General features: G+C 61.6%; 55 protein-coding genes (2 of these 55 cut by a window edge). 25 read left to right on the top strand and 30 right to left on the bottom strand.

The window, feature by feature from the left end; all coding sequences use genetic code 11:
- A protein-coding gene (locus AC07OP_RS17425) for a choline ABC transporter substrate-binding protein (RefSeq protein WP_092490303.1) crosses the window boundary here: on the bottom strand, positions 1 to 402 show its beginning. 543 nt of this gene lie to the left of the window's left edge; 402 of the gene's 945 nt are visible here — the first part of the coding sequence; it begins with the start codon at positions 400 to 402; its stop codon lies off the left edge, out of view.
- A gap of 193 nt (positions 403 to 595) precedes the next feature.
- Between AC07OP_RS17425 and AC07OP_RS17430 the strand changes: the two genes are divergently transcribed.
- From AC07OP_RS17430 to AC07OP_RS17440, 3 genes are all read left to right on the top strand, one after another.
- Positions 596 to 1,540 (top strand): GlxA family transcriptional regulator, encoded by a 945-nt coding sequence (locus tag AC07OP_RS17430; RefSeq protein WP_193603513.1) that lies wholly within the window; start codon positions 596 to 598, stop codon positions 1,538 to 1,540.
- A gap of 68 nt (positions 1,541 to 1,608) precedes the next feature.
- Positions 1,609 to 2,784: an AAA family ATPase gene (locus AC07OP_RS17435; protein ID WP_495102004.1), complete on the top strand. Its 1,176-nt coding sequence runs from the start codon at positions 1,609 to 1,611 to the stop codon at positions 2,782 to 2,784.
- Positions 2,785 to 3,014: 230 nt separating this feature from the next.
- On the top strand, positions 3,015 to 3,443 hold the full coding sequence (locus tag AC07OP_RS17440) for a hypothetical protein (protein WP_065925461.1): 429 nt from the start codon (positions 3,015 to 3,017) through the stop codon (positions 3,441 to 3,443).
- A gap of 6 nt (positions 3,444 to 3,449) precedes the next feature.
- On the opposite strand, the gene AC07OP_RS17445 is transcribed toward AC07OP_RS17440, so the two are convergent.
- The 3 genes from AC07OP_RS17445 to AC07OP_RS17455 are packed head-to-tail and all read right to left on the bottom strand — an operon-like array spanning position 3,450 to position 4,831.
- A complete protein-coding gene (locus AC07OP_RS17445; protein ID WP_115485625.1) occupies positions 3,450 to 3,866 on the bottom strand; it encodes a DUF3010 family protein in 417 nt (138 codons plus the stop codon).
- Positions 3,867 to 3,906: 40 nt separating this feature from the next.
- The gene (locus tag AC07OP_RS17450) at positions 3,907 to 4,389 is read right to left on the bottom strand and encodes a hypothetical protein (protein ID WP_115485626.1); all 483 of its coding nucleotides are present in this window, start codon (positions 4,387 to 4,389) and stop codon (positions 3,907 to 3,909) included.
- A gap of 40 nt (positions 4,390 to 4,429) precedes the next feature.
- On the bottom strand, positions 4,430 to 4,831 hold the full coding sequence (locus AC07OP_RS17455) for a lysozyme inhibitor LprI family protein (protein ID WP_027606004.1): 402 nt from the start codon (positions 4,829 to 4,831) through the stop codon (positions 4,430 to 4,432).
- Positions 4,832 to 5,052: 221 nt separating this feature from the next.
- Between AC07OP_RS17455 and AC07OP_RS17460 the strand changes: the two genes are divergently transcribed.
- The 6 genes from AC07OP_RS17460 to etfB all read left to right on the top strand — a co-directional run bounded on the left by AC07OP_RS17460 (position 5,053) and on the right by etfB (position 12,790).
- Complete coding sequence (locus tag AC07OP_RS17460) at positions 5,053 to 6,030, top strand: dipeptidase (RefSeq protein WP_010207105.1); 978 nt, start codon at positions 5,053 to 5,055, stop codon at positions 6,028 to 6,030.
- Between the two features lie 52 nt (positions 6,031 to 6,082).
- Entirely contained in the window at positions 6,083 to 6,613 is a 531-nt protein-coding gene (locus AC07OP_RS17465; protein WP_178920183.1) for a DUF5943 domain-containing protein, read from the top strand.
- 15 nt (positions 6,614 to 6,628) lie between these two features.
- On the top strand, positions 6,629 to 8,689 hold the full coding sequence (dgcA, locus tag AC07OP_RS17470; RefSeq protein ID WP_098480801.1) for a dimethylglycine demethylation protein DgcA: 2,061 nt from the start codon (positions 6,629 to 6,631) through the stop codon (positions 8,687 to 8,689).
- A 156-nt stretch (positions 8,690 to 8,845) separates the two neighbouring features.
- The gene (dgcB, locus tag AC07OP_RS17475; protein ID WP_495102003.1) at positions 8,846 to 10,789 is read left to right on the top strand and encodes a dimethylglycine demethylation protein DgcB; all 1,944 of its coding nucleotides are present in this window, start codon (positions 8,846 to 8,848) and stop codon (positions 10,787 to 10,789) included.
- The gene (etfA, locus tag AC07OP_RS17480; protein WP_281113781.1) at positions 10,789 to 12,009 is read left to right on the top strand and encodes an electron transfer flavoprotein subunit alpha; all 1,221 of its coding nucleotides are present in this window, start codon (positions 10,789 to 10,791) and stop codon (positions 12,007 to 12,009) included. The genes dgcB and etfA overlap by 1 nt, the downstream gene beginning before the upstream one ends.
- 10 nt (positions 12,010 to 12,019) lie before the next feature.
- A complete protein-coding gene (etfB, locus tag AC07OP_RS17485; protein ID WP_495102002.1) occupies positions 12,020 to 12,790 on the top strand; it encodes an electron transfer flavoprotein subunit beta in 771 nt (256 codons plus the stop codon).
- Positions 12,791 to 12,909: 119 nt separating this feature from the next.
- Here etfB and AC07OP_RS17490 read toward each other — a convergent pair whose 3' ends face one another.
- From AC07OP_RS17490 to gbca, 14 genes are all read right to left on the bottom strand, one after another.
- The gene (locus AC07OP_RS17490) at positions 12,910 to 14,835 is read right to left on the bottom strand and encodes a secretin GspD/PilQ domain-containing protein (protein WP_092490309.1); all 1,926 of its coding nucleotides are present in this window, start codon (positions 14,833 to 14,835) and stop codon (positions 12,910 to 12,912) included.
- 18 nt (positions 14,836 to 14,853) lie between these two features.
- A complete protein-coding gene (locus AC07OP_RS17495; protein WP_092355601.1) occupies positions 14,854 to 15,345 on the bottom strand; it encodes a hypothetical protein in 492 nt (163 codons plus the stop codon).
- Positions 15,342 to 15,878, bottom strand: a complete 537-nt coding sequence (locus AC07OP_RS17500) for a hypothetical protein (RefSeq protein ID WP_092355598.1) — start codon at positions 15,876 to 15,878, stop codon at positions 15,342 to 15,344. Before AC07OP_RS17500 ends, AC07OP_RS17495 begins: the two co-directional genes overlap by 4 nt.
- 6 nt (positions 15,879 to 15,884) lie before the next feature.
- Entirely contained in the window at positions 15,885 to 16,442 is a 558-nt protein-coding gene (locus AC07OP_RS17505; protein ID WP_193603508.1) for a hypothetical protein, read from the bottom strand.
- Positions 16,439 to 17,164, bottom strand: a complete 726-nt coding sequence (locus AC07OP_RS17510; RefSeq protein ID WP_495102001.1) for a hypothetical protein — start codon at positions 17,162 to 17,164, stop codon at positions 16,439 to 16,441. Before AC07OP_RS17510 ends, AC07OP_RS17505 begins: the two co-directional genes overlap by 4 nt.
- Positions 17,145 to 18,782, bottom strand: a complete 1,638-nt coding sequence (locus AC07OP_RS17515) for a GspE/PulE family protein (RefSeq protein WP_495102000.1) — start codon at positions 18,780 to 18,782, stop codon at positions 17,145 to 17,147. The genes AC07OP_RS17510 and AC07OP_RS17515 overlap by 20 nt, the downstream gene beginning before the upstream one ends.
- Positions 18,783 to 18,786: 4 nt before the next feature.
- Entirely contained in the window at positions 18,787 to 19,971 is a 1,185-nt protein-coding gene (locus AC07OP_RS17520; protein ID WP_495101999.1) for a type II secretion system F family protein, read from the bottom strand.
- On the bottom strand, positions 19,968 to 20,432 hold the full coding sequence (locus tag AC07OP_RS17525) for a transglycosylase SLT domain-containing protein (RefSeq protein ID WP_098480807.1): 465 nt from the start codon (positions 20,430 to 20,432) through the stop codon (positions 19,968 to 19,970). The genes AC07OP_RS17520 and AC07OP_RS17525 overlap by 4 nt, the downstream gene beginning before the upstream one ends.
- 1 nt (position 20,433) lies before the next feature.
- Positions 20,434 to 20,865 (bottom strand): type II secretion system major pseudopilin GspG, encoded by a 432-nt coding sequence (gene gspG / locus AC07OP_RS17530; protein WP_027605989.1) that lies wholly within the window; start codon positions 20,863 to 20,865, stop codon positions 20,434 to 20,436.
- A 212-nt stretch (positions 20,866 to 21,077) separates the two neighbouring features.
- A complete protein-coding gene (locus AC07OP_RS17535; RefSeq protein ID WP_495101998.1) occupies positions 21,078 to 22,622 on the bottom strand; it encodes a lytic polysaccharide monooxygenase in 1,545 nt (514 codons plus the stop codon).
- 73 nt (positions 22,623 to 22,695) lie between these two features.
- A complete protein-coding gene (locus tag AC07OP_RS17540) occupies positions 22,696 to 23,202 on the bottom strand; it encodes a type II secretion system protein (protein ID WP_495101997.1) in 507 nt (168 codons plus the stop codon).
- Positions 23,189 to 23,569 (bottom strand): type II secretion system protein, encoded by a 381-nt coding sequence (locus tag AC07OP_RS17545; RefSeq protein ID WP_115485634.1) that lies wholly within the window; start codon positions 23,567 to 23,569, stop codon positions 23,189 to 23,191. The genes AC07OP_RS17540 and AC07OP_RS17545 overlap by 14 nt, the downstream gene beginning before the upstream one ends.
- Positions 23,544 to 24,038: a prepilin-type N-terminal cleavage/methylation domain-containing protein gene (locus AC07OP_RS17550; RefSeq protein ID WP_027605985.1), complete on the bottom strand. Its 495-nt coding sequence runs from the start codon at positions 24,036 to 24,038 to the stop codon at positions 23,544 to 23,546. Before AC07OP_RS17550 ends, AC07OP_RS17545 begins: the two co-directional genes overlap by 26 nt.
- Positions 24,039 to 24,830: 792 nt before the next feature.
- Complete coding sequence (gene gbca, locus AC07OP_RS17555; RefSeq protein ID WP_495101996.1) at positions 24,831 to 26,126, bottom strand: glycine betaine monooxygenase oxygenase subunit; 1,296 nt, start codon at positions 26,124 to 26,126, stop codon at positions 24,831 to 24,833.
- Between the two features lie 281 nt (positions 26,127 to 26,407).
- Here gbca and gbcB point away from each other — a divergent pair, with 281 nt between their 5' ends.
- The gene (gene gbcB, locus AC07OP_RS17560) at positions 26,408 to 27,508 is read left to right on the top strand and encodes a glycine betaine monooxygenase reductase subunit (RefSeq protein WP_027605983.1); all 1,101 of its coding nucleotides are present in this window, start codon (positions 26,408 to 26,410) and stop codon (positions 27,506 to 27,508) included.
- A gap of 83 nt (positions 27,509 to 27,591) precedes the next feature.
- Here gbcB and AC07OP_RS17565 read toward each other — a convergent pair whose 3' ends face one another.
- Together AC07OP_RS17565 and AC07OP_RS17570 are read right to left on the bottom strand one after the other, a co-directional pair.
- Positions 27,592 to 27,792 (bottom strand): hypothetical protein, encoded by a 201-nt coding sequence (locus AC07OP_RS17565; RefSeq protein ID WP_115485636.1) that lies wholly within the window; start codon positions 27,790 to 27,792, stop codon positions 27,592 to 27,594.
- 183 nt (positions 27,793 to 27,975) lie between these two features.
- Complete coding sequence (locus AC07OP_RS17570; protein ID WP_065938192.1) at positions 27,976 to 29,016, bottom strand: threonine aldolase family protein; 1,041 nt, start codon at positions 29,014 to 29,016, stop codon at positions 27,976 to 27,978.
- 90 nt (positions 29,017 to 29,106) lie between these two features.
- Here AC07OP_RS17570 and AC07OP_RS17575 point away from each other — a divergent pair, with 90 nt between their 5' ends.
- The 9 genes from AC07OP_RS17575 to AC07OP_RS17615 all read left to right on the top strand — a co-directional run bounded on the left by AC07OP_RS17575 (position 29,107) and on the right by AC07OP_RS17615 (position 39,775).
- The gene (locus AC07OP_RS17575; protein WP_495101995.1) at positions 29,107 to 29,835 is read left to right on the top strand and encodes a TraX family protein; all 729 of its coding nucleotides are present in this window, start codon (positions 29,107 to 29,109) and stop codon (positions 29,833 to 29,835) included.
- 175 nt (positions 29,836 to 30,010) lie between these two features.
- A complete protein-coding gene (gene glyA / locus AC07OP_RS17580; protein ID WP_027605980.1) occupies positions 30,011 to 31,264 on the top strand; it encodes a serine hydroxymethyltransferase in 1,254 nt (417 codons plus the stop codon).
- Positions 31,265 to 31,286: 22 nt separating this feature from the next.
- Positions 31,287 to 32,537 (top strand): sarcosine oxidase subunit beta, encoded by a 1,251-nt coding sequence (locus AC07OP_RS17585; protein WP_176996671.1) that lies wholly within the window; start codon positions 31,287 to 31,289, stop codon positions 32,535 to 32,537.
- A gap of 15 nt (positions 32,538 to 32,552) precedes the next feature.
- Positions 32,553 to 32,855: a sarcosine oxidase subunit delta gene (locus AC07OP_RS17590; protein ID WP_027605979.1), complete on the top strand. Its 303-nt coding sequence runs from the start codon at positions 32,553 to 32,555 to the stop codon at positions 32,853 to 32,855.
- Positions 32,852 to 35,869: a sarcosine oxidase subunit alpha gene (locus tag AC07OP_RS17595; RefSeq protein WP_027605978.1), complete on the top strand. Its 3,018-nt coding sequence runs from the start codon at positions 32,852 to 32,854 to the stop codon at positions 35,867 to 35,869. Before AC07OP_RS17590 ends, AC07OP_RS17595 begins: the two co-directional genes overlap by 4 nt.
- 78 nt (positions 35,870 to 35,947) lie before the next feature.
- On the top strand, positions 35,948 to 36,580 hold the full coding sequence (locus AC07OP_RS17600; protein ID WP_027605977.1) for a sarcosine oxidase subunit gamma: 633 nt from the start codon (positions 35,948 to 35,950) through the stop codon (positions 36,578 to 36,580).
- Positions 36,581 to 36,722: 142 nt separating this feature from the next.
- Positions 36,723 to 37,580, top strand: coding sequence for a formyltetrahydrofolate deformylase (purU, locus tag AC07OP_RS17605; protein ID WP_065925438.1), 858 nt, complete (start codon positions 36,723 to 36,725; stop codon positions 37,578 to 37,580).
- A gap of 119 nt (positions 37,581 to 37,699) precedes the next feature.
- The gene (gene fdhA, locus AC07OP_RS17610; protein ID WP_005792122.1) at positions 37,700 to 38,899 is read left to right on the top strand and encodes a formaldehyde dehydrogenase, glutathione-independent; all 1,200 of its coding nucleotides are present in this window, start codon (positions 37,700 to 37,702) and stop codon (positions 38,897 to 38,899) included.
- Between the two features lie 303 nt (positions 38,900 to 39,202).
- Positions 39,203 to 39,775: a DUF2780 domain-containing protein gene (locus AC07OP_RS17615; RefSeq protein ID WP_092489546.1), complete on the top strand. Its 573-nt coding sequence runs from the start codon at positions 39,203 to 39,205 to the stop codon at positions 39,773 to 39,775.
- On the opposite strand, the gene yihG is transcribed toward AC07OP_RS17615, so the two are convergent.
- Positions 39,772 to 40,659 (bottom strand): 1-acylglycerol-3-phosphate O-acyltransferase, YihG family, encoded by an 888-nt coding sequence (yihG, locus tag AC07OP_RS17620; RefSeq protein ID WP_495101994.1) that lies wholly within the window; start codon positions 40,657 to 40,659, stop codon positions 39,772 to 39,774. The genes AC07OP_RS17615 and yihG overlap by 4 nt on opposite strands.
- A gap of 173 nt (positions 40,660 to 40,832) precedes the next feature.
- Between yihG and rloA2 the strand changes: the two genes are divergently transcribed.
- The 4 genes from rloA2 to creD are packed head-to-tail and all read left to right on the top strand — an operon-like array spanning position 40,833 to position 44,875.
- Positions 40,833 to 41,333 carry a retropepsin-like aspartic peptidase RloA2 gene (rloA2, locus tag AC07OP_RS17625; RefSeq protein ID WP_027605972.1) on the top strand — a complete coding sequence of 167 codons (501 nt, stop codon included), beginning with the start codon at positions 40,833 to 40,835 and terminating at the stop codon, positions 41,331 to 41,333.
- Between the two features lie 9 nt (positions 41,334 to 41,342).
- On the top strand, positions 41,343 to 42,011 hold the full coding sequence (creB, locus tag AC07OP_RS17630; protein ID WP_495101993.1) for a two-component system response regulator CreB: 669 nt from the start codon (positions 41,343 to 41,345) through the stop codon (positions 42,009 to 42,011).
- Positions 42,011 to 43,450, top strand: a complete 1,440-nt coding sequence (gene creC / locus AC07OP_RS17635; protein ID WP_495101992.1) for a two-component system sensor histidine kinase CreC — start codon at positions 42,011 to 42,013, stop codon at positions 43,448 to 43,450. Before creB ends, creC begins: the two co-directional genes overlap by 1 nt.
- Positions 43,451 to 43,501: 51 nt before the next feature.
- On the top strand, positions 43,502 to 44,875 hold the full coding sequence (gene creD, locus AC07OP_RS17640; protein WP_495101991.1) for a cell envelope integrity protein CreD: 1,374 nt from the start codon (positions 43,502 to 43,504) through the stop codon (positions 44,873 to 44,875).
- A 186-nt stretch (positions 44,876 to 45,061) separates the two neighbouring features.
- Here creD and AC07OP_RS17645 read toward each other — a convergent pair whose 3' ends face one another.
- From AC07OP_RS17645 to AC07OP_RS17680, 8 genes are all read right to left on the bottom strand, one after another.
- Positions 45,062 to 45,691: a glutathione S-transferase family protein gene (locus AC07OP_RS17645; protein ID WP_495101990.1), complete on the bottom strand. Its 630-nt coding sequence runs from the start codon at positions 45,689 to 45,691 to the stop codon at positions 45,062 to 45,064.
- Positions 45,692 to 45,797: 106 nt separating this feature from the next.
- The gene (locus AC07OP_RS17650; RefSeq protein ID WP_141696504.1) at positions 45,798 to 45,968 is read right to left on the bottom strand and encodes a DUF4175 domain-containing protein; all 171 of its coding nucleotides are present in this window, start codon (positions 45,966 to 45,968) and stop codon (positions 45,798 to 45,800) included.
- Positions 45,965 to 47,068 (bottom strand): PepSY-associated TM helix domain-containing protein, encoded by a 1,104-nt coding sequence (locus tag AC07OP_RS17655; protein ID WP_495101989.1) that lies wholly within the window; start codon positions 47,066 to 47,068, stop codon positions 45,965 to 45,967. Before AC07OP_RS17655 ends, AC07OP_RS17650 begins: the two co-directional genes overlap by 4 nt.
- A 62-nt stretch (positions 47,069 to 47,130) precedes the next feature.
- Positions 47,131 to 49,563, bottom strand: a complete 2,433-nt coding sequence (locus AC07OP_RS17660; RefSeq protein ID WP_027605965.1) for a TonB-dependent siderophore receptor — start codon at positions 49,561 to 49,563, stop codon at positions 47,131 to 47,133.
- A gap of 86 nt (positions 49,564 to 49,649) precedes the next feature.
- Positions 49,650 to 50,630, bottom strand: a complete 981-nt coding sequence (locus AC07OP_RS17665; protein WP_495101988.1) for a FecR domain-containing protein — start codon at positions 50,628 to 50,630, stop codon at positions 49,650 to 49,652.
- Positions 50,627 to 51,145, bottom strand: a complete 519-nt coding sequence (locus AC07OP_RS17670; RefSeq protein ID WP_027605963.1) for an RNA polymerase sigma factor — start codon at positions 51,143 to 51,145, stop codon at positions 50,627 to 50,629. The genes AC07OP_RS17665 and AC07OP_RS17670 overlap by 4 nt, the downstream gene beginning before the upstream one ends.
- Before the next feature lie 100 nt (positions 51,146 to 51,245).
- Positions 51,246 to 51,953, bottom strand: coding sequence for a 3'-5' exonuclease (locus AC07OP_RS17675; protein WP_495101987.1), 708 nt, complete (start codon positions 51,951 to 51,953; stop codon positions 51,246 to 51,248).
- Positions 51,950 to 53,872 (bottom strand): putative nucleotidyltransferase substrate binding domain-containing protein, encoded by a 1,923-nt coding sequence (locus AC07OP_RS17680; protein ID WP_495101986.1) that lies wholly within the window; start codon positions 53,870 to 53,872, stop codon positions 51,950 to 51,952. The genes AC07OP_RS17675 and AC07OP_RS17680 overlap by 4 nt, the downstream gene beginning before the upstream one ends.
- Positions 53,873 to 54,118: 246 nt before the next feature.
- Here AC07OP_RS17680 and AC07OP_RS17685 point away from each other — a divergent pair, with 246 nt between their 5' ends.
- Together AC07OP_RS17685 and AC07OP_RS17690 are read left to right on the top strand one after the other, a co-directional pair.
- Positions 54,119 to 54,565 (top strand): response regulator, encoded by a 447-nt coding sequence (locus AC07OP_RS17685; protein ID WP_495101985.1) that lies wholly within the window; start codon positions 54,119 to 54,121, stop codon positions 54,563 to 54,565.
- A 118-nt stretch (positions 54,566 to 54,683) separates the two neighbouring features.
- Positions 54,684 to 55,115: a hypothetical protein gene (locus AC07OP_RS17690; RefSeq protein ID WP_495101984.1), complete on the top strand. Its 432-nt coding sequence runs from the start codon at positions 54,684 to 54,686 to the stop codon at positions 55,113 to 55,115.
- Between the two features lie 69 nt (positions 55,116 to 55,184).
- Here AC07OP_RS17690 and AC07OP_RS17695 read toward each other — a convergent pair whose 3' ends face one another.
- Positions 55,185 to 56,268 carry the 3' end of a malate synthase G gene (locus AC07OP_RS17695; RefSeq protein ID WP_495101983.1) on the bottom strand. 1,094 nt of this gene lie beyond the right edge of the window, so only the last 1,084 of its 2,178 coding nucleotides appear in the window; the start codon falls outside the window, past its right edge; its stop codon occupies positions 55,185 to 55,187.

The following is a 56,268-nucleotide window of genomic DNA, read 5'->3' on the forward strand; positions in this document are numbered from 1 at the left end:
GGCAAAGGTCTTCAGGCCTTTGTCCGCCAGGTAAGTCGGCACCGCGAGGGTCGCGCGGGCGTCTTCCAGGCTGGGTTTGTCGAGGACTTTGATTTGCTTGGCGTCGACGAACGGCGTGATGGTCTGGGTCATCAGCGGGTTCCAGTAGCCGAGGAACAGGTCCAGGCGCTGGTCACGGATACCGGCGAAGATGATTTGCTGGGAGGCGCTGGTTTGTTTGGTCTTGTAGCCGAGGCCGTCGAGCAGCACTTGGGTCATGGCGCTGGTGGCGATGACGTCGGTCCAGTTCACCACGCCCATGCGCACGTTCTGGCAGGATGCCGCGTCGGCAGCCCATACGTTCGTGCTCAAGATGGCGCTGGCGCTGAGTGCAAGCACGCAGCGGCGAATCAGTCGGTTCATGGTGGATCCCTCGGCAGGTCGTTATTGTGGGGGCCGGCGTCTTTGTGCGCCGTGAGGCCAAGTTACGTAGCTTTGGAGGCGACAAAACGCACGGCGGCGACCAGCTCTTGCACTGCAGCGACCTGCCCCCTTGAATCCACCCGAGAACGGGAGTATCACAGTGCCACGCTGCCCGTCCTACGAGAGCGCCACCATGTCCCAGGATTTCTACTTTCTGCTGATGCCGGGGTTCTCGGCTATCGGTTTTATTTCTGCACTGGAACCTTTGCGCGTGGCCAACCGCTTTCGTGGCGAGTTGTACCGCTGGCATGTGCTGAGCGCCGATGGCGGCGCGGTGCTGGCAAGCAATGGCATGTCGGTCAACGCCGACGCCGCGCTGGAACCGCTGAAAAAGGGCGCGACGCTGTTGGTGGTGGCCGGCTTCGAACCGCTGCAGTTCGCCACGCCGTCGCTGGAGCACTGGCTGCGCCGCCTGGACCATGACGGCGTGACCCTCGGCGCCATCGACACCGGCGCCTGCGTGCTCGCCGAAGCCGGCCTGCTCGACGGTCATCGCCTGACCCTGCACTGGGAAGCCATCGATGCCTTCAAGGAGTCGTACCCGCACCTGAGCGTGACCCAGGAACTGTTCGAAATCGACCGCCGCCGCATCACCTGCGCCGGCGGCACCGCCTCCATCGACCTGATGCTCGACCTGATCGCCCAGGCCCACGGCGCCGACCTGGCGATCCAGGTCTCCGAACAGTTCGTACTCGGCCGCATCCGCCCGCGCAAGGACCACCAGCGCATGCAGATCGCCACGCGCTACGGCATCAACAACAAGAAGCTGGTGCAAGTGATCGGAGAGATGGAGCAGCACACCGAACCGCCCCTGAGCACCTTGGCGTTGGCCGACGCGATCAAAGTTACCCGGCGCCAGTTGGAGCGTCTGTTTCGCCTGCATTTGAACGATACCCCGAGCAACTTCTACCTTGGCCTGCGCCTGGAAAAAGCCCGGCAGCTGCTGCGCCAGAGCGATATGAGCGTGCTGGAGGTGAGCATTGCCTGCGGGTTCGAGTCGCCGTCGTATTTCACCCGGAGTTATCGGGCGAGGTTTGCCAAGTGTCCGAGGGAGGATCGGCGACGGGAGGTGGTTTGACGAACAATTATAGTGAATTATACTCATCACTATAATTTATAGTTGTTTTCATAATTGAGTATAAATCCATGTCCAAGCACAGCGGCTTCGTGTTCCGTCGCCCCGCCCTGGCAAGCAGTATTGCCGATGGCCTGGTGGGCGCCGGTATTCAGGATTTCACCTCTGGCCTGTTCCTCGCGGCGCCCCGTCGCACCGGCAAAAGCACTTTCCTGCGCGAAGACCTGATTCCGGAATGTCAGCTCCGGGGCTGGCTGGCGGTGTATGTGGATCTCTGGGCTGACAAGGAGAAAGATCCTGCGGAGTTGATTGCCAGTGCTATTGCGGCTGCCCTGGTTCCCTATGAAAAGGGCATCCGCAAACTGGCCAAGAATATTGGCATCGAGAAACTGAGCTTTCTGCGGACGCTCTCCTGGGACTTTACCCAGCCACAATTGCCTGTCGGTGCGACGCTGACCCAAGCCCTGGAATTGCTCCACAGTGCTGCAGAAAAACCCGTTGTGCTGGTGATTGACGAAGCGCAGCACGCCTTGACCACCGAGTCGGGTATCAATGCGATGTTCGCGTTGAAGGCTGCCCGGGATCAGCTCAACCAGGGCCGTGACGAAGAGGGCAGCGGCTTGCGCCTGGTGTTTACCGGTTCCAATCGCGACAAACTCGCCCATTTGGTATTGGGTAAAAGCCAGCCGTTCTTCGGTTCCAGCATCACGCCGTTTCCGCTGCTGGGTAAAGAGTTCACCCAAGCCTACACTGTGCACCTCAACGCGCACCTGGCCGAGACCAACCAGTTCAACGCGGCTGATATTGATGAGGCGTTTGAGCTGGTAGGCCGGCGTCCCGAGATGTTGCGCACGATCATCGGTGAAGTCGCGTTGGAACTGGGCGAGGCGAGCAATCTGGGCCAATTGCTGCACAGTCGCGCCGAACTGCTGCGCGCGGGTGTATGGACCGAGTTCGAAAGCGCCTGGAACGCCCTGACCATCCCGCAGCGCGCCGTGCTGGAGGTGATGGTGGAGCGCTCCCAGAACAACGAACCCTTCGCGCCCTTCACCGACAGCACCCTCACGGCTGTCAGCAAGGCGCTGGAAGCCATGGGCAGTGACGTGGTGCCGGGTACCCAGACCGTCCAGGCCTGCATCGATGCCTTGCGCGACAAGGAGTTGGTGTGGAAGTCGGGCCGCGGTGGTTATGCCCTGGAAGACAAGTCGTTCGGGGATTGGCTCAAGGTGCGCAAGGCACGCCAGTGATTTCCTCAGCCGTACTGCAGATGGCGCGTGGCAGGGAAATGTGTGGGGTAGTCGATGTGGGAAATATCTTTTTCTATGTTGCTGGCTATGTCTTGCGCAAGTGCGCTGTTACCGTCCAGTGGTCGCTGATTAAGCTGCTAGTTGGGCCGTATATAAATAAGAACGCTTGTACTTGATCAGCTCGGCATCCGCACTTGTATCCCCATTACTTGATCGATAAGAGGTCCCGTATGCTCAAAAGAATTGTTGCCGTCATCGCGTTCGCGTCCGCTCCCGCCTGGGCAGCCAAAACCCCGGCGCCCTTCACCGGGACCGATTACAGCGGGCGTTATGAGTGTACTGGCAAGGACCGTCATATTGGTGACTTCACCGGTGTTGTCGATATGAAAATCAACACCAGCCAAAGTACCGGCAAGTACGGTGCCTACACGTTCACCCTGACCCTGGAAGATAAATCCCGTTATGACGGGTTTGCCGCTGCCACCGCAGATACGCTGGCGGTTTATTTCGCCCATACCGATCCCGCCTTGAAAGACTACGGCGTCGGTATTGCGCAACTTGTTCCAACGCCGGAAGGCAAAGTGTCCTTCGTCAAATATTATTACGGACCTGAATACGAAGGCGGCGGCCACGGGGTCGAACACTGCGTCAGAAGTTAACGTGCGTTACTTCTTCATCAGGCTCGAACAGGCAGCCTTATAAGCTTCATGCTGATACTTGTTCAGCGTCGCCGGCAGATCAAAGTTGTGCTTCTTGTTCTGCGCATTGATGGTCTGCGGCGACAGCAGCGTCACCTCAACCCCCTCCAGCAGTTGAAACACCCCTTCAATCTTGAACGTGGTCGGGCCACCGGCGAATTCGCCTTTTTTGCTGCGCTTCTTGATCGCGATGCGAGTGACGGCGTTGGCCTGCACGAAGGCCTTCACCTGGGCGGCAAAGGCTTTGACGTTGGCCGCTTCATCATCGTCTTCAAGGGCGATTTTCTTGGTGGCCAGGGCGACGTGGCCCAGCGCCTGGTTGTCCAGGGAGGCGACAGCGATGATGGCTTCGCTGCCTTTGATTTCGATGCCGCAAATTGTCATTCAATAGCCTATAGGGAAGAGGAGGGCTGGGTAGCCGGTATCAATAATGCCTGTCTTCCTCTTTATGCTGATAAATCTGGTGGATCGTCCAGAACATCAGGATAAGGCACACAATCATCAAGCCGGCGCTGACGCTCATAATGTAGAAGTTAGGTGAGCTCGATTTCAGGTTCGCCTTGATGCTATGCACCGTCGGGAACCATTTTGAATACACCACCTCGACCGGACCGCCAACCTTGTAGCCACGGTCTTCGACGTAGCTGCTGTTGTTCACCATGCCTTCTACGCGCAGGCCTTCATGATCGAACGCATAGTACACATTGGTGCTTGAGTTCCGTGGGCCGATGCTTTCAAGTTGAATGATTTGCCCGATGGTCTCTACGGGCGCCGCTTTGATCAGCGCATAGGGTGCACCCCGGTCTTTGGACAAAAACAGCATCAGCGCCAATGCCAGCATGGCGAAAAACAGCAACGTGGCGCGCGTGAACAGGAAGTCTCGTTGCGCTTCGCGTGGGTAGTACATGTGACGTCCTTTTTAATTGTTTTTGACGATTCAGACCTACTCATTCCTGACCAATCGACTCCAAAAACTCCGACCGCTCATCACTCATCCGCGCCAGGCAGTCATTTTGCGCAATCGCATAGGCTTTGGTGCCGGTCACTGCCGGGAAGGTGTCCACCGCGCAATCGGCGTCACGCAGTTTTTCCCACTTCTGCTGGGCATCCTTCAGACGAGCGGTAATGTCGGCGAGTTTGGTCTTGTCGCTGCCATAGGTGGAATGCATGCGTTCCAGCAGGCCCTGATAATTATCCTTGAGCAATTGCTCGGCAGTGGTTTTGTTGTAGGTGGCGCATTCCAGGGTTTGCTTGTCGTTTTCGATGCCATCGCACGGCGTGCTGTCGGTGTCTTCGGCCGCGTGGACGCCGGTTGCGATGAGTGCCAAAGCCAGGAAAATCGATTTCATTGCGCCGTCTCATATCAGGTGATGCGGGAATTCTGGCTCAAGCGTAAGACAAATAACAGCCGCCAGTCAGACCACTCATAACAGCCTTTGTCGTGGATTGACGCTTTCGGCAATTCCCCTGTCGTTTTTGCACCCGGCTCGGTCGGCCCCTGGGCATATGCTGGCCCCAAAGCGCCGGCAGACGATTCGGCGCATGAATCGCCAAAATAAGGGGACGCCTGATGAGCCCAGCCGAATTGCACGCCGACAGCATCGTTATCGACGGGCTGATCATTGCCAAGTGGAACCGCGACCTGTTCGAGGACATGCGCAAAGGTGGCCTCACCGCCGCGAACTGCACCGTGTCGGTGTGGGAAGGGTTCCAGGCCACGATCAACAACATCGTCGCCAGCCAGACCCTGATCCGCGAGAACAGCGACCTGGTGATCCCGGTGAAAACCACCGCCGACATCCGCAAGGCCAAGGAACAGGGCAAGACCGGCATCATCTTCGGCTTCCAGAACGCCCATGCATTTGAAGACCAGCTCGGATATGTGGAGATCTTCAAGCAGCTCGGCGTCGGTGTGGTGCAGATGTGCTACAACACCCAGAACCTGGTCGGCACCGGTTGCTACGAACGCGACGGCGGCCTGTCGGGCTTCGGGCGCGAGATCGTCGCCGAGATGAACCGCGTCGGCATCATGTGCGACCTGTCCCACGTCGGCTCCAAGACCAGCGAAGAAGTCATCCTCGAATCGAAAAAGCCGGTGTGCTACTCCCACTGCCTGCCGTCCGGCCTTAAAGAGCACCCGCGCAACAAGTCCGATGAAGAGCTGAAGTTCATCGCCGACCACGGCGGTTTTGTCGGCGTGACCATGTTCGCGCCGTTCCTGGCCAAGGGCATCGATTCGACCATCGACGACTACGCCGAAGCCATCGAATACACCATGAATATCGTCGGCGAGGACGCCATCGGTATCGGCACCGACTTCACACAGGGCCATGGCCAGGATTTCTTTGAAATGCTGACCCATGACAAGGGCTACGCCCGCCGCCTGACCAGCTTCGGCAAGATCATCAACCCGCTGGGCATCCGCACCGTCGGCGAGTTCCCCAACCTGACAGAGACCCTGCTCAAGCGCGGCCACCCCGAGCGTGTGGTGCGCAAGATCATGGGCGAGAACTGGGTCAACGTCTTGAAGGACGTTTGGGGCGAATAAGCCAACTATCCACGGGCTACACCACAACGAATTTTTCTGGAGTTAAGTTTCCATGGCCAAGATCGCCCCGCAATTGCCTATTGAAGTCGACAGCGAAACCGGTGTCTGGACGTCCGACGCCCTGCCGATGCTGTACGTGCCGCGCCATTTCTTCGTCAACAACCACATAGGCATCGAAGAAGTGCTGGGCGCCGAGGCCTACGCCGAGATCCTCTACAAGGCCGGCTACAAATCCGCCTGGCACTGGTGCGAGAAAGAAGCTGAATGCCATGGCCTGGAAGGCGTCGCGGTGTTCGAGCACTACATGAAGCGCCTGTCGCAACGCGGCTGGGGCCTGTTCAAGATCCAGGACATCGACCTGGATAAAGGCACCGCCAGCGTCAAGCTCGAACACTCGGCCTTCGTCTACGTGTACGGCAAGGTCGGGCGCAAGGTCGACTACATGTTCACCGGCTGGTTTGCCGGCGCCATGGACCAGATTCTGCAAGCCCGTGGCAGCCAGATCCGCACCGTGGCCGAACAAGTCTACGGAGGCTCCGAAGAGGGCCACGATGACGGCTTGTTCACCGTCAAGCCGTTGTAAGCCGAGGACCGTGCCATGGCTTTCGAAGCAATGTTCCAGCCGATCCAGATCGGCAAACTGACCATCCGCAACCGCGTGCTCAGTACCGCCCACGCCGAGGTGTATGCCACCGACGGCGGCATGACCACCGACCGCTATGTGAAGTACTACGAAGAAAAAGCCAAGGGTGGTATCGGCCTGGCGATCTGCGGCGGTTCCTCGGTGGTTGCCATCGACAGCCCCCAGGAATGGTGGAGCTCGGTGAACCTGTCCACCGACCGCATCATCCCGCACTTCCAGAACCTGGCGGATGCCATGCACAAGCATGGCGCCAAGATCATGATCCAGATTACCCACATGGGCCGTCGCTCCCGTTGGGATGGCTTTAACTGGCCGACCCTGATGTCGCCGTCCGGCGTGCGTGAGCCGGTGCACCGTGCCACCTGCAAGACCATCGAGCCGGAAGAAATCTGGCGTGTGATCGGCAACTACGCCCAGGCCGCGCGGCGTGCCAAGGCCGGTGGCCTGGACGGTGTGGAACTGTCCGCCGTGCACCAGCACATGATCGACCAGTTCTGGAGCCCACGGGTCAACAAGCGTACCGACGAGTGGGGCGGCACCTTCGAAGGCCGCATGAAGTTCGGCCTCGAAGTGTTGAAGGCCGTGCGTGCCGAAGTCGGTGACGACTTCTGCGTGGGCATGCGCCTGTGCGGTGACGAGTTCCATCCGGACGGCCTGTCCCACGAGGACATGAAACAGATCGCCAAGTACTACGACGACACCGGCATGCTCGATTTCATCGGCGTCGTCGGCTCGGGTTGCGACACCCACAACACCCTGGCCAACGTGATCCCCAACATGAGCTATCCGCCGGAGCCGTTCCTGCACCTGGCGGCCGGTATCAAGGAAGTGGTCAAGGTTCCGGTGCTGCACGCACAGAACATCAAGGACCCGAACCAGGCCACGCGTATCCTGGAAGGCGGCTATGTGGACATGGTCGGCATGACCCGTGCGCACATCGCCGACCCGCACCTGATCGCCAAGATCAAGATGGGCCAGATCGACCAGATCAAACAGTGCGTCGGCGCCAACTATTGCATCGACCGCCAGTACCAGGGCCTGGACGTGCTGTGCATCCAGAACGCCGCGACCTCCCGTGAGTACATGGGCGTGCCGCATATCATCGAGAAGTCCACCGGGCCGAAACGCAAAGTCGTGGTGGTCGGTGCCGGCCCTGCCGGGATGGAAGCCGCGCGGGTGGCCGCCGAACGTGGCCACGACGTGACCCTGTTCGAGAAGAAAGAATTTATCGGCGGGCAAATCACCACCGCCTCCAAAGCGCCGCAACGCGACCAGATCGCCGGTATCACCCGCTGGTTCCAGCTGGAGCTGGCGCGCTTGAAAGTCGACCTGCGCCTGGGCGTGGCGGCCGATGCCGAGACCATCCTGGACCTGCGTCCGGACGTGGTGGTGCTGGCGGTCGGCGGGCATCCGTTTATCGAGCAGAACGAACACTGGGGCGCCGCCGAAGGCCTGGTGGTGAGCAGCTGGGACGTGCTCGACGGCAAGGTCGCACCGGGCAAGAACGTGCTGGTGTACGACACCATTTGCGAATTCACCGGCATGTCGGTGGCGGACTTCCTGGCCGACAAAGGCTGCCAGGTGGAAATCGTCACCGATGACATCAAGCCGGGCGTAGCCATCGGCGGTACGTCGTTCCCGACCTACTACCGCAGCATGTACCCCAAGGAAGTGATCATGACCGGCGACATGATGCTGGAAAAGGTCTACCGCGAGGGCGACAAGCTGGTGGCGGTGCTGGAGAACGAATACACCGGCGCCAAAGAGGAGCGGGTGGTGGACCAGGTGGTGGTGGAAAACGGCGTGCGTCCGGACGAAGCCATTTACTACGGGCTCAAGGAAGGTTCGCGCAACAAGGGCCAGATCGACGTCGAAGCCCTGTTCGCGATCAAGCCGCAGCCATGCTTGAGCGAGGCGGGCGAGGGGTACTTGCTGTTCCGTATCGGTGACTGTGTGGCCCAGCGTAATACCCACGCTGCGATCTACGACGCCCTGCGCCTGTGCAAAGACTTTTGATGAGGTGAACGCGGTCAAATGTGGGAGGGGGCTTGCCCCCGATAGCGGTGGTTCAGCGACAACTGTACCAACTGACAGTCCGCCATCGGGAGCAAGCCCCCTCCCACATTCGGGCCAGTTTCACAGTAGACCTGTGCGGTCTGTGGGAGCTTCACCATGTTGAACACCTTGCTGCCTATTCTCTTATTCGCCGCCCTGGGCCTCGCCGTCCTCGGCGCCCTGCGCCGTGTGAACATGTGGCGCCGCGGCCGAGCCTCCAAGGTCGACCTGCTGGGCGGCCTGCTGGCCATGCCCAAGCGCTACATGGTCGACCTGCACCACGTGGTCGCCCGCGACAAATACATCGCCAACACCCACGTCGCCACGGCCCTGGGCTTTGTGCTGTCGGCGCTGCTGGCAATCCTGGTGCACGGCTTCGGCCTGCATAACCGTCTCCTCGGCTACGCCTTGCTGATGGCGTCGGTGTTGATGTTTGTCGGCGCCACCTTCGTTTACCTGCGGCGGCGCAATCCGCCGTCGCGCCTGTCCAAGGGCCCGTGGATGCGCCTGCCGAAAAGCCTGATGGCGTTCTCGGTGAGTTTCTTCCTGGTGACGCTGCCGGTGGCGGGGATCCTGCCCGCCGACTTCGGCGGCTGGCTGCTGGCCGCGCTGCTGAGTGTGGGTGTGCTGTGGGGCGTGTCCGAGATGTTCTTTGGCATGACCTGGGGCGGCCCGATGAAGCACGCCTTCGCCGGTGCCCTGCACCTGGCCTGGCACCGACGCGCCGAACGCTTTGGCGGTGGTCGTTCCACCGGTTTGAAACCCCTGGACCTGAGCGACAAGAGCGCGCCCCTGGGCGTGGAAAAACCCAAGGATTTCACCTGGAACCAACTGCTTGGCTTCGACGCCTGCGTACAGTGCGGCAAATGCGAAGCGGCGTGCCCGGCCTTCGCCGCCGGCCAGCCGCTGAACCCGAAAAAGCTGATCCAGGACATGGTGGTCGGCCTGGCCGGCGGCACCGATGCCAAGTTCGCCGGCAGCCCTTATCCAGGTAAACCGATTGGCGAGCACAGCGGCAACCCGCACCAGCCGATCGTCAACGGCCTGGTGGACGCCGAGACCCTGTGGTCGTGCACCACCTGCCGCGCCTGCGTGGAAGAGTGCCCGATGATGATCGAGCACGTCGACGCCATCGTCGACATGCGCCGCTACCTCACCCTGGAAAAAGGCGCGACCCCGAACAAGGGCGCCGAAGTCCTGGAAAACCTGATCGCCACTGACAACCCCGGCGGCTTTGCGCCGGGCGGTCGCCTGAACTGGGCGGCGGACTTGAACCTGCCGTTGCTCAGCGAAAAAGGCAGTGCCGACGTGGTGTTCTGGGTCGGCGACGGTGCCTTCGACATGCGCAACCAGCGCACCCTGCGGGCGTTCGTCAAAGTGCTCAAGGCGGCCAAGGTCGACTTCGCCGTACTGGGCCTGGAAGAGCGCGACAGCGGTGACGTCGCACGGCGCCTGGGCGATGAAGCAACGTTCCAGCTGCTGGCCTCGCGCAATATCCAGACGCTGGCCAAGTACAGCTTCAAGCGCATCGTCACCTGCGATCCCCACAGCTTCCATGTGCTGAAAAACGAATACGGCGCCTTCAACGGCAACTATCTTGTGCAGCACCACAGCACCTTCATGGCCGAGCTGATCGGCGAAGGCGCGCTGAACCTGGGCCAGCACAAAGGCAACAGCGTGACCTACCACGACCCGTGCTACCTGGGCCGCTACAACGGTGAGTACGAGGCGCCGCGCCAAGTGCTGCGTGCCTTGGGCATCGAGGTCAAGGAGATGCAACGTTCGGGTTTCCGCTCACGCTGCTGCGGCGGCGGTGGCGGCGCGCCGATTACCGACATCCCCGGCAAGCAACGTATCCCCGATATGCGCATGGAAGACATCCGCGAGACCGGCGCCGAACTGGTAGCGGTCGGTTGCCCGCAATGCACGGCGATGCTCGAAGGTGTGGTTGAACCGCGCCCGTTGATCAAGGACATCGCCGAGCTGGTGGCCGATGCTTTGCTGGAGGACGTCACACCGGCCAAAGCTCCCAACAAGCGTGAACCTGCGGAGGTGCACTGATGAGCGACATTATCCGCCGCGACCCACGGGCCGAATGGATCGCCCGTAACCGTCTGCACCCGCTGCATGCGGCGATGCAGCCGGTGCAACATAGCTGGATGGGGCCTAACGGCGTCATCCGCAAGAACGTGCATGGCGTCGGTTTTATCGGCCCCAACGGCATCAAGCGCATCGACCGCAGCGGTGCCCAGCAGGGCGGTGCGGCCAAGCGTACGGCGGCGATTGAAGTGCAGTTGCCGCTGCATCAGGTGCCTGCGCCTGCGTTCTACATCAACGTAGTGCCGGACATGGTCGGTGGCCGCTTGAGCAGTCACGACCGCGACCTGCTCGGCCTGGCGCGGCAACTCGCCGGCAACGACGGCGCGGTGCTGGCGGTGGTGTTTGGCGAACACAAGGAAAGCGCGTTTGCCACGGCCGGTGTCGATCGCCTGCTGGTGCTCGACGGCCACGAATTCGATGGTTATTCACCGGAGCAACGCGTGCAGGGTTTGCGCGCTGTGGATAACCAGTTCAACCCGCGCCATTGGTTGCTGCCCGACAGCCGCAGTGGTGGCGGCGAGTTGGGTCGGCGCTTTGCCGCCAGCCTCAAGGAGCGCCCGGCCACTCGCGTCTGGCAGATCAAGGGCGATGAGTGCATCGGCCGCGCCGGTGCGGGCCGGGAAGACTTGGCGCGGCCGCTGCCACGCCTGATTCTGGCCGCCGCCGAATGCGCCGATCCGGTCAGCGACACACGCCATGAAGTGCTGCCTGTGGAGTTATCCACAAGCCTGGCGCGCAGCCTGCCGCGTATCGAGGATCTCGGTGCGGTGGCGGTGGACCCGGCGGCGATTCCCATGGCCGAGGCCGAGTTTATTTTCTCCGGCGGCAACGGCGTGAAGGACTGGGCGCTGTTCCACCAGACCGCCGCGGCATTGGGGGCCACCGAAGGCGCCTCGCGGGTGGCGGTGGACGATGGATTCATGGCCCGTGATCGCCAGGTCGGCGCCAGCGGTACCTGGGTGACGGCGCGGGTGTATGTGGCCGTGGGGATTTCCGGGGCGATCCAGCACCTGCAAGGCATTGGCGCCTGCGACAAGGTGGTGGCGATCAACCTCGACCCGGGCTGCGACATGATCAAGCGTGCCGACCTGTCGGTGATCGGCGAAAGCGCCGCGATTCTGCAAGCCTTGATCGCTGCGGTCGAGGCCTACCGCAACGGCGCCAAGCGCGATGCGGCTTGAGGACATGACCATGACCACGAATGTAATCAGCCTGGTGTCCATCGGCGCCCACCCCACCTCCGGCCGGCCACGCCGTGCCGAACAGGATGCGCGCGCCGTCGAACTGGGTCTGCAGATGGCTGGGGATAAGTTGCAGGTGCTGCACGCCGGCAACATCGCCGAACCGACCCTGCGCAGCTACCTGGGCATGGGCCTGCCACAGTTGCACGTGCTGGAACAACCGGAGGGCAGCGATGCGTTGCCGGTGCTCAGCGAGTACCTGCGCGACGCCGGTGCCCAGGTGGTGCTTGCCGGCAGCCAGGCCGAAACCGGTGAAGGCTCGGGCATGTTGCCGTTCCTGTTGGCCGAGCAATTGGGCTGGCCGCTGATTGTCGGGCTGGCCGAGGTGGAGTCTATCGACGGCGGTGTGGCCCATGTGCTGCAAGCCTTGCCACGCGGCCAACGGCGGCGCTTGAAGGTGCGCCTGCCATTCCTGGCCACGGTGGATAACGCCGCGCCGAAGCCCCGGCAGAGTGCCTACGGCCCGGCACAGCGCGGTGAATTGGCGGCCCACGATGTGGAAGTCGAGCAGGACGCGTTATTCACAGGCGCCGTGCTGCAACCGGCCAAGCCCCGGCCCAAGCGCCTCAAGGTGATCAAGGCCAAGAGCGGCGCCGACCGCATGAAAGCCGCCACCGCCAAGGCCAGTGGTGGCGGTGGGCAGGTGCTCAAAGGTGTGAGCGCCGAAGAGGGCGCCCAAGCCATTCTCAAGTTGCTGATCGAAGAAGGCGTCGTGCGCTAACCCACTAACACTGCAAAACCAAGGTGGGAGGGGGCTTGCCCCCGATAGCGGTGCTTCAGTTAAAGATGCTGAGACTGACACATTGCAATCGGGGGCAAGCCCCCTCCCACATTGGATCTTCATTGGGGCGCAGGTTCGGGCGCAGGTTTCGGCACCAGGTCCGGCAGCGGTGGCGGCAGAGGTTGCCAGGTGGCATCCGGCTGTTGCATCGGCGGTGGCAGCGCCGGCGTGGGGTCGCCGCCAATCGGCTTGAGGATCATTTTGTCGGTGGTGTCGCGCAGGATCATGCCCTGGGTCGAACTGCGCGCCTCGGTGCCGCTGTGGAAGGTGCTGATCTGGGCAATCGGCAGGTCCAGGTTGCGTTCGATCCTCGGGGTCAGCAGCAGAATGATCTCAGTCTTCTGCTGGGTATTCTGGTTGGTGCCGAACAGCTTTTTGCCGATCCACGGGATCTGGCTCAACCACGGCAAACCCGAGCCCTCGTCGACGTCCGCCGTGCGGATCAGCCCCGAGACGATCTGGGTTTCATTGTTGCGCGCGGTCAGCAGGGTCTTGGTGGCCCGTGAGCCGAGTTCGAAGGTGGCCGGTACGTTTTCCGAGCCGGGAATACGCTTGGTGATATGGCTCATTTCCACGTTCAGCTCCAGGTTCACCTCATCGCTCAGGCTGATATTCGGCTTGACCGTGATCTGCAGCCCGACGTCCTGGTAGGACACCGACGAGGTGGTGATCTGGTTGGCGGTGGTGGTGGTCACCACGGGGATCTTGTCGCCGATGTTTACCTGGGCTTCTTCGCGGTTGCGCACCCGCACCCTGGGGTTGGCCAGGGTCACGGTGTTGCCGCTGCGTTGCAGCATATTGATGCGCGCCGAGGTACTGCCCGCGTCGAGCAGGATGTTGTCGCCATTGATCCCGCGCAATGCGCTGAGCGGGATGCCTGCCAGCCCGGCAGGCACGTTGGCCAGGTTGCCCACGGACAGGCCGATGCTCTCCGGGTACTGGATGCCCAGGTTCAACTCGTCGGTCAGGCTGACCTCCAGCACCTGGATGTCGATGGTCACTTCCGATTGTGCGATATCAATGGCTTCCACCAGTTTTTCCACCGCGCTCAGGGTGTCCAGTCCATCGCGCACGATCACCGCGTTCAGGCGTTCGTCCACCAGCACCTCCTTGGGCTTGAGCACCTGTTTGATCTCGGCGGCGATGACCTTGGGGTCGCCATGGCTGAGGTAGAAGGTGCGCACGGCCAACTCGCGGTATTCCCGTTCCTTGTCCGGGCGGCGGGGGTAAACCAGGAGGGTGTTGGCGTTGAGGACCTTCTTGTCCAGCCCCTGGGTGGTCAGCAGCAGGTTCAGCGCGTCTTCGGCGGTGGTTCGGCTCGCGGTCATGCTCGCCGAGGCACTGGGATTGACGTCCTTGTCGATGACGAAGTTGACCCCCGACAGGCGCGCAATGGTCTCGAAAATCGTGGTCAGGCTTTGGGCGCTGAACTCCAGGCTCAGGGGTTTGCGCATGGCCTCGGAGAGGTCGGCACTGAGGTAATCGGCGCTCACCAGTTCACGGGTCAGGGCATTGCGAAAGTCCAGGGCCTCTCGGTAGTTGGGCTTTTGCGCGATGATCCGGCGCACCAGGTTGAGGGCTTCCACCGGGTTGGAGCGCTTCATTTCGTAGGCCTGGGCCAGTTGCGGGCGCAGCTGTTTCATCGCCTGGATGCTCTGGATTTCCTGGCGCGCGCCGAGGTTGCTGGGGTCGTATTTGAGGATGGTTTCCAGGGCGCGGATGGCAGCGGCATCGTCGCCACGCATCAGCGCGGTGCTGGCTTCGCGGCTGTATTGGGCCACCAGCAATTCCAGCTTGCTGAAGTTGGCGGTGCGCAGTTGCACATCGTCGGGGGCCTGTCTGGCTTCGGCTTGCAGCACTTCGACCGAACGGATGATGTCGCCCTTCTGGCGCAACTCGTCGCTCTCCTTGATCGCCCGTTGGGTCTGGCAGGCGCTGAGCAGGGCCACGGCCAGGCTCAAGGGTATCCACGTGCGTATGGCCATGATCGTGTCCTGCGCCGGTCAGTGAGTGTCCAGCCGCAAGGTGCTGACATGCTTGAGGGGCATGTAGGTCAGCACCACGGCGGTGTCGGTGAGTTTGTCCAGCCGGTAGTGCGCGTCGAGCATCTTGCCGGGCACGATGCGCCCGGGTACCGAGCAACGGTTGCACAGGGTGTACTGGCTGCCATTGCCGCTGAGCACGACGATTTTCGCCTGGTTCTCGTAGCGCCATTGCGCGCTCACGGTGAAGGGCAGGGGCGGTGGCTTGGGCGCTGAGGTGTCGACCGGCATGGGCGGCGGTGCAGGTGTCCAGGTCTGGGCGGGGAACAGGTCGATGGCTTCGGCCACCGCCGGCGCAGGTGCTGCGACCGGTGCCGAGGGCACCTGTACAGGGCGGGCGATCACTGGCACCGGCGAGGGCGTGGGAGTGTCCGCAGTGTCCTGCCAGAACAGCCAGCCGCAGCCGATCAAGGTCAGCAGCAACAGCACGCGCAGATACAGCGGCAGCGTCATTCCACCACCCCCAGCACACTCACCTTGAGGCTGATGTTCAACATGCCGCTGGTGATTTCCTTGCGCTCCAGGGCCAGGCGTTCGATGCGTACGGCCGGCTCGTTGGCGACGTCGTCCAGGGCATCGCGCAGCAAGGCGTAGGGGCCGACGAGGGGAATGTCCACGTCCAGCCGTTGCAGCCCGGTGTCGCCGGGCGCGGAGTAGGCCAGGGTGGTCTGTTCGATGATAAAGCCGCGCCGGGTGAGGACGTCCAGCAGCTTTTCCAGGCGTGGGGCGAAGTCCTGTGCACTGGGCAGGCGTTCGACCACGGCCGGTTCGGTCACCTGCACATCCTGGGGCTGCTCGGCGATCCCGGCCTCCAGTTCCTGGCGCCGCAGGCTGTCGGCAATGCCTGCCGGATGAATCACTGTGACTTCGATCAGCAACGTTGCCGCCATCAGCCCCAACGCCAGCAGCCCCCAAAAGCCCAGGCGCTGTTGCCATTGCATCAGGTGCCAGCGCACACGCGGGAGGTGGCGGGTCAGGGCGTCCATGGGCGACTACCCTGCACCAACCGCAAGTTTGACCTGCACCGGGTGTTGCGGGTCATTGGCTTTGCGTGTGCTTTGTTGCAGGTTCACGTGCACCCCTGGCTGGGCCTTGAGCCGTTCGACAAAGCGAAAGGCATCCCTCAGCATCTTGGCTTCCAGCTCCAAGTGAATCAGTCGGGCCTGGGTGTCGACCTCCACGCGCGTCAGCGCGACTTCCGCGGACCAGGCCCGGGCCACGGCGTCCATCAGCGCGAAGGGCGTGTCCTGCTGTCGGGAAAAAGCGGCCAGTTGTTGTTTCTGCTGGGGTGACAAGCGAATGGCGGCCTGGATCAATTGCTCCTGGCGGCGCGTCAATTCGATAAAGCGCTGCTCCAGTGCGTCGGTCTGTTGTTGCTGATGCTCCATGCGCTGCCAGTGTTGCCAGGTGACGAAGACAAGCCCGGCGGCGACCAGCCACAACACACTCACCAGCGGCCGATAGACGGCGTTGGGGTGCAGGAAGTCGACGCCCGGCGCCTGCCGCTGTCGCCAGGCACCGGCGAGCTGTGATTTCAGCTGAGCGATCATGCCAGCGGCTCTCCGAGCCAGGGATGCAGTGGCCCCAGCCAATGTTCAGTGGGGTGATTGGCGACGACCCATGTGGCCGCCGCGTGCCGTTGCGCCAGCAGGTCGGCGGTGAACAGGTTGTCGCTCAAGGGGCTGCCGGGTGGGGTTTGCAGCACGCAGACTTGTTGAGCCACACCCCGTTGCCGGTAAAGGCAACTGAGACCTCGCGCCTCAGGTACCGCCAGCACGCAATCGTCAGGCAATTGCTGCCAATACCGTTGGGCCACGGCCGTCAACAATGGCGTGCATGTCACCAGCGGCAGGTGCTGTTGCTTGAACAACTTCCGCAGGTCTTGCAGCAAATTCCGTGGCGTCGCGACCGCCAGGCGTTCATCTCCAAAGGTGCTGTTGGCGACTTGCACTTGCCATTGTCCGGGGTCGATGCCGGCCTGTTGGTTGAAGGTCACTTCGGCCAAGCCTTGCCAGTCGGCCTGGCTGTACAAACCGGTTTGCCACGCCAGCATCAGGTAGTGCACATGGGGGAAGCCCAGCAGCACCGTGGCCCGGTCCAGAAACCCGACGCGGCCGCGCGGCGCCTGTTCCAGCAGTTCGGCACAGGCGGCCAATGGTTCGCCAGTCTGTTGCGCACGCCATACTGCTGCACCGCGCCAGCGCGGTCGTGCGGCCCATTCGGCGCCGTCGCTGTGCAGCCACACCACATGCTCAATAAAGGGAAATGACACGGTGGATCTCCTTGAGCGTGGTGTCGCCCTGGGCGGCGTGGGCCAGGGCGATGTCGCGGATAAACACGTGGCCGGCTTCACGGGCCAGTTCGCGCAGGGTGGAGGCCGAACTGCGGTTGAGCAGGCCCTCCTTGATGCTGTCGGTCAGTGTCAGCACTTCGGCCAGGGCGAGTCGGCCGCGATAGCCGGTGTGACGGCAGGCCTCGCAGCCTTTGCCCACGCGGTAGTGACCCTGTTGGAGTTGAGCCTCGGTGAGTTGGGCGAGGTGGGTGATGTCGGGGTCGGGATCGGCATCCGTGCCGCAATCCGGGCAGATACGCCGCACCAGGCGCTGGGCGACCACGCCGTTAAGGGCTTCGACAAAGCTGGCCGGGTCCACGTCCATGTAGGTAAAGCGCTCCAGCACACTGAACGCGCTGTTGGCGTGTACCGATGACAGCACCAGGTGCCCGGTCAACGCCGCTTGCACCGCAATGCCCGCCGTTTCACCGTCGCGTATTTCCCCCACCAGGATGGTGTCCGGGTCGTGGCGCAGGATCGAGCGCAGGCCACGGGCGAAGGTCAGGCCCTTCTTGTCGTTCACCGGGATTTGCAGGACCCCGGGCAGTTCGTATTCCACCGGGTCTTCGATGGTGATGATCTTTTTCTCGCCGGTATTGGTCTCCGACAGGGCGGCATACAGCGTGGTGGATTTGCCGCTGCCGGTGGGGCCGGTCACCAGCAACATGCCATAGGGTTCGCCGGCCAATACACGGATGCGCGCGATGGTCTCGGCGTTCAACCCCAGGGTTTCCAGGCTCAGGGACTCGCCGCGCTGGGACTTGTCGAGAATCCGCAGCACCGCATCTTCACCGTGGATGCTGGGCATGATCGACACGCGAAAGTCCACTTCGCGACCCTGGATTTTCATCTTGAAACGCCCGTCCTGGGGCACCCGCCGCTCGCCGATATCCAGCTCCGACAACACCTTGATCCGCGACAGTGCCTGCTCGGCCATGTCCATGCCGCTGGCCTGGCCCATCTGCTGCAACACGCCGTCGATGCGGTACTTGATCACCAGGCCCTGGGGGGTGGTTTCCACATGGACATCGCTGGCGCGGCTTTGCAGGGCATCGAACAGCATGGAGTTGACCAGGCGCACCACCGGGTTGTCGTCGCGGGCGATGCTGCTCAGGGAAATTTCCTGGGCGGCCTGGCCGACGCGGGCATGCTCGTCGTCCTCACCGAAAGGTTGCATCACCCGTTGGCTGGCTTCGGCCAGGCTCAACTGGGCCTTGACCGCGCCGGGCAGGCTCATGGCCAGGGGCAGTTGACGCAAGGTTTTCGAGGATTGCAGCCAGTGCCGGCTGGCCAGGGTGAAAGGGTCTCCCAGTACCAGGCACGGCTGGCCGTGGTTATCCACCGGCAGCACGTTATGGATCAGCGCCTGGGGCAGTGCCAGCAGGTCGAAGCGCCAGTGTTCACTGAGGTTTTCCGGGGGGATGGCAAGCAGGCCCAGGGGCTGGGCGATCGTGCTTAATTGGTCGGGTGCCTTCTCCAGCACCTCCAGCAGGTAATTGGACAAGCTCAGCCCGCGTTGCTCTGCAAGGGCCTGCCATTGCCGTGTCTGTTCGCTCATCGCACTACCCCTGGATGGAGCCTGCCAGTTCGAAAATCGGCATGTACAGCATGAACACGATCAGGCCGATCAGCCCGCCCACCACCAGCATCAACAAGGGCTCGAAGACCTTGCTGAACAGCTCGATGGCACGCTCCAGCGCTTCATCGTGGAACTGAGCGATGCGCTCGCACATCGCCGCCAGCTCGCCGCTTTGTTCACCCACGCGTAGCAGGCGTTCGGCGACGGCGGTGGTCAATCGATGGCGGGCGAGGGCAGTGGACAGTGGCTGGCCGGCCTGGATGTCGGTCATGGCCTGGCGCAGGTCCGCCTGGCGTTCCACGGGCAGCAGCGCACCGGACAGCTCCACCGCAGTGACCACCGGCATGCCGCCCATCAGCAACATGCCGGCGGTGCGATAAAAGCGCGCGAGGATAAACAGCGTGCGCTGGGCGCCCAGGCTGGGGATTTTCCAGAACAGCTGGGCGATGCGGCGCTTGAACCCGGCGCTGCGCAACAACAGCACCAGCGCGGCAATCGCCAGCACCAGGCCAAGCAGCAACTCCATGCCGCGCGCGTCTACCAGTGCGCCCCACCACACCATAAAGCGTGCGGTGGCCGGCAGATCGGCCACGGCGTCGAACACCGAGGCAAAGCGCGGGATCACGAAGAACAGCAGGAACAGCAGGATCAACGCGCCCACGCTGAGCACCACCAAGGGGTACATCAGGGCGCCGCTGACGCGCTTCTTCACGGTTGCCAGGTGGGCTTCAAAATGATGGTAACGGCGCAGGGCCACGGCCAATTGGCCGCTGTGTTCCGAGGACGCCACCGTGGCAATCAACAGCGGCGGGAAGGTCTGCGGCTTGAGCAGCATCGCCCTGGACAGCGAGTTGCCCTCATACATCGAGGCGAGCAGCTCGCTCATGACCTGCCGGTTGATGCCGGCGGGCGCCTTGTCGCGCAGGGTCTCCACGGCTTCCACCAGCACCAGGCCGGCATCGAGCAGGACTACCAGCTCCTGGATAAACAGGCCGAGGGCGAACGTACTGCGGCGGCTGGGGAGTTTGAGTGGGCGGCGGGCTTTCAGCGAGATGACCTGGGCGCCGTCGGCCTGCAGTTGCTGGCGCGCCTGGGCGACGTCAACGGCTTGCAGGCGCAGGGTCTGCACATGGCCACCACGGATGATGCGCACGTCAAAGTCGGTCATGGCATTTGCCCCGCCCGTTGTTGGCGCTGTTGCAACAACACCGCGTAGTAACGCCACACCGCCAGGGCGTAGCGTGAGCGCCGTGCTTCCCGGTCCGGCTTGGCCCCGGCGTTATAGGCGCCCACGGCCTGCCAGCCATAACCCTGCTCGCGGATAAACCCGGCAAGAATCCACGCGCCCACCATGACGCTGGTGCAGGGCTGGGTGATCAGGTGCTGCTCGGTGATACCGAACCGGGCCAGTGCGGGCAAGTGGCGGCTGTTGATTTGCATCAGGCCGATATCCTGGCTGCCATCGCTGTTGAGGTTGCGTGCGCTGGGGTTGAGGCCGGATTCGACCTTGGCGATGGCGTACAGCAACAGCGGGTCGACGTGGTAGCGGCTGGCTGCCAGTTGCCAGCAGTTGGCCTGTGCGGTACCCGTGAGGCACAGCAGTATCAGGACCCGCCGCAGCGTGTGCATGTCAGAGGCCGTACACAATGTCGGCGTAGGTATTCACCCCGCCGGCCTTGCCGTCACGGCCCAGGCAGATGATCTCCGCATCGTTGGGCGGTGTGCCGGGGTTCTTGTAGAGATACGGGTTGCCCCAAGGGTCTGGCGGCAGCGTCTTCACATAGGGGCCCTGCCAATGGCTGGCGGTGGCGGGCCGGGCGGTGAGGGCGTCGAGGCCCAGGGTTTCGTCGGGGTAGTTGCCGTTGTCCAGGCGGTACTGGTTCAAGGCATCGGCAAGGGCTTTCATCTGGCCCTGGGCGGTTTGTACCTTGGCCAGTTCCAGGCGGTCGAACATCTTCGGGCCGACGTAGCCGGCGAGCAGGGCGATGATCAGCAGGACGACCAGCAGCTCCAGCAAGGTGAAGGCACGCTGGGGGCTGTGGATAAATGAGTGAATACGCATGGAAATACCCTGTTGGGAGTGCCAAGGTACGGCGGTTGTGTATAACTCTCCCGGCCCGCTGTGAAGCGGGCACCGCCGGTAGGACTGCGTTAGAACCTTTTCAATTCAAGTACATCTTCAACTGTAGCGTTGCTCGATATAAGGCGCCGTGAGGCGCCCTATAACGTTTGGCTCTTATGCTTATCCAGTAACTGAATATGCGTTCGAGCGGGTCATCGAACTTCGTCCCAGGCCTGGTCCCACGCCTGCCCCGTGCCTGGGGCATACGCCCATGCGGCGCCTGCACACCATGGGGTGAAGGGCTGAGGTTTGCATTTATAGTTTTTGCCGTTGTTGGTCACGATGTCGCCGGCTTTGTACGCAGTGCCTTCTTTGTAGGCCGGGTACTCTTCGCCACCACCTGCTGGTTTAACGATGACGATGACGGGGGGCGCTGCTGTACTTTTTTTGTTCTTATTGTCATACACCCGTAGTTCAATCTTGAGTTGCGTGTCCTGATTTACCGAGGGAGCAGTGAACGTCGCTGTCGACTGGTGGAAGCTGCCGCCCTGGAAGTTGTTGGTCCACATCCATCCGGCAGCACCTGGGTTGTATACCGTAGAGCCGGTGCCATCCATGGTGAAACGCTCACCTGATTTAACGTTTGCATGGGGTTTGATGACCGCTACCGGTGGGCGTTGATCGATAGGGGTTTCACCGCCGCCGGCAATGATCGACATCACCTGTTTGTAATCCGGGTTAGTGACATAGGTTGCGTTGGCCAGCGGATTTGCCGAGTTGAACGTAACCGTACCATTGGTCTTTACGCCGATTCTGGCAATGGCAGGGCTTACTAGGTCGGCTATTTCCAGTCCCCATTTGGCCGGAGGCAAATTATCGGCTCGGATCTCCTGGGTGATATCCACCAATTCCGTTCCTTTGGCATCGGCCCCAAAGATCCGGAAGTGGACGGAGTCGCCGACTTTGAGCGATTGCATATCGGGGCCAATGTAAGGGCCAATGTTTGTCAGAGGGTCCGGAACACCGCCACTTTGGAACCTTACATCTGAACAAGAAATGAAGAACTCGCCATTCGGATCATCCCTGACCCATATTCCTACCACTAACCCATTACCCGATGCGTTGCTGGGAATAGGCCGATTGATCAGGTAAAAGCCTGCAAGTCCGTTGAGCAGGGGGGGCGGGTTCCAATTGGTGTACGCTTTTTCGAGTCTTTCGGATTCCCCCAAGGGGATTAAATCGCTCCATTGCAATACGTCAGACGCGCTGTTAAAACCTGGTCTGGTTATAAACGCATAAAACGTGCTGGGCACATGAAGAATCGTGCCAACAAGGCGTATAGCCAGTGATTGACCTGGCACTACATCTTTCTTGGTCCATAACGGAGTGGGGTAATCCAAGCTGGCTTTTTTCGGATCATTTGCTGCGCATATGTGGCCGTCCGGGATAATGGCCTTGATCTGATCCATCGTCGGATGGTTGATCTCCGGAATCTTCGCAACCTCATGCCATTGATCGGCGGCAGTTGCCCACTCACTGGGGGAATTAAATGTTTTTGTAAAAGCCTCTCGACAGCCTTCATCTTTAATAGATGAGCCATTGTCAGAGCCCCACTGTCCTCCCTTTACGTAACAGTTCAAAGCACGGGATGGAGGCGTTTCGACAGCTCCATGCCCCCATCCTGCTGCGGGTGCCAATAACGCTGCGGCCAGGACCCATTTGAATAGATCTCTCGCATATCTCTGTAACGTATTCATGCTCTAGCCCACCTTCAATTCAGATAAACAAGTTCCGAACTGCTGGAACGATCAGTGTGTTTAAACGGTTAAATCATTGAGTCAGCTGATCTCCCAGAGGAGTGACGCGGGTTGCAGGGTTACTCTGTACAGAGCCATACAGAAACACCCACCCTTGATAACTGCCTTGCCCTGTAAAACTCTGATTGATGACCGCAAAGTTGCCTTGCTTGAACGGCGTACCCTTGGCCTGGCTGAACACGCCCATGATGGTTTCGCTCGGCCCTGGCACGACGCCCCAATCGGTGGTGCCGGTCAGCGGGTCGCTGTAGATCCGGCGCAGGTAACGCTTGATGGTGGGTTGGCGACGGTCGAGGACCAGGTCTTCGAGTGACTTGGGAAAGGTATTGCCGGCCGCGTAGTACAGGCCGATTGCCCGGCGAATCTCATTGCCCCGCGCCAGCAGTTCCAGCTCGCGTTCGCGCTGCAGCACGCTGGACCACAGGGTGCCGACTTCCATCAGCATCACGGCCACCACGGCCACTGTCACCAACATGCCCATGAACACCGAGCCCTGCTGGTTGTGCTTACCAGTCGGCATAGGCGTTCCCGTTCGTGTCGGTTCCGGAGGCACCGCTGCGTACATCGCCCAGGCCTTGTTCGTCCGAAGGTTGCAGTTGCCAGGTGTCACGCCTGCCGGTCAGCGGGTCCATGGGGATCTCGCGCAGGTAGCGACGGTCCACCAGGGCTTGCAGGGACTCGGGATTGGCGCCGTGGTCCTCGCGGTATTGGTCCAGGGCCTGGCGGATGGAGGACAGGTTGTGGCGCAGCACGGTTTCCTGGGCCTTGGTGTGCTGGCGGAAGTACTGCGGGGTGACCAGGGTCATGAGGGTGGCGATGATCGCCATGACCACCAGCAACTCAATCAGGGTAAAACCCCGATCACCATTGGCTGTATGACGTTCCATTCAAGCTCTCCCGGGTGCTTCGGGATGAAACGTCGAATACATCTTCTCCCTCTTGTGGATTATCCGCAGTGCTTTTGTAGCTGCGCAGTTGCCAGGTTTCTGCGGGCGCACGTTCAGGGCACTCGCACACGGGATCGCGGGGAATGCGTCGCAGGAAATAGAGTTTGTTGCCCTGAAGGTTGGTCTTGTCCGTTACCCCCTCGACCAATACGTGCAGGGAGGGGGGATAACCGCTGTCAGTGATGCTCTTTTCAATGCGGCCATCGTCACTGGCGTCTTTGTAGGCATCAATCGCACGCCGGATTTCCCGCAGCGAGCGTTGCAGGTCCAGTTCTCGATCACGTTTACCCATCAATGCTGTCAGCGGATAAGCCACTGTCGCAAGCGTGGCCAGCAGGGCCAGCGTCAGTAGTAATTCAATCAGCGTAAAACCTTTGGCGCAGTGATGGCTGGGCTTGCCCTGCCACATCACCGTTCTTCCTCCTGATCAGGCTGCCAAGGACTTCCGCGTTAACCCAGGCCATGGAATTGACTGCAAGGATGAGTGTAGATGCTGGGTGTTTTTTGTACAGGTTGTGGGTTTACCCACAAACGCTGTGAGCGTAGCTGTGGATAAGATGTTCGTGGGTCTCCACAACCCCCGTAAATCAACGCCTGCAAGCCGTTGTACGAAAAATAACCAAGCTAAGTCACGGTTTTTAGGTGCTTTTTTGTGTGGATAAGGTTGAAGCGGTGTTCGGACTTGCCCCCAAAGTCTGTTGGCGCTTCTGTGGATAAGATGTTTGATATCCGCTACAGGCCTTATGAATAGAGGCTTTCCGCCATCTGGTTGTTTATTGATCAAATTGCCGCTAAACCCCAGGAATATAGCTGAAACCCTTGGTATATGAAGGTTTGACGCGGTTTTCCACAGCGCTGCCGAAGTTGCCCCCAAAGTCTGTTGGCGGTTCTGTGGATAAGGTGTTTGCGTACCGCTACAGGTCACGTTTTACGTAGCTTGTAGGGTTTTGATCAATAAATGATCAATGTGTCGCTGGAACCGTCAACTTGAATAAGTCACGGATTTTCTTCAATTAATTTTGCTTGGATAGTGGAGTTGCCCACAATTGCTGTGGGTGGCTTTGTGGATAAGTTGTTGGGTAAAGGCTGGAGGGCAGGCTGGCAGTGGTCTGCGAGAGAGTTGATCAAATATTAAGCAGTGTGAGGTTCAAGTGTGGGAGGGGGCAAGCCCCCTCCCACAGTTTTGAGCTGTGGGTATCGGTTATTCGTGTGCAGCCACGCCTTTCAGGTAAGGCGCCGGCGCTGCGCCGAGGTTGTTCAACATGCGCTCGCTGTACCAGTCCACGAAGTTCACCACGCCGAACTCATAGGTCTTGGAGTACGGGCCGGGCTGGTAGGCGGTGGAGTTGATCCCGCGCTGGTTCTCTTCGGCCAGGCGACGGTCCTGGTCGTTGGTGGCGTCCCACACCTGGCGCATGCGCTCCACGTCGTAGTCCACGCCTTCCACGGCGTCCTTGTGCACCAGCCACTTGGTGGTCACCATGGTTTCCTGGGCGCTGATCGGCCACACCGTAAACACGATGATGTGGTCGCCCATGCAGTGGTTCCAGGAATGCGGCAGGTGCAGGATGCGCATCGAGCCGAGGTCGGGGTTCTTGATGCGGCCCATCAGCTTGGCGCAGCCCTGCTTGCCGTCCAGGGTCATCGACACGGTGCCCTTGAGCAGCGGCATGCGCACGATACGGTTGCGCAGGCCAAAGCTGGCGTGGGCGTAAGGGATCTTCTCGGCATCCCAAGCGGCGGCGGAGGCTGCCACGTGGTCTTTAAAGGCCTGATCTGTGCGCGGGTCGGTGACGTCGTCCCATTCCAGCAGGGTTTTCAACAGCTCGGGGTGCGACGCGTTGCAGTGGTAGCACTCGCGGTTGTTTTCCAGCACCAGCTTCCAGTTGGCCTTTTCCATCAAGGTGGTTTGCACCGCCACCTTGGTGTTTTCCATGTCGTAGGGTTCCATGTAGTGGTTCAGCGTCGACAGGAAGTCATCGATGGCCGGCGGGTTCTCGGCCAGGCTGATGAAGATGTAGCCGCCGGCGGTCTTCACATTCACCGGCTTGAGGCCATATTGCTTCATGTCGAAATCGGCGCCCATCTCGGTGCCGGCGAACAGCAGGCGCCCGTCCAGCTCGTAGGTCCACTGGTGGTAGTGGCACACCAGCTTGGCAACCTTGCCCTTGTCGCTGGTGCACAGGCGCGAGCCACGGTGGCGGCACACGTTATGGAACGCATGCACCACGCCTTCGGCGCCACGGATCACGATGATCGGGTTCTTGCCCACTTGCAGGGTCAGGTAGTTGCCCTTGGTGGGGATCTCGCAGGTCATGCCGGCGATCAACCACTCTTTCTGGAAGATCTCCTGCATGTCGATATCAAACAACCGCTCATCAGAGTAGAACGGCTGCGGCAGCGAAAAGGTGCGCTCGCGCTCTTGCAGCATTTGCGCGGTGGCCTTGCGTGCGGGTTCCAGCGGATCGCCCAAGCTTAAGGTTGCGGTGACGTCCATCGTGTGTGTCCTCAAGGCCATTCTGTGTGGCCGACGAATAGTGGCTGATCAGGTTTGCAGCAAGGCGTAAAGAAAACGTCGTTGTTGGGAGCGAGTGTGGGGCTGCTGATGTGCCGAACCTTATCCATGAGCGACATGGCCCACTCTGTTCCCGACGCGCAACCCCCGTGGTATGGGGGCTGGTCGCGATAAGTATGTGAATGTCGCAGATAGGTAAATGGGCGGTTCCCGCGTTACGCAGAATCGCCACCATAAGGCCGACGTCGGCGGTGGAGAACAACATGTCCAATAATTTCCTGAATCCGGTAACCACCCAGACCTGGGCCAATGGTCGGCACATCGTCCGTTGCGTCAAAGTCATCCAGGAAACCTGGGATGTGCGCACCTTCTGCTTTATGGCTGACCAGCCGATCCTGTTCTTTTTCAAGCCGGGGCAGTTCGTCACCCTGGAGCTGGAAATCGACGGCCAGCCGATCATGCGCTCGTACACCATTTCCAGTTCGCCGTCGGTGCCCTACAGCTTTTCGGTGACCATCAAGCGTGTGCCGGGCGGCAAGGTGTCCAACTGGCTGCACGACACCCTGCATGAAGGCCAGGAATTGGCGGTGCACGGGCCGGTCGGGCTGTTCAATGCCATCGACTTCCCTAGCCCGAAAGTGCTGTACCTCAGTGGCGGCGTGGGGATCACGCCGGTGATGTCCATGGCCCGCTGGTTCTACGACACCAACGCCAACGTCGACATGACGTTTATCCACAGTGCCCGTTCGCCCAAGGACATCATCTACCACCGCGAGCTGGAGCATATGGCGTCGCGGATCGACAACTTCAGCCTGCACCTGATCTGTGAGAAGCACGGCCTGGGTGAGCCCTGGGCGGGTTATCGCGGTTACCTGAACCACAAGATGCTCGAACTGATGGTGCCCGACTTCCTTGAGCGCGAAGTGTTCTGCTGCGGCCCGACGCCCTACATGAATGCGGTGAAACGCCTGTTGGAAGTCGCCGGTTTCGACATGGCGCGCTACCACGAGGAATCCTTCGGCGCCACGCCGCCGGAAGCCCGCGCCGACGCGGTGGAGCAGGCCGAGCAAGCGGCGGATGCCCCGGAAATCGATCTGGCGGATCTGCATCAGGTGGAGTTCATCGCCTCGGGCAAGAGCATTCGCGTCGCCCCTGGCGAGACCGTCCACGCGGCGGCGGCCAAGCTTGGGCTGTTGATTCCAAAGGCCTGCGGCATGGGGATTTGCGGGACGTGCAAGGTGATGAAGCTGGGCGGTGAGGTGGAGATGGACCACAACGGCGGGATCACCGAGGAAGACGAAGCCGAAGGCTACATCCTGTCGTGCTGCAGCGTGCCGAAGGGGGATGTGCGCATCGAGTTCTGATCCACTCAGCTCGTTCCCACGCGAGGGTGGGAACGATCAAGGGGACGTCGGAGGTCATGAATCTCCGACGTGGGGGTTAGCGGTTACTGGGCGTAGATGTGGACCACAAAGTGCTGGCCTGATGCTGTCAGTTCATAGACTTTGTCGTAGATCCGCAGCGTCCGCGATGGCTCTCGGATAGTGTCGCCGACTTTTGCGTACTTCCTGAACTCATCCCAATCAATCACGGTGGTGTTGACGGTGCCGTCGCCTTGCAGGGTGTTGCCGTTGCTTTGATACTCCATGGGTTTGGCTCTCTTCTGGATTTCCGTTTCCAGCCGAATGGTCGGCAGGCAGTTAGCCCGAAAGGGCGTCTCTGCAGCGACGTTTTCCTTTCGGGTTCCAAGAGGCTAGCCAATGAAAAGCCAGTGCGCAGCTGTCAGAAATATCAAATGACAGACTCGGCATTGCGCCAGCATCTGCTGCGGTCAGGCGCCCATCACTGTCCGAATATCCGCCGCCAATTCTCGTACGCGCTCTTCGTCGGTATCCCACGCGCACATGAACCGCGCACCGCCTTTGCCGATGAAGGTATAGAAGCGCCAGCCCTTGGCCGTCAGCGCGGCAATCGCCGGTTCCGAGAGTTGCAGGAACACGCCGTTGGCCTGCACCGGGAACATCAGCTCCACACCCGGAATATCCGCCACCAGGCTGCTGAGCAATTGCGCGCAGTGGTTGGCGTGGCGCGCATGTTTGAGCCAGGCGTCATTTTCCAGCAGTCCCACCCAAGGGGCGGACAGGAAGCGCATTTTCGAGGCCAGTTGGCCGGCCTGTTTGCAGCGGTAGTCGAAGTCTTCCGCCAGTTTGTGGTTGAAGAACAGGATGGCCTCACCCACGGCCATGCCGTTCTTGGTGCCGCCAAAGCACAACACGTCCACTCCGGCTTTCCAGGTCAGGTCGGCGGGTGAGCAGCCGAGGAACGCACAGGCGTTGGAAAAGCGTGCGCCGTCCATGTGCAGGTTCAGCCCCAGTTCCTTGCAGGTAGCACTGATGGCGCGGATTTCTTCCGGGGTGTAGACGCTGCCGACTTCGGTGGCTTGGGTCAGGGTCACTACGCGGGGTTTGGGGTAGTGGATGTCCTGGCGCTTGAGGGCGATCTCGCGGATCGATTCCGGGGTCAGCTTGCCGTTTTCGGTGCGGGCGGTGAGCAGCTTGGAGCCGTTGGAGAAAAACTCCGGCGCGCCGCATTCGTCGGTTTCGACGTGGGCGGTTTCCGAGCAAATCACGCTATGGTAGCTCTGGCACAAGGAGGACAGCGCCAGGGAGTTGGCGGCCGTACCGTTGAAGGCGAAGAACACTTCGCAGTCGGTTTCGAACAGGTTGCGGAAACCGTCGGCGGCGCGGTGGGTCCATTCATCATCACCGTAGGCACGTTGATGACCCTGGTTGGCTTGTTCCATGGCGGCCCAGGCTTCGGGGCAAATGCCCGAATAGTTGTCACTGGCGAATTGTTGGCTCTTGTCGGTCATGGCCCATTCCTGTGGTCGATGTTGGTGCGCACTGTAACCAAGATTGTTGACGCTGCGCACGCACTGTAAATGCAAAGTCACTGGGGAATTATGCACGGTTCTGAAACGATGCCTGTCGGACGCGTCCGTGATGGCGCTTTGGATTTGCTCAAGTGGTTGGCGCTGCTGAGCATGGTGCTGGACCACCTGCGTTATGTCGGTCTGAGCCTCGATGGCCTGTATGTGCCGGGGCGCCTGGCGTTTCCGTGGTTTTGCCTGGCGATTGCGACGAACCTGCACCGGGCCCGAAATGCGCCGGTGACCGGCCAGTGGCGCTACCTGGGCTGGCTGCTGCTGTTCAGCGTGATCAGCGAAGTGCCGTATCGGCTGTTTATCGAGGACGCCGATACGTTGAACGTGCTGCCCACCCTGGCGTTGGGACTGCTGGTTGCCCGAGGATGGCAGAAGAAGGCGTTTTTTGATCGAGGATTGGCGTTGATCGCCGTCACGATAGCGGCGGTATTTTCGTCGCACTTAATGTTCGGTTTCTTTGGTGTGTTGCTGCCACTGGCGATGTTGCTGGTGTTTCGCCGGCCTTGGTATTTCAGTGTGTTGCCAGGATGTGTCTGCGTGGCCGCTAACCAATGGCAGATCCTGCTCAATAGCGGTACGCCGGTGGCGCTGTTGGGGCTGGCGACCTGCCTGATTGCGCCATTGGCCGGATTGGTCTTATTGCGACATGCCTACAGCACCTCACCGCCAGCAATGCGCCGCTGGGCCTACGCCCTGTATCCCATGCACTTCCTCCTGCTGCTGCTCCTGCGCCACATCATCGCCTGACCCACCGCTATCGGGAGCAAGCCCCCTCCCACATTTGTTTCGTGTTGTTCCGGCAATGTCGTAAACGCACCTTTGCGTGGCGTGCGCAGGCATTTGGCCTGTCTGCGCCAGCCCTACCATCGCATCAAAGGGCCCTGCACGGGCCTCAACAATACGAAAGGCTGGGAGAGACGCGATGTTCAGCAAACAAGACCAGATCCAGGGATATGACGACGCACTGCTGGCGGCCATGAACGCCGAGGAGCAGCGCCAGGAAGATCATATCGAGCTGATCGCGTCGGAGAACTACACCAGCAAGCGTGTGATGGAAGCCCAGGGCAGCGGCCTCACCAATAAATACGCCGAAGGCTACCCGGGCAAGCGCTACTACGGTGGCTGCGAGCACGTGGACAAGGTCGAAGCCCTGGCCATCGAACGCGCCAAGCAGCTGTTCGGCGCCGATTATGCCAACGTACAGCCACACTCCGGTTCGTCCGCCAACAGCGCTGTGTACCTGGCGCTGATCAATGCGGGCGACACCATCCTGGGCATGAGCCTGGCCCACGGCGGTCACTTGACCCACGGTGCCAAGGTGTCGTCCTCGGGCAAGCTGTACAACGCGGTGCAGTACGGCATCAATACCGACACCGGCCTGATCGACTACGACGAAGTCGAGCGCCTGGCGGTGGAGCACAAGCCGAAAATGGTCGTGGCCGGTTTCTCCGCCTACTCCAAGACCCTGGATTTCCCACGCTTTCGCGCCATCGCTGACAAAGTAGGCGCGCTGCTGTTCGTCGACATGGCCCACGTCGCCGGCCTGGTCGCCGCCGGCCTGTACCCGAACCCGCTGCCGTACGCCGATGTGGTCACCACCACCACCCACAAGACCCTGCGCGGTCCCCGTGGCGGTTTGATCCTGGCCAAGGCCAACGAAGAAATTGAAAAGAAACTCAACGCCGCCGTCTTCCCCGGCGCCCAGGGTGGTCCGCTGATGCATGTGATCGCCGGCAAGGCGGTGTGCTTCAAGGAAGCGCTGGAGCCTGGCTTCAAGGCGTACCAGCAGCAAGTGATCGACAACGCCCAGGCCATGGCCAGCGTGTTTATCAAACGCGGCTACGATGTAGTGTCCGGCGGCACCGATAACCACCTGTTCCTGGTCAGCCTGATCCGTCAGGGCCTCACCGGCAAAGAGGCGGATGCCGCCCTCGGTCGCGCCCACATCACCGTCAACAAGAACGCCGTGCCGAATGACCCGCAGTCGCCGTTCGTGACCTCGGGCCTGCGCATCGGCACCCCGGCGGTGACCACGCGTGGATTCAAGGTGCCGCAGTGCATCGAGCTGGCCGGTTGGATCTGCGACATCCTCGACAACCTCGGCGACGCCGACGTCGAGGCCAACGTGGCCAAGCACGTGTCTGCCCTGTGCGCTGATTTCCCGGTTTATCGCTGAGCGCGGTTTTGGAGTAATGACTATGCAACGCTACTCGGGCTTCGGCCTCTTCAAGCACTCCCTCAGCCACCACGAAAACTGGCAGAAGATGTGGCGCACGCCGACCCCCAAGAAGGTCTACGACGTGGTTATCGTCGGCGGCGGCGGGCATGGTCTTGCGACCGCCTACTACCTGGCGAAAGAGCACGGCATCACCAACGTGGCCGTGGTCGAGAAAGGCTGGCTGGGCGGCGGTAACACCGCGCGCAACACCACCATCGTGCGTTCCAACTACCTGTGGGACGAGTCGGCGCACCTGTACGAACACGCGATGAAACTGTGGGAAGGCCTGTCCCAGGACCTGAACTACAACGTGATGTTCTCCCAGCGTGGCGTCTACAACCTGTGCCACACCCTGCAGGACATCCGTGATTCCGAGCGTCGCGTCAGCGCCAACCGCCTGAATGGCGTGGATGGCGAGCTGCTGAATGCCAAGCAAGTGGCCGACGAGATTCCGTACCTGGATTGCTCGAAAAGCACCCGTTACCCGGTACTCGGTGCCACCGTGCAACGGCGCGGCGGCGTGGCCCGTCACGATGCCGTGGCCTGGGGCTTTGCCCGCGCCGCCGACGCACTCGGCGTGGACCTGATCCAGCAGACCGAAGTGATCGGTTTCCGCAAGGAAAACGGCGTGTGCATCGGTGTGGAAACCAACAAGGGTTTTATCGGCGCCAAGCGCGTCGGTGTGGTGACCGCCGGTAACTCCGGGCACATGGCCTCGCTGGCGGGCTTCCGCCTGCCGATCGAATCCCACCCGCTGCAAGCGTTGGTGTCGGAGCCGATCAAGCCGATTATCGACAGCGTGATCATGTCTAACGCCGTGCACGGTTACATCAGTCAGTCCGACAAGGGCGACCTGGTGATCGGCGCCGGTATCGACGGCTACAACGGCTACGGCCAGCGCGGCTCGTACCCGGTGATCGAACACACTATCCAGGCCATCGTTGAGATGTTCCCGGTGCTGTCGCGGGTGCGCATGAACCGTCAGTGGGGCGGCATCGTCGACACCACGCCGGATGCGTGCCCGATCATCTCCAAGACCCCGGTGCCGAACATGTTCTTCAACTGCGGTTGGGGCACCGGTGGCTTCAAGGCCACGCCGGGCTCAGGCAACGTATTTGCCGCCAGCCTCGCGAAGGGTGAAATGCACCCATTGGCGGCGCCTTTTTCCATCGACCGTTTCCACAACGGTGCGTTGATCGACGAACACGGCGCTGCGGCCGTCGCCCACTAACAGGAGAAATTCCCTATGTTGCATATCTTCTGTCCTCACTGTGGCGAACTGCGCTCCGAAGAGGAATTTCACGCGTCCGGCCAAGCGCACATCCCGCGCCCGCTGGACCCGAATGCCTGCACCGATGAAGAGTGGGGCGACTACATGTTCTTCCGCGATAACCCGCGCGGCCTGCACCACGAACTGTGGATTCACGCCGCCGGTTGCCGCCAGTATTTCAACGCGACCCGCGACACCGTGACCTACGAAATTCTTGAAACCTACAAGATCGGTGAGAAGCCTCAGTTCACCGCCAAGGCCTCTGGAGAGAAGGTATGAGCCAGATCAATCGCCTGTCCAACGGTGGCCGGATCGACCGTAACAAAGTCCTGACCTTCAGCTTCAACGGCCAGAGCTACAAAGGCTTCGAGGGCGACACCCTGGCCGCTGCTTTGCTGGCCAACGGCGTCGACATTATCGGCCGCAGCTTCAAGTACTCGCGCCCACGGGGCATCTTTGCCGCCGGTGCCGAAGAGCCGAACGCCGTGCTGCAGATCGGCGCTACCGAAGCCACGCAAATCCCTAACGTACGCGCCACGCAACAGGCGCTGTACCAGGGCCTGGTCGCCACCAGCACCAACGGCTGGCCGAGCGTCAACAACGACATGATGGGCATCCTCGGCAAGGTCGGCGGCAAGCTGATGCCACCGGGCTTCTACTACAAAACCTTCATGTACCCGCAATCGTTCTGGATGACCTACGAAAAGTACATCCGCAAGGCCGCCGGCCTGGGTCGCTCGCCGACCGAGAACGATCCGGACACCTACGACAACTTCAACCGTCACTGCGACGTGCTGGTGGTCGGCGCCGGCCCTGCCGGCCTGGCTGCCGCATTGGCCGCCGCCCGCAGCGGCGCGCGCGTGATCATCGCCGATGAGCAGGAGGAGTTCGGCGGTTCGCTGCTCGACTCCCGCGAAAGCCTCGATGGCAAGCCGGCCACTGAATGGGTTGCCAGCGTTATCGCCGAATTGAAAGCCCTGCCGGACGTGGTGCTGCTGCCCCGCGCCACGGTCAACGGCTACCACGACCATAACTTCCTGACCATCCACGAGCGCCTCACCGATCACCTCGGTGACCGTGCGCCGATTGGCGTGGTGCGCCAGCGTATTCATCGTGTACGTGCCAAGCGTGTGGTGCTGGCCACCGGTGCGTGCGAGCGTCCGCTGGTGTACGGCAACAACGACGTGCCGGGCAACATGCTGGCCGGTGCGGTCTCCACTTACGTGCGCCGCTACGGCGTGGCACCGGGCAAGAAACTGGTGCTGTCAACCAACAACGACCACGCCTACCGCGTTGCATTGGACTGGCTGGACGCGGGCCTGCAAGTGGTGGCAGTGGCCGATGTGCGCCACAACCCACGCGGTGCATTGGTTGAAGAAGCCCGCGCCAAAGGTATTCGGATCCTCACCGGCAGCGCCGTGATCGAGGCCCGTGGCACCAAGCGCGTGACCGCTGCGCGTATCGCCGCGATTGACGTCAAGGCGCATAAAGTCACCAGCCCCGGCGAATGGCTGGACTGCGACCTGGTGGCCAGCTCCGGCGGCTACAGCCCGGTGGTCCACCTGGCCTCGCACCTGGGCGGCAAGCCGACCTGGCGTGAAGATATCCTCGGTTTTGTACCGGGTGAAGCCCCGCAGAAACGCGTGTGCGTCGGTGGCATCAACGGCGTCTACGGCCTTGGCGATTCCCTGGCCGATGGTTTTGAAGGCGGCGTGCGCGCCGCCAGCGACGCCGGTTTTGCCCCGGTGGAAGGTACGCTGCCAAAAGCCTTGAGCCGTCTGGAAGAGCCGACCCTGGCGCTGTTCCAGGTGCCTCACGAGAAAGCCACTGCACGGGCGCCGAAGCAATTTGTCGACCTGCAAAACGACGTCACCGCCGCTGCCATCGAACTGGCCACCCGCGAGGGTTTCGAGTCGGTGGAACACGTCAAGCGCTACACCGCGCTGGGCTTCGGCACCGACCAGGGCAAACTCGGTAACGTCAACGGCCTGGCGATTGCCGCGCGCTCGCTGAACGTGACCATCCCGCAGATGGGCACCACCATGTTCCGCCCCAACTACACGCCGGTGACCTTCGGCGCGGTAGCGGGCCGGCACTGTGGGCACATCTTCGAGCCGGTGCGCTACACCGCCCTGCAAGCCTGGCACGTGAAAAACGGCGCCGAGTTCGAAGACGTCGGCCAATGGAAACGCCCGTGGTACTTCCCGCGCAACGGTGAAGACCTGCACGCCGCGGTGAAACGCGAATGCCTGGCCGTGCGCGACAGCGTCGGCCTGCTGGATGCGTCCACCCTCGGCAAGATCGATATCCAGGGCCCGGATGCCCGTGAGTTCCTCAACCGCATCTACACCAACGCCTGGACCAAGCTCGACGTGGGCAAGGCGCGCTACGGCCTGATGTGCAAGGAAGACGGCATGGTCTTCGACGACGGCGTTACCGCCTGCCTCGCCGACAACCACTTCCTGATGACCACCACCACCGGCGGCGCCGCCCGTGTGCTGCAGTGGCTGGAAATCTACCAACAGACCGAATGGCCGGACCTCAAGGTGTACTTCACCTCGGTCACCGACCATTGGGCGACCATGACCCTGTCCGGTCCTAACAGCCGCAAGCTGCTGGCGGAAGTCACCGACATCGACCTGGACAAGGACGGCTTCCCGTTCATGACCTGGAAAGAAGGCCTGGTAGGCGGTGTACCGGCGCGGGTGTTCCGTATCTCGTTTACCGGTGAGTTGTCGTACGAAGTCAACGTGCAGGCCGACTACGCCATGGGCGTGCTGGAACAGATCGTCGCAGCCGGCAAGAAGTACAACCTGACCCCGTACGGTACTGAGACCATGCACGTACTGCGGGCCGAGAAGGGCTTCATCATCGTCGGCCAGGACACTGACGGCTCGATGACCCCGGACGACCTGAACATGGGCTGGTGTGTCGGTCGCACCAAGCCGTTCTCGTGGATCGGCTGGCGCGGCATGAACCGGGAAGACTGTGTACGTGAAGAGCGCAAGCAACTGGTGGGCTTGAAGCCGATCGACCCGAACGTGTGGCTGCCGGAAGGCGCGCAACTGGTGTTCGATCCGAAGCAGACCATTCCGATGAAGATGGTCGGTCACGTCACCTCCAGCTACGCGCACAACTCCCTGGGTTATTCGTTTGCCATGGGCGTGGTCAAGGGTGGCTTGAAGCGCATCGGTGAGCGGGTGTTCTCGCCCCAGGCGGATGGCAGCGTGATCGAGGCGGAGATTGTGTCTTCGGTGTTCTTTGATCCTAAGGGTGATCGGCAGAACATCTGATAGACCCAGTCGCCTGCATCGGGGGCTTGCCCCCGATGAGGCCAGAACAGTCACCCCAGAATTCAAGACAGGTGCTTTATGACAGCAGCCAATGTTTACCAACAACGCCCCACCTCCGGCGCCAAGGCCGAGTCGTCGCTGCACCATGCCGACCTCGCCAGCCTGGTCGGCAAGGGCCGCAAGAACGCCGGCGTGACCGTGCGCGAAAAGAAATTGCTTGGTCATCTCACGATCCGTGGCGACGGCCATGACGCCGCTTTCGCGGCTGGCGTGCACAAGGCCCTGGGCATCGAACTGCCCGGCGCCCTGCAGGTCATCGTCAAAGGCGAAACCAGCCTGCAATGGCTTGGCCCGGATGAGTGGTTGCTGATCGTGCCAGGCGGTGAGGAATTCGCCGCCGAACAAAACCTTCGCGCCGCCCTGGGTGACCTGCATATCCAGGTCGTCAACGTCAGCGGCGGCCAGCAGATCCTCGAACTCAGCGGCCCGAATGTGCGTGATGTGTTGATGAAATCCACCAGCTACGACGTGCACCCCAACAACTTTCCGGTGGGTAAGGCGGTGGGCACGGTGTTCGCCAAGTCGCAGCTGGTGATCCGCCATACCGCCGAAGACACCTGGGAACTGGTGATTCGTCGCAGCTTCTCGGATTACTGGTGGTTGTGGTTGCAGGATGCCTCGGCCGAATTTGGCCTGAGCGTTCAAGCCTGATATGACCCTGTAGGAGCGAGCTTGCTCGCGAAAAACGTCAACGATAACGCGCGCATCCTGAATGAACGCGGCGCCCTTGGATTTTTCGCGAGCAAGCTCGCTCCTACAGTAAGCAGCATCGCTGTATGAGGAGTTGACTGTAATGAGCCGCGCACCCGATACATGGATTTTGACCGCCGACTGCCCCAGCGTGCTCGGCACGGTGGACGCGGTTACCCGCTATCTGTTCGAGCAGGGCTGCTACGTCACCGAGCACCATTCGTTCGATGACCGCCTCTCGGGCCGGTTTTTTATTCGCGTGGAATTCCGTCAGCCGGATGGCTTCGATGAGCAGGCGTTCCGCGATGGCCTGGCCTCGCGGGGTGAAGCCTTTGGCATGATCTTCGAGCTGACGGCGCCGAACTACCGGCCAAAAGTGGTGATCATGGTCTCCAAGGCCGATCACTGCCTCAACGACCTGCTGTACCGCCAGCGTATCGGCCAACTGTCGATGGACGTGGTCGCGGTGGTGTCCAACCATCCCGATCTCAAACCTTTGGCCGACTGGCATCAAATTCCCTACTACCATTTCCCCCTCGACCCTAACGACAAACCGTCCCAGGAGCGTCAGGTGTGGCAAGTGGTGGAAGAGACCGGCGCCGAACTGGTGATCCTTGCGCGTTACATGCAAGTGCTGTCGCCGGAGCTGTGCCGCAAGCTGGACGGCAAGGCCATCAATATCCACCACTCGTTGCTGCCGGGGTTCAAGGGCGCCAAGCCGTATCACCAGGCCTACAACAAGGGGGTGAAACTGGTCGGTGCCACGGCGCACTACATCAACAACGACCTGGACGAAGGCCCGATCATCGCCCAGGGCGTGGAGGTGGTGGATCACAGTCACTATCCCGAAGATTTGATTGCCAAGGGGCGGGACATCGAAGGGCTGACATTGGCTCGGGCGGTGGGGTATCACATTGAGCGGCGGGTGTTCTTGAATGCCAATAGGACTGTGGTGCTCTGACTGCCCCCGATGAGGCCCTGACAAACAACACAAGCAACAGCATCTGTACCCGAGCACTCAACGCGCTGCCCACCCAAAAGGGCAACGCAGTTCCATAAAAACAACAGCGAGGTGAAAGCATGTCTGGTAATCGTGGTGTCGTGTATCTCGGCAACGGTAAAGTCGAAGTACAGAAAATCGACTATCCCAAAATGCAGGACCCCCGTGGCAGGAAGATTGAGCACGGCGTCATCCTGCGCGTGGTCTCCACCAACATCTGCGGCTCCGACCAACACATGGTGCGCGGCCGCACCACTGCCCAGACCGGCCTGGTGCTCGGTCACGAGATCACCGGTGAAGTGATCGAGAAGGGCAGCGACGTCGAAAACCTGAAGATCGGCGACCTGGTTTCCGTACCCTTCAACGTCGCCTGCGGGCGCTGCCGCTCGTGCAAAGAGCAACACACCGGCGTGTGCCTGACCGTCAACCCGGCCCGTGCCGGTGGCGCCTACGGCTATGTCGACATGGGCGATTGGACCGGCGGCCAGGCCGAGTACGTGCTGGTGCCGTACGCCGACTTCAACCTGCTGAAACTGCCGGACCGTGACAAGGCCATGGAGAAAATCCGTGACCTGACCTGCCTCTCCGACATTCTCCCCACCGGCTACCACGGCGCCGTCACTGCCGGCGTTGGCCCTGGCAGCACCGTGTACATCGCCGGTGCCGGCCCGGTCGGCCTGGCGGCTGCCGCGTCTGCACGCCTGCTGGGTGCCGCGGTGGTGATCATCGGCGACGTCAACTCCATCCGCCTGGCCCACGCCAAGGCCCAGGGTTTTGAAATCGTCGACCTGTCCACCGATACGCCGTTGCATGAACAAATCGCCGCGCTGCTCGGCGAGCCGGAAGTGGACTGCGCCGTCGACTGCGTGGGCTTTGAAGCACGCGGCCACGGCCACGACGGCGTCAAGGCCGAAGCCCCGGCCACGGTGCTCAACTCACTGATGGGCGTGGTGCGCGTGGCCGGCAAGATCGGTATCCCTGGCCTGTACGTCACCGAAGATCCGGGTGCCGTGGATGCCGCCGCAAAAATGGGCAGCCTGAGCATTCGCTTCGGCCTGGGCTGGGCCAAATCCCACAGCTTCCACACTGGGCAGACGCCGGTGATGAAGTACAACCGCCAACTGATGCAGGCGATCATGTGGGACCGCATCAACATCGCCGAGATCGTCGGCGTGCAGGTGATCAGCCTGGATGACGCGCCACGTGGGTATGGCGAGTTCGATGCGGGCGTACCGAAGAAGTTTGTGATTGATCCGCATAAGTTGTTCAGCGCGGCATAAATCCCGGGTACACGAAACCCAAATGTGGGAAGGGGCTTGCTCCCTCCCACATTTGGGTTTTCGTGTTTGGGATATCTACGATTGGCCAACGCACTTGGTATGCGGTCGGGCCCGTTGGCCGCTTACTCACTGATCCTCCTTTGCTTTCCGAGCTCACTATCAGTTCCCCGGGGTTGCTGATCGATTGCTGCTGACGCGGATTCAGGCCGGCTTATTCCGATGGGGTTGCAGAGGTGCCTGGAACAACCGACGGGATACCCAGTCCAACGCCTGCGTTCACCCCGACATCCAGAGGTTGCTCCAATGAAGATTTCACGCGGTTTCGCCCTTTCCTGCCTGATGAGCCTGGCCGCCACCCCGGTGTTTGCCGCAGGGTTCAGCCTTGGCGATGCGGCCAATGCCATCGCGGGCATGCAAGGGGGCAACAACAAGGCCGCAGCTGCCGCACCGTCGTCTGAAACCGCTGGCCTCCTCAGCGCCCTGACCTCACAACTGAACATCACCCCCGAGCAGGCCGTTGGCGGTACCGGTGCCATGCTGGGCCTGGCCAAGAACAAACTGAGCGGCAACGACTATTCGCAACTGGGCAACAGCGTGCCCGGCCTCGACCAACTCTCGGGTAACAATGCATTGGGCAGCCTCGGGGCCTTGAGCGGGATGCTCGGCCAGGCCGGCGGCAGCAAGACCAGCGGCCTGGACGGCTTGCTGGGTAACGTGAAGAACACCAACGACCTGAACACCGCGTTCAGTGCGCTGGGGATGGACAGTGGCATGGTCGGCCAGTTTGCCCCGGTGATCCTGCAGTACCTGGGCGGGCAGGGCGCCAACAGCTCGCTGCTGGGTAAATTGGCCCAGGCCTGGGGCACCGGTAGCTAAATACCCTCCGCGCGCAGTTGTTCGATGCGCGCATCCTTCTGCGTCCAGAGCTGGTTGACCCAGTTCTGGACGGTCTGGCGAAACGCCGGATCATTCTCGTAATCCCCCTGCCACAACGCCGGGTCCAGCTCACGGGTCTGGATGTCGATGATCACCTTGGGCACCGCGCCGCTGATCAAATCCCAGAACCCCGGAATCTTTTGCTGCGGATACACCACGGTCACGTCGAGCACGGCGTCCAGCTGTTCCCCCATCGCCGCCAGCACAAACGCCACGCCGCCCGCCTTGGGCTTGAGCAAGTGAGTGAATGGCGAAGCCTGCTGCTTGCGCTTGGCCTCGCTGAACCGCGTGCCTTCGAGGTAATTGACCACGGTCACCGGCTGGCGCTTGAACAGCTCGCACGCCTCCTTGGTGATCTTTAAATCCTGCCCTGCCAGCTCCGGGTGTTTGGCCAGGAACGCCTTGGTGTAGCGCTTCATGAACGGGTAATCCAGGGCCCACCAGGCCAGGCCCAGGAAGGGCACCCAGATCAGTTCTTTTTTCAGGAAGAATTTGAAGAACGGTGTGCGGCGGTTGAGGGCCTGGATCAGCGCCGGGATGTCCACCCAGGATTGGTGGTTGCTGATCACCAGGTAGCTGGTGTCACCGCGCAGCTCATCACCGCCGCGAATGTCCCATTGGGTGGGGATGCACAAGGCGAAAATAAGCTTGTCGATCTCGGCCCAGGTCTCGGCGATCCACATCACCGCCCATGAGGCGTAGTCCCGATAACGACCGGGTGCCACCAGTTTGAGCAGGGCAAACACCAGCAGCGGCCCGATCAGGACCAGGGTGTTGAGCAACAGCAGCAGTGAAACCAAACAGCCGGTGAGCAGGCGGCGCATAAGTAACTCTTGGAATCGTGTGGGCGGGCCATCATAAGCAAGCTGAGTCTAGAGGCCAAATCGCAAATGGCTGTACGAATGTTTCACAATGTGCCGGTTATGGTGGGTGTGACTAACTAAGTGCCGTCTTTGCGGTCTAGAATCCGCCTACTTCTTTCCGAGGAAATCACTTCGTGAAACTGCTTCTTGCCTCCCTCGCGTTGGTTGCCCTGCCTGTCATGGCCGCCGAGCCGACCCTTTACGGTCGCTATGAATACATCCAGTTGCCGGAGATCGGCGAAACCTTCAAGGCCAAGATGGACACCGGCGCGCTGACGGCCTCGCTGTCGGCCCGTGACATCGAGACCTTCACCCGTGACGGTGACGACTGGGTGCGCTTCCGCCTCGGCGGCAAGGACGCCACCAACAAGGTCTACGAGCACAAGGTCTCGCGCATCAGCAAGATCAAGAGCCGCGCCGATGAAGACGACGACAAGGACGAAGCCACCGTGGCCAAACGCCCGGTGATCGACCTGGAAATGTGCCTGGGCAACGTCAAGCGTACCGTCGAGGTCAACCTCACCGACCGCAGCAGCTTCAATTACCCGTTGCTGATCGGCGCCAAGGCCTTGCGTGAATTTGGCGCAGCAGTAAACCCGGCCCGTCGCTACACTGCCGACAAACCGGACTGCTGATTTGAACCCATGCCCCACATCCTGATTGTCGAAGACGAAGCGGCGATAGCCGACACGCTGATATTCGCCCTGCAAGGCGAGGGCTTTACCACCACCTGGCTGAGCCTCGGCCAGGAGGCATTGGCCCATCAGCGCCAGACCCCCGCCGACCTGATCATCCTCGACATCGGCCTGCCGGACATCAGCGGTTTTGAAACCTGCAAGCAATTGCGCCGTTTCAGCGAAGTGCCGGTGATGTTCCTCAGCGCCCGGGATGGTGAGATCGACCGCGTGGTCGGGCTGGAGATCGGCGCCGACGATTACGTGGTCAAGCCGTTCAGCCCACGGGAAGTGGCGGCGCGGGTGCGGGCGATCCTCAAGCGCGTCGGCCCCGCTGTGGCGCCGGCGCTGTTCCAGGTCGATCTGGAGCGCATGCAAATCAGCTATCGCGGCCAACCCCTGAGCCTGACCCGGCATGAATTCCGCCTGCTGCAAAGCCTGCTGGAGCAACCCGAGCGGGTGTTCAGCCGCGAGCAGTTGCTGGACGCGGTGGGCGTGGCGGCCGACGCCGGTTACGAGCGCAATATCGACAGCCACATCAAGAGCCTGCGCAGCAAGTTACGCAGCGTGGCCGCCGATGCCGAGCCGATCCAGACCCATCGCGGCCTCGGCTACAGCTACAGCCCGGGCAACAGCTGATGCGCCTGGGGCTGCGGATTTTCCTGGTGTATGCGCTGTTTATCGGCCTCACCGGCTATTTCGTGCTCAGCACGGTGATGAAGGAAATCCGTCCCGGCGTGCGCCAGTCCACCGAAGAAACCCTGGTGGACACCGCCAACCTGCTGGCCGAAATCCTGCGCGATGACGTGAAGCACGGCACCCTCGGCCAGAGCCACTGGCCCGAATTGCTCAAGGCCTATGGCAACCGCCAGCCCGGCGCGACCATCTGGGGCCTGGCGAAAAACCAGGTCAACCACCGTATCTACGTGACCGACGCCAAAGGCACCGTGCTGCTCGACTCCACGGGCGAAGCCGTGGGCCAGGACTACTCGAAGTGGAACGACGTCTACCTGACCCTGCGCGGCGAATACGGCGCGCGCTCCACCCGCAGTTCAGCGGATGATCCCACCTCATCGGTGATGCACGTCGGTGCGCCGATTCGCGATAACGGGCAGATCATCGGCGTGGTCACCGTGGCCAAGCCCAACAGCTCGTTGCAGCCGTATGTCGACCGCACTGAGCGCCGCCTGCTGTGGTACGGCGCGGGCCTGGTCATCCTCGGCCTGTTGCTCGGCGCGCTGTTGTCGTGGTGGCTGAGCGTTGCACTGCGTCGCCTGACCGCCTACGCCGAAGCCGTCAGTGAAGGTCGAAGGGCGGAGCTGCCGCATTATCGCGGCGGCGAGCTGAAGCAGCTGTCCACCGCCGTCGAGCACATGCGTACGCAACTGGAGGGCAAGGCCTACGTCGAGCATTACGTGCACACCCTGACCCATGAATTGAAAAGCCCGCTGGCCGCGATTCGCGGCGCGGCCGAGCTGTTGCAGGGCGATATGAGCCGCGAACAGCAGCAGCGCTTCGTCGGCAATATCGACAGCGAAAGCGCGCGCCTGCAGCAGTTGATCGAACGTCTGCTGAACCTGGCGCAGGTAGAGCAACGCCAGGGGTTGGAGGCGCAGGCGAGTATCCCGCTGGCGGCCTTGGTCGACGACGTACTCAACGCCCAATGTGCGCGAATCGAAGGCGCCGGGCTGCACGTCGAGCAAGGGATTGCGGCGGATGTGAGGGTGTTTGGCGAGCCCTTCCTGTTGCGTCAGGCCCTGGGCAACTTGCTCGACAACGCTCTGGACTTCACACCGCCCGGTGGCGTGTTGAGATTCAGCGCACAGACGCTGCACAACGACGTGCAGGTGAGCCTGTTCAACCAGGCCGCACCGATCCCGGATTACGCCCTGCCGCGCCTCAGCGAGCGCTTCTATTCCTTGCCGCGTCCCGGCAGCGGGCGCAAGAGCACCGGCCTGGGCCTCAACTTTGTCGAGGAAGTCATGAAGCTGCACGGCGGCACCTTGCAGATCGGCAATGTGCCGGGCGGCGTGCACGTGGTGCTGCATCTCCACACAGTCTCCACATTGCCCACATAAATCCCCCACACAGGCTGCCCAGACTCTCCTCATCAAAACAGGGAGAGACCCATGAACCGCAGCCTGCTTTTCAAACTTGGCGCGATTGCGCTGCTGATCCTGCTGTTGCTGATTCCATTGCTGATGATCAACGGCATCATCAGTGACCGCCAGCAACTGCGCGACGGCGTCCTGATGGATATCGCCCGCAGTTCCAGCTACGCCCAGCGCCTCACCGGGCCGGTGATGGTGGTGCCGTATCGCAAGACCGTGCGCGAGTGGAAGCTCAATGAAAAGCTCAACAAGCGCTACGAGGTCACCCGTGAAGAGCGGGGTCGCCTGTATTTCCTGCCGGACCGTTTTGAGCTCGACGGCAAGGTGCAGACCGAACTGCGCGCACGGGGTATTTACCAGGCGCGGCTGTTCCATGCCGACAACCGTATCAGCGGGCGTTTCGAGCTGCCTGCGCAGTTGGGCATCACCGAAGACTTTGCCGATTACCGCTTTGAACCGGCGTTTCTGGCGGTGGGGATCAGCGATATTCGTGGCATCGAAAATGCGCTGAAGCTGGAGCTGGGCAGCCAGCGCCTGGAGTTCGAGCCGGGCTCCCAAGTGGACTGGCTGGGGGAGGGCGTGCATGTGGCATTGCCGGAGCAGGACAGCAGGAAACCGGCTGTAGTGGACTTCGCCTTCGACCTGCGCCTGCAAGGCACCGAGCAACTGCAAGTGGTGCCGGTGGGCAAGACCAGTCAGGTGTCCCTGGCCTCCAACTGGCCGCACCCCAGTTTTATCGGCAACTTCCTGCCGGCCCAGCGCGAAGTGACTGACAACGGCTTCACGGCCAACTGGCAGACCTCATTCTTTTCCACCAACCTCGAACAGGCCCTGCAAACGTGCCTGGACGGCCAGGGCTGCAACGACTTCAACAACCGCAGCTTCGGCGTGAACTTCATCGACCCGGTGGACCAGTACCTCAAGAGCGACCGGGCGATCAAATACGCGCTGCTGTTCATCGCCCTGACCTTTGCCGGTTTCTTCCTGTTCGAAGTGCTCAAGAGCCTGGCGGTGCACCCCGTCCAGTACGCATTGGTGGGCGTTGCCCTGGCGTTCTTCTACCTGCTGTTGTTGTCGTTGTCCGAGCACCTGGGCTTTGCCTTGGCCTACCTGATTTCGGCGAGTGCCTGCGTGCTGTTGATCGGGTTCTACGTGTGCCACGTGCTGCGCAGCGTTGCCCATGGCCTGGGGTTTTCGACGGGGCTGGCGGCGCTGTATGGCTTGCTGTACGGGCTGTTGAGTGCCGAGGACTACGCACTGCTGATGGGCTCGCTGCTGCTGTTCGGGCTGCTGGGGACGGTGATGGTGCTGACGCGTAAGCTGGATTGGTACGGCGTGGGCAAGCGCAAGGCGGCCGAGCCGCTGCAGTTCGACCTGGAGGCGGTGCAATGATCGGGTTGCGCGAGGATCAGCAAGTGGGGGCGCAGTTAGCCGCAAGGATCGCCACATTCCTCAATACCACCACCGTCCAATGTGGGAGTGGGCTCGCCCGCGATAGCGGTGGTTCAGAAGCAGCTGTGCTGAATGACATACCGCGATCGCGGGCAAGCCCGCTCCCACATTGGGTCGGTGTGAACGTCACACGGGCGGCTGGGTCTCCAGCATCGAAGGCCGCTGGCTGACCTCGGTGTACCAGGCGGCCAGCTTGGGGTTGTCCGAACGCCAATGCATGTCCGGATGGCGGAAGTCGAGGTAACCCAGGGCGCAGGCTACGCTGATCGAGGCGATATCGAAGTGGCTGGCCAGCTCGGCGATGGCGTCCTGTTCCAGCTCGGCGAGGGCGCGGTGGATCTTGTTGCGCTGTTCGTCGAGCCACGGCGCCCAGTGTTTTTCCACCGGGCGCAGGGCGGTCTCGTAGCGCACCAGCACGGCGGCATCCATGATGCCGTCGGCCATCGAAGCCAGGGTCAGGCGCCGCCAGCGGGCCGAGCCATCGCGGGGGATCAGCGGGTTGCCGACGTGCTGGTGGTCGAAGTAATCGAGGATCACCCGGCTGTCGTGCAGCACGCTGCCGTCGGCCAGGCGCAGGGCCGGGATCTTGCCCACGGGGTTGCCTTGCACCAGCTGCGCATCCGGGTTGACCGGGGTCGGCATGCAACCGTGCAGGGCGACGCGGTCCTGCTGGCCGGTCTCGGCCAGCAGCACACGGACTTTACGCACGAACGGTGACGCAGGGTTGTGAAACAAGGTCATGCTGGGCACAGACATGGGCTTTCCTCTGTAGGAGCGAGCTTGCTCGCGAAGAACGTTAACGATAACGCAGCGCGTCTGCTTTGACGCGGTGTTCTCTGGTTTTTCGCCGGCAAGCCGGCTCCTACAGGAGGGCCCATGCGCCGATCAGCGCGGGGATGCCCAACCCCACCCAACTCAACGAATCCCACAGCCCATCCCCCAGCAACGCCGCAAACAACCCGGCGGCGCTGAGCAGGCCAATCCCCAGGGGAATGCCAAATACCTTCCAGAAACTCGATTGCCTTGGCTTCATGCCTTGCCCGCCTTGCGCCGCACGATCCACAAGTAAATCCCACTCACCAGGACGACGATGGTCAGCACATCCAGCGCCGCCCAGAGGATCTTCATCGGCATGCCGCCGTAGTCGCCGAAGTGCAGTGGCTGAGACATGCCCATGGCGTCCATGTACCACGGCCGTTCGGCGATGGCGGTGACGGCCAGGGTGCTGGCGTCGATCAGGACCGGCGTGAGCAGATGCGAGGTCAGGTGTGTGCTGCCCTTCATGAACACCGCGTAATGGTGCTCGCTGGAAAAGCGTGTGCCGGGGAAGGCGATAAAGTCCGGCTGCATGCCGGGCGCGGCCTTGGCGGCGATGCTCAGCAGCTCGCTCGCGGGGGCGCGTTGGGTCAGGGGCGGGGCGTTTTTGTAGGGTTCGATCATCGCGCTGAGGCTGTCGGTGCGCCAGGCGGCGATGATCAAATCGGCACAGGCGCTGATCACGCCGGTCACGCCCACCACCAGCGCCCAGGTCAGGGTGACCACGCCGATCAGGTTATGCAGGTCGAGCCAGCGCAGGCGCCTGGACTTGTCCTGGCGCACGGTGGCGAACTTCAAGCGGCGCATGAACGGCAGGTACAGCACCGTGCCCGAGACAATCGCGAGCACAAACAGAATGCCCATGAACGCCAGCAGCAGCTTGCCCGGCAGGCCGGCGAACATATCCACATGCAGGCGCAGCAGGAACAGGGTGAACCCGCCATTGGCCGACGGCATCTCGACCGCCTCACCGGTACGCGCGTCAAGCATGAAGGTGTGGGATGAGTTGGGCTCGGTCCCCGCTGTGGCGGCCATGATCGCGATCACACCGTTCTTGTCGTCTTCATCCCACGCCAGGTATTGCATGGCCTCGCCCGGGCGATGGGCCTGGGCTTTGCTCACCAGTTGCTCGAGGTTGAGTTGTGGCGTATCGGCAGGCATCTGCGCCAGCTCGGGCTCGTTGCCCAACAGGTGGTCGATCTCGTGGTGAAACACCAGCGGCAGGCCGGTGAGGGCGAGCAGCAGCAGGAACACCGTGCAGATCAGGCTGGTCCAGGTGTGGATGAAGGACCAGCGGCGGATGGTTTTGCTTTTCATGTTCTAGCCTTCAGACACGCCAAAGCCGCCCACAAGGGCGGCCCGATGGTTAACTCAGCCGATTACCACTGGTAGGTGGCGCTGGCGACGACGCTGCGCTGGTCGCCGAAGTAGCAGTAGTTGCCATCACAGGTCGACAGGTAGTCCTTGTTGAACAGGTTGGTGGCGTTCAACTTGACCGATGCACCCTTAAGGCTGTTGTCCAGGCGGCCCAGGTCGTAATGCACCGCACCGTCAAACACGGTATAGGCGTTGGCCTTTCCCAGCCAGGTGTTGGCCTGGTCGCCATAGGTGTTGCCGGTGTAACGGGCGCCAAAGCCGATGCCGAAACCGTCAAGCACACCGGTGTGCCAGGTGTAGTCGGTCCACAACGAGGCTTGCTGGTTGGGCATCAGTGTCAGGCGGTTGCCTTTGTAGATGCCTTTCTGCACTTCGGATTTTGCCAAGGTATAGGCGGCGATGACCTTGAGGTTCTCGGTCACATCGGACACGGCTTCCAACTCCAGGCCCTTGACCTTCACTTCGCCGGTCTGGCTGTTGATTTGCTGGCCCCCAGCGCCGAGGGTGGTCACCTGCACATTCTTCTGGGTCAGGTCGTAGACCGCTGCACTGAGCAACGTATTGGAGCCGGGCGGCTGATACTTGACCCCCATTTCCCACTGCTTGCCTTCGGTGGGCTTGAACGTCTTGAGCGCGTTTGTATCGGCGTTGCTCGCCGGTTGGAACGACTCGGCGTAGGACAAGTAGGGTACGAAGCCCGAGTCGAATACATAGCTCAGCGCCGCGTTGCCGCTGAAGTGTTTGATGCGGTCAGTGTTGGTCGCATCGCTGTCGTTGAAGTAGGTGGTGCCCTGATGCACCCAATCTTCACGCCCGCCCAGGGTCAGGCGCCACTTATCCAGGGCCATCTGGTCCTGCACGTAGAGACCGGTCTGCACGGTTTTCTGGTTGTAGTCGTAAAAAGGTCGGACATCGGTCGGGCGCAGGGTTGGCTGGGTATTGATCGGGTTGAAAATATTGGTGCCCGAGGCCGTCCCGAATATCGCGCGATAGGAGGTATCGGTGCGCTGGTGGTCCAGGCCGAGCAGCAGGGTGTGGATGACATCGCCAGTGGCAAAGTCTGCCTGGAAGTTGTTATCCACCGCGAACTGGCCGATGTCCTCGTCGACGTTGGTGGTCGAGCGGCTGATATTGCCCGCTGCATCCGCGGGGGAGAACGCGTAGGAACCCACGGTCAGTTGCTGGAACGACAGATCCGACTTGGTATAGCGCAGGTTTTGCTTGAACTGCCAGGTGTCGTTGAAACGATGCTCGAAGGCATAGCCCAGCGCGTAGTAGGTGCGATCGTAGAACTCGTAGTCCGGGTCGCCCAGGTTCTTGTGGTGGGAGACCTCGCCCAGCGGCGATTTGATCTTGGTGCCCTGGATCGGCATGAACTGGCTGGTGGTCCCGGTATCGTCACGGGTGAACTGCGAGAGCAGGGTCAGCTTGGTGTCGGTATCGATGTTCCAGGTCAGGCTCGGCGCAATGTTGTAGCGCTTGTTGTCGATGTGATCGACCTGGGTGCCGGCATCGCGTACCACGCCGCTGAGGCCATAGAGGAATTGGCCTTCATCATCGATCTTGCCGGTGCTGGCGAAGTTGATCTGGCGGTAGTTGTCGCTGCCGTATTGCACCTGGATGGCGTTGCTCGACTCTGCGCTGGGGCGTCGGCTGACCATGTCCAGCAGGCCGCCCGGTGGGGTCTGGCCGTACACCGACGAGGCCGGGCCACGCAGCAGGGCGAGGCGGTCGAGGTTCCAGGTTTCCGCTTTGGGGTTGGCGTACACGCCGCGCGGCAATGGCAGGCCGTCGAGGAACTGGGTGGGCTCGAAGCCGCGCACGCGCATCCAGTCGTAGCGGGTGTCGCTGCCATAGCTGGCTGACACGATGCCGGGCATGTATTTGACCGCGTCGTCCAGGTTCTGCACGTTGCGATCCTGCATCTGCTCGCGGGTGGCCACGGAGATCGAACGCGGGGCCTCCACCAGGGCGGTGTCGGTCTTGGTACCGGCGGCGGTCCGTGTGGCCAGGTAGCCTTGTACCGGGCCCCAGGCACTTTCCTGGTTGCCATCTTGCCCTGTGATGTTAGTCACCGGCAGCGCCATCACTCCCTCCGGAACCGCCACCAGCGTGTACGTCCCCGCGCTGCTCTGCTCCAGCTGCAAGCCGGTGCCACGCAGGGCTTCACGCAGTGCGCCCGGTGCATCGAACTGGCCCTGGACCGGGGCCGAGGTCTTGCCCGAGGCCAACGCTGGGTTGAGGGTCAGCGCCAGGCCGGCCTGGCTGGCGATCTGGTTCAGGGTGCTGGCCAATGAAGCGGCCGGCAGGTTGTAGGCGCGCACGCTGGAGGCTTGTTCGGCGGCAATCAGCGCAGTGCTGGCCAGCGGGGCGCTGAGGGCAATGGCCACGGCTAACAGGCTGGGGCGCAACAAGGTGTCTAGCGTGCGGGACATAGGGCGGCTCCTGAATGGAAGTAATTCGCAATTGCCTATGTGCCGAGCGAGATTTCAAAAGTGATAGGGCCGGTGGAAAATATTTTTTATTTGGCCTCAGGTGTCTTGGCGACCACTGTCACCCACCACGGCGTGTGCTGTTCGATCTGCACCGGCAGGGTGGGCAGCAGCGCGTTGAGCGCCAGGGTGGTGTCGTGCAGCGGGAAGCTGCCGGTGATGCGCAGGTCGGCCACGTTTTTATCCACACCCAGATGGCCGGTGCGGTAGCGGCTGAGTTCCTGCACCACATCGCCCAGGCGGGCGTTGTCGACCACCAGCATGCCGCGGGTCCAGGCATCGGTGGCGGGGGTGACGGCCAGTGCAGGGCCGAGGCCGTCGCTGCGCATCAGCACTTGCTGGCCTGCCTTGAACACCAGTTCCTGCTGCAGCGCTTCAGGCTGGGCGCCCACCGCCGATTGCAGCACGCTCAGGCGCGTGGCGTCGTCTTCGCGCTTGACGATAAACCGCGTGCCCAGCGCGCGCAGGCTGCCGTCGCGGGTTTGCACATAAAACGGGCGCGCATCGTTGTGGCCGGTTTCGACGAGGATTTCGCCTTCCTGCAACACGATCAGCCGGCGCTTCTCATCGAAGCGCACGTCGATGGCGCTGTGGGTGTTGAGGTTGATCAACGTACCGTCCGCCAGTTTCAGCGTGCGCTGCTCCCCGGTGGCGGTGCGCTGGTCGGCCAGCCAATAGTGGATCGGCACGTAGCGTTCGCCGGCAAACAACGCCAGGCCGCACACCAGGGCAATGCTCGCCAGGCCGCTGCCGAGCTTGCGCACGCGCTGGCGAATGCCCTTGCGCGACTGTAACAACGCCGCCCGCGCCGGGCCCGACGCCACGCTGAAACGCTGGTCGAGCATGCCCAGTTGGCGCCAGGCACGGGCGTGCTCTTCATCGCTGGCCAGCCATTTGCTGAATTCTTCGCGCTCCACCGCGCTGTCATCACCCGAATCGAGGGACAACTGCCAGGCAATCGCCGCATCCAGGACACGGGCCGACACGGGCTTGGAGCTGATCACGTTCACAGCGGCTCGCCATACAGGGCGATATAGCACTGGCGAATGCCCTGGGCCAGGTACTGGCGCACACGCGGCACCGACACCCCCAGGCGCTGGGCGATTTCAGCGTGGCCCAGGCCGTCGAGGCGGTTATACAGGAAGGCGGCGCGGGCCTTGCTCGACAGCTTGCCGAGCAGGCGGTCGATGGCCTTGAGGTCTTCGAGGATCAGTTGCTGTTCTTCCGGCGATGGGTGTTCGCTTTCCGGGATCAGCATCAGTTCGCTGAGGTAGGCCTGTTCGAGGGCCGCGCGGCGGAAGTAGTCGAACAGCAAGCCCTTGGCGATGGCCACCAGAAACGCCCGTGGTTCGCGGGGCTCGCGCAACTCGTCACGGCCGAGCAGGCGCATGAAGGTGTCCTGGCTCAGGTCTTCGGCACGGCTCGGGCAGGCCACATTGCGCCGCAGCCAGGCCAACAGCCAGCCACGATGGTCGCGATACAACGCACCAACAAGCTCACTGTGTGGGTTCTGGACCGACGACAAGGCATCACCGAATAAACAAGAGGTTTAAACTAACGAGAATTATTCGCGATTGTGTCAGAGGCGCGGGGCGGGTGCAATTGGCGTCCGTCGGGAGATGACATTAAAACGATGGCGCGTGTTTACGCCGTTTCCATTGGCTCAAACGCTCTTGCAGTGCCTGAGGCGTGTCGATCTGCTGCTGACGCGCGCGGCTGAACAGGATCAGCATCAGCTCCGCCGTGGCCAGGGCATCGGCGCTGGCGTGATGACGTTCGCCTACGTGCAGGTTGAAGTGGTTGATCCAGTCGTCCAGGCCGGCCTCGCGGATATGCGCCTCGGTGCACAACAGCGGGGCGATGTCGGCTACATCGAGAAACGTATGGGCCAGACGGTAACCCAGGCTGTCCTTGAGGGCGCGGCCCAGCATGTGTTGATCGAATGGCGCGTGGAAGGCGAGCAGCGGGCTGTCGCCGACGAACTCCATGAAGTCCAGCAGGGCCTCGGCCGGGTCGCTGCCCGCCGCGATGGCGCTGGGGCCGAGGCCGTGGATCAGCACACTGGGGCTGAGTTTGGTGCCGGCGCGGTGCAGGGTGCGCTCGAACAGTTGGGAAAAATCCACCGCGCCGTCCTCGATCACCACCGCGCCGATGGACAGCACCTGGTCACGGTTGAGATTCAGGCCGCTGGTCTCCAGGTCCACCACTACCCAGCGTTGGCTGCGCAACGTGCTGTCGCCCAACACTACGGGCCTGGGGAGTTGCTCCAGGCGCCGTTGTTGCGCGGTATCGAGTCTGGGCTTGGCCGTGCGAAGCCAGTCAAACAAGCTCACAGCTGATACCGCAAGGTCAGGCTGCTTTGCAGGCGCTGGGCCTGGCGCAGGGATTCACGCAGGATGCGGCGGTCCAGGTGGTTGAGGCTGTCGGGGTCGACGCGGTTGGAATACGGCTGGTTCTCGCGGGTCTGCAACTGATGCTGCTGCATGCGGGTTTGCTGGATAAAGTGATACGCCTCTTCATAGGCGGCGCCGTCCAGGGGCTCGATCACTTCTTTGACCACCAGCTGGCGCAGGCGCTCCAGGGTGTTATTGGCGTGGATGCCGTTGGCCAGTGCCAGCAGGCGTGCGCCGTCGACAAAGGGGGTCAGGCCCTGCACCTTGAGGTCGAGGGTGGCCTTTTCCGCGCCTTTGCGGGTCAGCACAAAATCGCGGAAACGCCCTACGGGCGGGCGCTGGCGCAAGGCATTCTCGGCCAGCATGCGTTGGAACAGCCGGTTATCCCCGACCTGGTCGAGAATGCCCTGGCGCAGTTGCTCGCAGCCGCGTTCATCGCCCCACACCACGCGCAGGTCGAAATAGATACTCGAGCCCAGCAGGTTCTCCGGCGTCGCCTCGCGAATAAACGCCGCAAACCGCCGCGCCCATTCCGCCCGCGACAGGCACAACTCGGGGTTGCCGGCCATGATGTTGCCCTTGCACAGGCTGAACCCGCACAGCGCCAGGCTCTGGTTGATCTGCTGTGCCAGGGGCAGCAACCGCTCGCGAATCTCGGCGGCGTCCACCGCGTCCCTGGCCTCGAACAGGATGCCGTTGTCCTGGTCGGTGTACAGCGTCTGCTCGCGCCGGCCTTCGCTGCCGAAACACAGCCAACTGAACGGCACGCCCGGGTCGCCTTTTTCGGCCAGGGTCAGCTCGATCACCCGGCACACCGTGTGATCGTTGAGCAGGGTAATGATGTGGGTGATCTGGGTAGACGACGCGCCATGGGCGAGCATGCGCTCCACCAGTTGGCCGATCTCGCCGCGCAGCGCCACCAGGTTTTCCACCCGGGGCGCGTTGCGGATGGTGCGGGCCAGGTGCACCAGGTCGACCCGTTGCAGGGAAAACAGATCGCGCTCGGACACCACGCCGCACAGGCGCTGGTCCTTGACCAGGCAGACGTGGGCGATATGCCGCTCGGTCATGGCGATGGCCGCATCGAAGGCGCTGTGATCCGGCGTTAAAAAGAACGGCGCCTGGGTCATATGGCCTTCAATGCCCTGGCTGAAGTCGCCGGTGCCGTCGGCCACCACCTGGCGCAGGTCGCGCAGGGTGAAAATGCCCAGGGGCGCCTTGTGTTCATCGACAATCACAATGCTGCCCACCTGCTGCTCATGCATCAGCGTTACCGCTTCACGCAACGGTGTCTGCGGGCTGCAGGTGACCGGATGGCGCATGGCCAATTCGCCCAGGCGGGTATTCAAGGAATATTGGGTGCCGAGGGTTTCCACGGCTTTTTGCTGCACTTGCTGGTTGACCTGGTCGAGCAGGCTGCTGACACCGCGCAGGGCGAAGTCGCGGAACGGGCTGGACAGCGCGAACAGCTTGATAAAGGCCGGTTTGTTCAGTTGCAGGCAGAAGGTGTCTTCGGCGGCTTTATGCTCGGTGCGGGTGGCGCGTTCACCTAACAGCGCCGCAAGGGGGAAACACTCACCGGTGGTGATTTCGAAGGTGGCTTGCGTGGCGTCCGGCCGTTCACCCACGACGCGGCCCTGCTTGACGATGTAGAAGTGTTCCACCGGCCCGCCCGACGGCTTGAGGATGCTCTCGCCGAGGCCGAAGAAGCGCAGTTGGCACTGTTCCACCAGAAACGCCAGATGCGCGTTTTCCATCTGGTTGAACGGTGGGAAGCGTTGCAGGAACTGCAGGGTGCCGTGGATGTTCTGCAAGACAGCAGTTTTTCCCGCCTGGGCGAAGGCATCAGCTTTACTCATAACCATGACCGCAATTTTTTTGTCGTTATCGTCCTGCATGGTCGACTCCTGAGCGGCGGGTGCCCATTGGACGTAAGTCTAGGTCGATGAAAACGCCGCAGAACTAGGGAAAAACCTTACACGACTATCGTCCAAACCCCGTAGAACACCCACTAGGCAAACTTTCCGACGAAGTGCACATTGAACGCCCTTCCGCAGATGTCTGACGAGTGTGCTGGAAGATTGTCGAAAACCGCTGAGAAACGTATGTCCGACCACGATATTTTAAGTGATGCCGAGCGCGAGGCGCTCAGCGCCGTGATGCTGGAGCCTGATCTACCGCCCCAACGCGTATTGATTGTTGACGACGACAAGGATGCGCGTGAACTGTTGGCGGAGATCTTGGGCTTGGACGGTATTCGCTGCATGACCGCCGACAGCGGTGAGAAAGCGTGGGACCTGTTGAAGTCCAGCAGTTCCATCGGCTTACTGATCACCGATCTGCGCATGAAACCCAGCAACGGTTTGGAGTTGATCAAGCAAGTGCGCGAATCCCCCCGTGCGGCGCTGCCGATCATCATCATGTCGGGGGATGCCGAAGCGCCGGATGTAATTGATGCGATGCATTTGAGTGTGGTGGATTTTCTGTTGAAGCCGATCGACAGCGTGAAGTTGGCGAAGCTGGTGAAGCGGGAGCTGGGGATGGCACAGTAGTTTCCGTTTATCGAAACTGTCAATTCTGACAGTAGAGCTTATGAAGCATTGGGTGCTTAGTGGTTCAGCTGGCATGGAGTGTTGATCCATCTTCATAACCACTGAAAAGGAACTCATTATGAGTACTGAAAAAACACCTATCGACGATACGGAATTACAAAAAGCCCGAACCAATGCTCAAGAGGGTAGTGCCCATATTCTGGTTCTTGAGAATCAAGCAGCTCGCTTTTTTCAGGCTAAAGAAGTGATTGGAGCCCTATCGTGGACTGCAATGTTAGGCGCTGATTCAGAGCGCATCGACCTGCGGTATGGCCACGACGTACCGAATGGCCTTCACACCTTCGACGCGAAGGATCTTAGACCGTGGTACCGGGCACCGGATGGCGAACTGTATTATTCAGCGATAGGAGGGACGATTTGGCTCTCGGTCGAACGGCCTCAATTCGGTACGGCCTTTGAACACACTGGCGTACTGCTGAACGTACGCTATGGGAAGGGAGACGGGTCTTTTGTTGTGCTCAATGGCACTTTCAGAAACGTCTATACGTGACACTCCTGCTGCTCGGAGCGCATTGAAAAAGCCCTGATCTTTCGACCAGGGCTTTTTAATTCCAGTTAATTACAAGCCATTCCTGGCCTTGAACTCCCTGCGCCGACGGTGCAACACCGGCTCGGTATAGCCATTCGGCTGTTTAGTCCCTTCAATCACCAACTCCACCGCTGCCTGGAACGCAATGTTGCTGTCGAAATCCGGCGCCAGCGGACGGTAAAGCGCATCCCCGGCATTCTGACGGTCCACCACCGGCGCCATGCGCTTGAGGCTTTCCATGACCTGGGTTTCGTTGACGATGCCGTGGCGCAGCCAGTTGGCAATGTGCTGGCTGGAGATGCGCAGGGTGGCGCGGTCTTCCATCAGGCCGACGTCGTTGATGTCCGGCACTTTCGAGCAGCCCACGCCCTGGTCGATCCAGCGCACGACATAACCGAGGATGCCCTGGGCGTTGTTGTCCAGCTCGTTGCGGATTTCTTCGTCAGACCAATCGGTGTTGCTGGCCAGGGGAATGGTGAGGATGTCGTCCACCGACGCGCGTTCGCGCTTGGCCAGTTCGGCCTGGCGCGCGAACACGTCGACCTTGTGGTAATGCAGCGCGTGCAGTGCGGCTGCCGTCGGCGATGGCACCCAGGCGGTGTTGGCGCCGGCCAGTGGGTGGGCGATTTTCTGTTCGAGCATCGCCGCCATCAGGTCGGGCATCGCCCACATGCCTTTACCGATCTGCGCACGGCCTTGCAGACCGGTGCTCAAGCCGATATCGACGTTCCAGTTCTCGTAGGCGCCGATCCATTTTTCGGCCTTCATCGCCGCCTTGCGCACCATCGCGCCGGCTTCCATGGAGGTGTGGATCTCGTCACCGGTGCGGTCGAGGAAGCCGGTGTTGATAAACACCACGCGTTCGCTGGCCGCCTTGATGCAGGCCTTGAGGTTGACCGTGGTGCGGCGCTCCTCGTCCATGATCCCGACCTTGAGGGTGTTGCGCGGCAGGTTCAGCACGTCTTCGATGCGGCCGAACAGCTCGTTGGTGAACGCGGCTTCTTCCGGGCCGTGCATCTTCGGTTTCACGATGTAGACCGAACCGGTGCGGCTGTTCTTGCGCGTGTTGTTGCCGTTGAGGCTGTGGATCGCGGCCAGGCTGGTGAGCAGGCCG

It is taken from the genome of Pseudomonas sp. GW821-FHT09D08, assembly GCF_059416305.1.

Coding starts and splice junctions, on each gene's coding strand:
- AC07OP_RS17430 (WP_193603513.1), top strand. CDS start 596: ATGTCCCAGGATTTCTACTTTCTGCTGATGCCGGGGTTCTCGGCTATC.
- AC07OP_RS17435 (WP_495102004.1), top strand. CDS start 1,609: ATGTCCAAGCACAGCGGCTTCGTGTTCCGTCGCCCCGCCCTGGCAAGC.
- AC07OP_RS17440 (WP_065925461.1), top strand. CDS start 3,015: ATGCTCAAAAGAATTGTTGCCGTCATCGCGTTCGCGTCCGCTCCCGCC.
- AC07OP_RS17445 (WP_115485625.1), bottom strand. CDS start 3,866: ATGACAATTTGCGGCATCGAAATCAAAGGCAGCGAAGCCATCATCGCT.
- AC07OP_RS17450 (WP_115485626.1), bottom strand. CDS start 4,389: ATGTACTACCCACGCGAAGCGCAACGAGACTTCCTGTTCACGCGCGCC.
- AC07OP_RS17455 (WP_027606004.1), bottom strand. CDS start 4,831: ATGAAATCGATTTTCCTGGCTTTGGCACTCATCGCAACCGGCGTCCAC.
- AC07OP_RS17460 (WP_010207105.1), top strand. CDS start 5,053: ATGAGCCCAGCCGAATTGCACGCCGACAGCATCGTTATCGACGGGCTG.
- AC07OP_RS17465 (WP_178920183.1), top strand. CDS start 6,083: ATGGCCAAGATCGCCCCGCAATTGCCTATTGAAGTCGACAGCGAAACC.
- dgcA (WP_098480801.1), top strand. CDS start 6,629: ATGGCTTTCGAAGCAATGTTCCAGCCGATCCAGATCGGCAAACTGACC.
- dgcB (WP_495102003.1), top strand. CDS start 8,846: ATGTTGAACACCTTGCTGCCTATTCTCTTATTCGCCGCCCTGGGCCTC.
- etfA (WP_281113781.1), top strand. CDS start 10,789: ATGAGCGACATTATCCGCCGCGACCCACGGGCCGAATGGATCGCCCGT.
- etfB (WP_495102002.1), top strand. CDS start 12,020: ATGACCACGAATGTAATCAGCCTGGTGTCCATCGGCGCCCACCCCACC.
- AC07OP_RS17490 (WP_092490309.1), bottom strand. CDS start 14,835: ATGGCCATACGCACGTGGATACCCTTGAGCCTGGCCGTGGCCCTGCTC.
- AC07OP_RS17495 (WP_092355601.1), bottom strand. CDS start 15,345: ATGACGCTGCCGCTGTATCTGCGCGTGCTGTTGCTGCTGACCTTGATC.
- AC07OP_RS17500 (WP_092355598.1), bottom strand. CDS start 15,878: ATGGACGCCCTGACCCGCCACCTCCCGCGTGTGCGCTGGCACCTGATG.
- AC07OP_RS17505 (WP_193603508.1), bottom strand. CDS start 16,442: ATGATCGCTCAGCTGAAATCACAGCTCGCCGGTGCCTGGCGACAGCGG.
- AC07OP_RS17515 (WP_495102000.1), bottom strand. CDS start 18,782: ATGAGCGAACAGACACGGCAATGGCAGGCCCTTGCAGAGCAACGCGGG.
- AC07OP_RS17520 (WP_495101999.1), bottom strand. CDS start 19,971: ATGACCGACTTTGACGTGCGCATCATCCGTGGTGGCCATGTGCAGACC.
- AC07OP_RS17525 (WP_098480807.1), bottom strand. CDS start 20,432: ATGCACACGCTGCGGCGGGTCCTGATACTGCTGTGCCTCACGGGTACC.
- gspG (WP_027605989.1), bottom strand. CDS start 20,865: ATGCGTATTCACTCATTTATCCACAGCCCCCAGCGTGCCTTCACCTTG.
- AC07OP_RS17535 (WP_495101998.1), bottom strand. CDS start 22,622: ATGAATACGTTACAGAGATATGCGAGAGATCTATTCAAATGGGTCCTG.
- AC07OP_RS17540 (WP_495101997.1), bottom strand. CDS start 23,202: ATGCCGACTGGTAAGCACAACCAGCAGGGCTCGGTGTTCATGGGCATG.
- AC07OP_RS17545 (WP_115485634.1), bottom strand. CDS start 23,569: ATGGAACGTCATACAGCCAATGGTGATCGGGGTTTTACCCTGATTGAG.
- AC07OP_RS17550 (WP_027605985.1), bottom strand. CDS start 24,038: ATGTGGCAGGGCAAGCCCAGCCATCACTGCGCCAAAGGTTTTACGCTG.
- gbca (WP_495101996.1), bottom strand. CDS start 26,126: ATGGACGTCACCGCAACCTTAAGCTTGGGCGATCCGCTGGAACCCGCA.
- gbcB (WP_027605983.1), top strand. CDS start 26,408: ATGTCCAATAATTTCCTGAATCCGGTAACCACCCAGACCTGGGCCAAT.
- AC07OP_RS17565 (WP_115485636.1), bottom strand. CDS start 27,792: ATGGAGTATCAAAGCAACGGCAACACCCTGCAAGGCGACGGCACCGTC.
- AC07OP_RS17570 (WP_065938192.1), bottom strand. CDS start 29,016: ATGACCGACAAGAGCCAACAATTCGCCAGTGACAACTATTCGGGCATT.
- AC07OP_RS17575 (WP_495101995.1), top strand. CDS start 29,107: ATGCACGGTTCTGAAACGATGCCTGTCGGACGCGTCCGTGATGGCGCT.
- glyA (WP_027605980.1), top strand. CDS start 30,011: ATGTTCAGCAAACAAGACCAGATCCAGGGATATGACGACGCACTGCTG.
- AC07OP_RS17585 (WP_176996671.1), top strand. CDS start 31,287: ATGCAACGCTACTCGGGCTTCGGCCTCTTCAAGCACTCCCTCAGCCAC.
- AC07OP_RS17590 (WP_027605979.1), top strand. CDS start 32,553: ATGTTGCATATCTTCTGTCCTCACTGTGGCGAACTGCGCTCCGAAGAG.
- AC07OP_RS17595 (WP_027605978.1), top strand. CDS start 32,852: ATGAGCCAGATCAATCGCCTGTCCAACGGTGGCCGGATCGACCGTAAC.
- AC07OP_RS17600 (WP_027605977.1), top strand. CDS start 35,948: ATGACAGCAGCCAATGTTTACCAACAACGCCCCACCTCCGGCGCCAAG.
- purU (WP_065925438.1), top strand. CDS start 36,723: ATGAGCCGCGCACCCGATACATGGATTTTGACCGCCGACTGCCCCAGC.
- fdhA (WP_005792122.1), top strand. CDS start 37,700: ATGTCTGGTAATCGTGGTGTCGTGTATCTCGGCAACGGTAAAGTCGAA.
- AC07OP_RS17615 (WP_092489546.1), top strand. CDS start 39,203: ATGAAGATTTCACGCGGTTTCGCCCTTTCCTGCCTGATGAGCCTGGCC.
- yihG (WP_495101994.1), bottom strand. CDS start 40,659: ATGCGCCGCCTGCTCACCGGCTGTTTGGTTTCACTGCTGCTGTTGCTC.
- creB (WP_495101993.1), top strand. CDS start 41,343: ATGCCCCACATCCTGATTGTCGAAGACGAAGCGGCGATAGCCGACACG.
- creC (WP_495101992.1), top strand. CDS start 42,011: ATGCGCCTGGGGCTGCGGATTTTCCTGGTGTATGCGCTGTTTATCGGC.
- creD (WP_495101991.1), top strand. CDS start 43,502: ATGAACCGCAGCCTGCTTTTCAAACTTGGCGCGATTGCGCTGCTGATC.
- AC07OP_RS17645 (WP_495101990.1), bottom strand. CDS start 45,691: ATGTCTGTGCCCAGCATGACCTTGTTTCACAACCCTGCGTCACCGTTC.
- AC07OP_RS17650 (WP_141696504.1), bottom strand. CDS start 45,968: ATGAAGCCAAGGCAATCGAGTTTCTGGAAGGTATTTGGCATTCCCCTG.
- AC07OP_RS17655 (WP_495101989.1), bottom strand. CDS start 47,068: ATGAAAAGCAAAACCATCCGCCGCTGGTCCTTCATCCACACCTGGACC.
- AC07OP_RS17660 (WP_027605965.1), bottom strand. CDS start 49,563: ATGTCCCGCACGCTAGACACCTTGTTGCGCCCCAGCCTGTTAGCCGTG.
- AC07OP_RS17680 (WP_495101986.1), bottom strand. CDS start 53,872: ATGAGTAAAGCTGATGCCTTCGCCCAGGCGGGAAAAACTGCTGTCTTG.
- AC07OP_RS17685 (WP_495101985.1), top strand. CDS start 54,119: ATGTCCGACCACGATATTTTAAGTGATGCCGAGCGCGAGGCGCTCAGC.
- AC07OP_RS17690 (WP_495101984.1), top strand. CDS start 54,684: ATGAGTACTGAAAAAACACCTATCGACGATACGGAATTACAAAAAGCC.